Here is a 57,671-nt window from a genome sequence, read left to right on the forward strand (position 1 = left end):
CGGGCAGGTGGTCCGCGCCACGCCGGACCGGATCCGTTCGCGGGCCGCGACGACGTCTGAGTTGCTGAGCATGGATTCTAGACCCAGTGACGGTAACGGGGTTCCGCGACGGGCGTCAGGATGCGAGGTGCCGAAGCTGGTCGATGGCGCCGGCCGTGTCGAGATGGGTCAGGTCGATTGCGTGTCCGTCGTCACTGCCCTCCTCGATCCACCGGCCGACCATCGCGCTGGGCACGGATTCACGCGGCGAGAGCACGGTGGGCGCCCGCAACTCCGCCACTCGCACGGCGTAGCAGGCGTTTTCGACGGCCTCTTCCCACGCGTCCTCGACCCACGCCACCCGGCGCCGCCGCAGCACCTGCCCGTGCGCAACCGGCTGGAGCACGCGGTGCGCCTCGTCGAGCCCGGGGAGTACGATGAGCCAGGAGTGCGGTTCCGCTTCCGGCTCCAGCAGGAACCGAAGCTCCTCGAGTTCCTCGATCCAGTCGAGGCGAAGTTGCGCCGCCGCGGCCCGCTCGAACTCCAATCCTTCGGAGGCGGCGTCGCGCGCCTCCGTGAAGCGGTCCATGAGTTCCCAGGCGTAGTCCGGGTCGGCGAGCAGGCGCCCGGCCGCTTCCGCCTGCCGCCGATAGGCGTTGAGTCCCACGCGGCGCGCGCAGGGCGCGGTGCAGAGGTCCATGTCGAACTGCATGCAGGGGCTCCGCGCGGTGTCCGGCTGCACGGATTCGGCGCAACTCCGCAGCCGGAAGATCTTCTCCACGAGGCGACGGATGCGCTCGGGCAAGCGGCGACTCCAGAAGGGGCCGACGTACCGGGCCTCGGCCCGGCGCGGCCGGCGCACCACGCGCAGCCGCGGGAAAGGTTCGTTCCGGCGCAGTTCCAGATACCAGCCGGCGTCGCGCCGCTTCAGCGCCTTGTTGTAGGGCGGACGCTGGCCGAGGATTCGCTCCGCCTCCACGAGTCGCGCCTCGAGGTCGCTCCCGGTCGGGTGTGCCTCGACGCCGCGGGCGATCCGCAACATCTCCGCCAGACGCTCGTTCGATGGCCCGCCGGAGTAGAAGTAGCCCCGCACGCGCCGCCGCAGGTTCACGCTCTTCCCCACGTAGAGGGGATGCCCGTGTGCATCCACGAAGACATAAACGCCCGGGGTCGCGGGAAGATCGGGCACCCATTCCGGAACCGGCGTCGCGCGCGGGATCGCGATCCCTCCTCTGTCTTCGGCCTTCGGTCTCCGGCGGTCCTGCCGCCCGCGGGAGGGGGAATGTCGGATTACGGGTTGTCTTCGGTCAAGCGGCGGCGCGGCGCTGGCCTCGCGCGCGCGGCGCCCGTTTGGCCGCGGCGCGCCGGCCGCGCATATTCGGCCGCCATGATCGCGCTCATCACCGGCATCACCGGACAGGATGGCTCCTACCTTGCCGAGTTCCTGCTCGACCAGGGGTACGAGGTGCACGGCGTGGTGCGCCGTTCCTCCGTGGAGAAGTACGACCGCATCTCGCACCTCCGGGATCGGGTCACGCTCCACCAGGCGGACCTCCTCGACCAGTTGTCGCTCATTCGCGTCCTCGAGCGCGTAGGCCCGCGGGAGGTGTACAACCTCGCCGCGCAGTCCTTCGTCCCCACTTCCTGGGACCAGCCGCTGCTGACGGGTGAGTTCACGGCGCTGGGCGTCACGCGCATGCTCGAGGCGATCCGCGCGGTCGACCACGCGATCCGCTTCTACCAGGCCTCCTCCTCGGAGATGTTCGGGAAGGTGCGGGAGACGCCGCAGAACGAGGACACGCCCTTCTACCCGCGGAGCCCGTACGGCGTCGCGAAGGTGTACGGCCACTTCATCACGGTGAACTACCGGGAGAGCTACGACCTGTTCGCGGCGAGCGGGATCCTCTTCAACCACGAGAGTCCCCGGCGGGGCCGGGAGTTCGTCACGCGCAAGGTGAGCTGGGAGGTCGCCCGCATCCACCACGGGCTCGTCGACCGTCTGTCGATCGGGAACCTCAAGGCGGAGCGCGACTGGGGCTTCGCGGGCGACTACGTCGAAGCGATGTGGCTCATGCTTCAGGCGGAGACGCCCGAGGACTACGTGATCGGGACCGGCGCGACGCATTCAGTGCAGCGGCTGATCGAGATCGCCTTCGATGAGGTCGGACGCGACTGGCGCGAGCACGTCGAGCAGGATCCCGCGCTCCTGCGGCCAGCCGAGGTCGAACGGCTGTGCGCCGACCCCTCGAAGGCGAAGCGGCAACTCGGCTGGGAGCCCCGCATGTCGTTCGAGGAGTTGATCCGCCTCATGGTGCGAACGGACGTCGAGCGGCTCGCCACCGCGGCGCCGCCGGGCCCTTCCTAGCGTCGCGTCGAGGCTGCGCTACGTCCGGAGTTTCGCGAAGAGCAGGAGTCCGGCGCCGAGGAAGATGATGTTGGGCAGCCAGGCCGCCGCCGTCGGCGACAGCGCCCCTCCGGCGCCCATCGCTTCCGCGATGCGGATCAGGGTCAGGAAGAGGATCGTCGTGCCGAGCGCGATCCCGACCGAGGTCGGCGCGCCGCCCCGCTTGTTGCTGTGCGCAAGCGGCATCCCGAACACGGCGATCACGAGACAGGCGAACGGAAAGGCGATGCGCTGCGCGCGAGAAGTTCTCAGCCCGTTCGTCGTGCCCCCGGACCGTTCGACGGATTCGATGAGGCGCCCCAGTTCCTGAAAGCGCATCTCGTCCGGCTCCTTGGGTCTGGCCTGAAGCTCCTCGGGCGTCTCATCCAGCTGCCGCACGTACAACTCGCCGAACTCGTAGGCGGTTTCCTCTTCCGGGCCGCGGAACTCCCGCATCCACCCCTGCAGGAGCACCCAGCGCGAGGACACCGAGTCGTACTGCGCCGTGTTGGCCGTGATGTGTATGGTGGGGAAGTCGGGTTCCGATCCCCTCCGCTCGATCTGCACGTTGTCCATCCGGCCCTCGCGCGTGTCGAGCAGCCGGGCCTTGTACACGAGGCCGTCGTCTCCCCGGTAGACGAAAGAGTTCCGGATCGTCTGGCTGCGGGCCTCTTCCTGCTCGAGGATTTCGGCCGATTTCCGGGTCGTCACGGCGACGAGCTCCGTGAGACCGAGCGCGACGAAACTGAGCAGCGTGGCGCCGCAGAGAATCGGTAAGACGAGCCGATAGAAGGAAACGCCGCCGGCCTTGGCGGCCGCGACCTCGAAGTTCCGGGACATGGAGGCCACCGCGAACACGGACCCGAGCAGGGCGGCGATCGGAAAGCCGAGCAGCGAATGGTACGGGAACTCGTACACGTAGTGGAGGATGATGTGACCCCAGGTGGACCCCTGGTCGAGAAAGCGGTCGATGTTGTCGGCGACATCGATGACGATGAAAAGGAAGGGCACACCGAGCGCGCAGGCCGCGAAGATCCGCAGGAACTGGGAAAGGACGTACCGGTCGAGCAGTTTCACGGCGTCAGCGCATCACTTTGGTCGAGCGGGCCAGGGCCACGAGCCCGGCGCCGCCGAACAGAACGTTCGGGGCCCACATGGCCCAAAGCGGCGAGATCCAGAGGCGGTCGGCGAGTCGCTCACCCCCGATGAGCGACACGTAGTACGCCCCGAAGATGCCCAGGCTGACGCCGACGACGAGCGCGATGCCCCCGCGTGGGAACCGGACGGCGATCGGGGCCCCGAGGAGGACGAAGACGATGCACGCGGCAGGGATCGTCCCCTTCTTGTGAATCTCGACCCAGTACTGGTTGATCCGGCGAAGGCCCGTGACTTCGCGCTCCGCATAGGACTGGAACTGGGTCGCCGCATCGAATGCGGAGTAAAAGCGGCGGGCTGCGCTCTCGGCGACCTGTGTCGTGGAATCCGGCGCGGCCGCTTCTCCGCTCGGGGGGTACGGGGATTCCTGCGCTTCCGGCTCGATCTCGCCGGGCGCGCGCGTCTCCCGTGTCCGGGGAAGGCCGTCTCGCCGGTCCGCGAGATCGACGTCCCGGCCGCGTTCCGGGTCGGGGATCTCCTCCCTCCAGTCGACGATCTCGCTCTCCGGGGGACGGGTGCGGCCCGCCAGCCGGTCCCCGGTCCCCGACGTCGGCGCGTCCGCGAGAGGCTGCTCGAAGTCCAGCAGCATGCGGGTGATCGCCTGCGCGTACACGAGGCTCTCCGAACGCGCCGCGTCCGCCATCTGCGCACCGAGATCCGCCTCCGCGCGCATGTCCGCGATGTTCATCTCGCGATCGCCGCGTATGGCGGCGGTATCGCGCTCGAGGCCGTTCGCCACATCCGGGATCTTGAGCAGCATCTGCTCGAAGGCGATGCGACGGAAGGCGTGCGGGCGCTCGTTCATGCGCACCTGGACGACGCCGTCCTCGAGGTCGAAGTAGAGGTCTTCCCCCTCCTCGGAGAAGCCCATCCTCCCGCGGGTCGCGTAGATGGAGCGGCTCTCCTGGCCGTTCCGCTCATCATAGATCGCGACATCGTGGACGACGCTCTCTTCCCGGTCGATCATGCCCGGGTGTACGTAGACATAGGACGGGAGCACTTCGTTGATCGTATGTTCCCGAAGGTTGAAAGTCGGCGTCTTGCGGCCGATCCCGCGGAGCAGCACCTGCAGGTGATGATTCGACTGCGGCAGGATCGTGTTGTTGAACCAGGTCATCCCGCCGGCCAGAATGACGGCACAGACGAGGAGCGGGGCCATCACACGCGACAGGGGGATGCCGCTCGCCTTGATGGCGGTGATCTCGAAGTCGCCCTCCATCCGGCTGAAGACGTACAGGACCGCGATGAGCACGGCCATCGGGAGCGTCTGGGCAAGGATGAAGGGGATCGAGTAGATGAAAACCTCGGCGATCACGGTCCAATCGAGGTCCTTGCCGATGAGCCGCTCGAAGCGCTTGCTCACCTGATCGAGGAGGAGCAGCACCGTGGTGCCGATGACGGCGAAGATGAACGGCCCGGCGTGACGGCGCAGGATGTAGCGGGTGAGAGTTCGCATCGCCCCGAGATTACTGTGTTTTCGGGCCGTTGTCAGCCCGGGTGGGTCTTTCCGGGGCCGCTTCCGCCCCGCGGTTTCGTCACGTTCCGCCAACTTCTGTACCAGGATGCGCGCCGATAGATCCCCCCGCGGGGCGGACGCTCCGCCGCGCCGGGTCGCCATCGTGCTCATGAGCGCGGTGGGAAGCACCGTCCAGGGGATGCCCATCGTCGCGTCCCTCCGGCGGGCCTGGCCCGGCGCCCAACTCACGTGGGTGCTGCAGCCTGGCCCGGCGACGCTGATGGCCGGCCGGCCGGACGTCGACCGGACCCTTCTCTTCCACCGACGGTTCGGGGCCCGCGCCTATTCCCGCTTTCGGCGCGAGGTGGCGGGGGAGGTGTTCGATCTCGTCATCTGCCTGCAGCCGAACTTCAAGGGAGGGATGGTCACGCGTCTCCTGCGCGCTCCGGAGCGCCTCGGCCACGATCGGGCACGCGCCCGCGACCTCAGCTGGCTGGCCACGAACCGCCGCATCCCTCGGGCTCCCGTGGCCCACATTCAGGACGAACTGTTCGAGTTCCTCGATCATCTCGGCGTTCCGCGCCGCCTGGAGTGGTGTTTTCATTTCACGGAGGAGGAACGGCGGATGTCGGCGCGGTGGAGAGAGGAGTTCTCGCGCACGGTGCTGGCGATCGTGCCGCGGAGTTCCAACGCCCGGCGAAACTGGACCCTCGAGGGGACGGCGCGGGTAATCGACGTGGCGGCCGGCGATCTGGGCCTTCAGCCCGTCCTCCTGGGAGGAGACTCCGAGGAGGAACTGCGGGATGCCCGCCGCCTCGAGGAGCTGTGCGGGGTTCCGCCGCGCGTCGCGCTGGGAGGGACGCTGCGGGAGTTGGCGGGCCGGCTCTCCGCGAGCGACCTCGTGCTGGCGCCGGACACGGGCCCTCTGCACATGGCGGTGGCGCTGGGGACGCCGACCATCGGACTGTACGGGTACACGGATCCCGCGCGCAGCGGTCCCTACGGCCGGTTCACGGATCTCACGGTGGACCGGTTTCGCGGCTCCGCCTGCTCCGATGGTGGGCGAGCGCCGTCCCGGGCCACTCGGCCGGGGCGCATGTCGAGAATCCGCGCCGAGGACGTCGTGCTGAAGCTGGAGCGGGCCATCCGCTCATATCTGAAAAGCTGAAAGGCCGCATATGACCGAAGGGACGAAGACCGTGGCGGGCCGGATCCTCTGGGTGGACGACGAAGTCGACCTGCTGCGTCCGCATCTCATGCTGCTGCGGTCCTCGGGATATCACGTCGATGCCGTGATGAACGGCCAGGACGCGATGGAGCTCCTCACGGCGGCTTCCTACGACCTCGTGCTGCTGGATGAGCGGATGCCGGGGCTACGCGGGATCGAGGTTCTCGACCGCATCCGGAGTTCCGCCCCGCGGCTCCCCGTGGTGATGGTCACGAAGAGCGAAGAAGAATCGACCATGCACGAGGCGATCGGACGGCGGGCGGACGACTACATCGTCAAACCGACGAGTCCCCGGCAGGTGCTCTCGGTCGTGACCCGTCTCCTCGCCGGCCCGGCCCTGCGCCACGAACACATCACGCGCGATTTCTCGCGCCGCTTCGGCGAGTTGCGGGAGCGGGTCTCCACCGCGACGTCGTGGCGGGATTGGGCCGACCTCTACTCGGAGCTCGTCGACTGGGACCTGAGGCTGGAGGAGGCCGGCGAGTCGGGCCTGCGCGAGATCCTCAAGGGGCTGCACACCGAGCTGAGCCGGGGGTTCTGCGACCTCGTGGCGGACCGGTACGGGGAGTGGGTGCACGAGGGCGGCGAGCGGGGGCCGACTCTCTCGGTGGATGTGCTGCCCCGCTTCTTTCGACCGATCCTCGACGAGGACCCGGCGGCGCTGCTCGTCGTGATGGACTGCATGAGGCTGGACCAGTGGCGGGCCGTCCTCCCCATCGTCAGCGAACACTTCGAGATCGAAGAGGCGCTCTACGCGGGCCTCCTGCCGACGGCGACCCCGTTCGCGCGCAACGCGATCTTCGGAGGCATCTTCGCGGACGAACTCGCCGAGCGCCGTCCGGATTGGTGGGAGAGGGGCAGCGAGATCGGCTACAACTCGTTCGAGGACGAGCTCTTCGAGCGGCAGATCCACGAACTGACCGCGTCGCGGATCCCCGTGCACTACGAGAAGATCTTCTCGGCCCAGGAGAGCGAGCCCATGCTGGCGCGGCTCGGCGGCTACCTGTCCTCCCCCTCGGCCACGGCGCTCGTGTTCGGGTTCGTGGACATGCTCACGCATGGGAGGGCGCGGTCGCGCCTGATCTGGGAGATGGCGCAGGACACCAGCGCGCTGCGCTCGCTCACCGTGACCTGGTTCGAGCGTTCGCCGGCGCTGAAGGCGCTGCGGTTGGCTGCGCAACGGGGTGTGCGGGTCCTCCTGACGACGGACCACGGTTCGATCCACTGCAAGCGGCCGGCCACGATCTACGCCGGACGCGATGCGTCGACGAGCCTGCGCTACAAGATCGGCGACGACATGAAGGTCGAGAATCCGGCCGCGGTCATGTCGACTTCGGACGCGGACGAATGGCGCCTGCCTCCCGGCGGGATGAAACAGACCTTCGCCCTCTGTCGCGAGGACTATTTCTTCGTCTATCCGACGAGGCTCCGGGAATACCAGAACCGGTACCGGGACAGCTTCCTGCACGGCGGCGTAAGCCCCGACGAGATGGTGCTTCCGGCCGCGCTGCTCACGCCGCGGTGATTCGATGAACCCGGGCCGGAGCGGCGAGGGCGCATCCTCGTACCGGCGGCTGCTCCGGTTCCTGCGTCCCTATCGGTGGACCTTTCTCGCGAGCCTGGCACTCGGCGTGCTCGCGGCCGGACTCGAGGCGTTCAGCCTCCTCCTTCTCATCCCGTTCCTCCGCTCGCTCTTCGGCATGGGGCCTCCCCTGCCGGGCGGCGGACGGAACGCGGCGGAGCGGTTCATCGACGGGATCGCGGGGGGGTGGCTCGGCCCGGAAGCCGGACTGGACGGGCTGCGGACCGTGTGCGTGCTGGTGCTGGCCGCGCTCCTCCTCAAGAACGTCTGCATCGTCGGGGGGCGGGCCCTCTCGATACGCACGCAGGAGTTTCTCGTCCGCGACGTGCGCAACGCCGTGCACGCGCACCTTCAGCACCTGCCGCTCGCCTTCTTCGAGCGTCGGAAGGTGGGGCAGTTGATCGCGCGCGTGATCACGGACGCCGGGGAGGCGAAGCCCGTCGTGACGGATGCGCTCGCGCAGGCCGTGCGCCAGGTCGCGACCCTCGCGGCCTACGCGGCGGCCCTGTTCGCTCTCTCGTGGAGGCTGGCGCTGATCGCCGTCATCCTGGTGCCGCTCGTGTGGCTCGGTCTGCGGCCGCTGCTCGGACGGCTGCGCGAAAGGTTCCGCCGCACCTGGGATGACCACGGCGAACTCGTCGCGGCGCTGCAGGAATCGCTGGGCGCGGTGCGGCTCGTGAAGTCGAGGGTCGCCGAGGACTTCGAGAAGACACGCTTCCGCCGCCGTTCGGACGCGTTCAGCCGCAAGCGGATCTCCGCGGCGACGACCCGGCACCTCGCCTCGCCCTTCTCCGAGGTGCTCGCATCCGTCGTGGCGCTTGGCCTTGTCTGGATCGGAGCGTCGTTCGTGGGGGGCGGCGGGTCGATCGCTCCCGAGCAGTTCGTCGCCTTCGTGACCATCGCGCTGCGCGCCATCACGCCGGTGAAGGCGTTCGCGCAGTATCCGGCCATCGCCGCGCAGGGACTGGCCGCGGCCGACCGTTTCTTCGAGATCCTCGACCAGGACCCGGAGCCGGCCGGAGGGTCGCGGATCGCAACGGGTCCCGAGCGGGAGATCCGCTACGAGGACGTCAGCTTCGCCTACGAGCCAGGCCGGGCGGCGCTGAGCGGCGTCGACCTCGTCATCCCGCGCGGAACCGTCGTCGCCATCGTCGGGGCGTCGGGGAGCGGGAAGTCCACGCTGGTCGACATGCTGCCCCGGTTCGCGGACCCGCAGGCGGGACGGGTCACCATCGATGGGACGGACATCCGGGAGTGCTCGGTGGACTCCCTCCGCCGGCTCATCGGTCTCGTGGGGCAGGAGGCGGCCCTCTTCCACGACACGGTGGCCGCGAACATCGCCTACGGGGAGGACGCGCCGGATCCGGCGGCGGTCGAGGCGGCGGCGCGGACGGCCGGGGCGCACGGCTTCATCACGGGGCTGCCCGACGGCTACGGCACCGTACTCGGCGATCGCGGCGTGCGTCTGTCGACGGGCCAGCGCCAGCGCATCGGGATCGCGCGGGCCCTCTTCCGCGACCCCCCTATCCTCATCCTGGACGAAGCCACGTCGGCCGTGGATGCCGAGACGGAGACGGCGCTCAGGACGGCGGCGGAGGGCTTTCGCGGCCGCACGGTGATCGTGGTCGCCCACCGGCTCTCAACGGTGCGCGAGGCCGACCGGATCTTCGTCCTCGAGCGCGGGCGGCTTGTGGACGCCGGCCGCCACGACGCGCTCGTCTCCCGCGGCGGGCCGTACCGCCGGCTCTTCGGCCATCAGCTCGAGTGCGTCCCGCAACCGTGACGGACCGGACGGGCCGGCATGGACCGGGCGGCGGCAGACCGCTCGCGGACGCGCTCGTGGACGGCGGAGTCGCCGGCCTGCACCTTGGATTGCGCGCCGCGCCGGAACCGGTGGCGATTGCGGCCGGCCGGGCGCTCGGGACGCTGTGTCGCGACGTTCTCCGCGTGCGTCGCGGCGTCGTCGACTCCCAGCTCGCCGCGAGTTTCCCGGCCGCGACAGCGCATTGGGTGCGCGACACGGCTCGCGCCTGCTACCGACACTTCGGTCGGGAGGCCGCAATCCTCATGGGCCATCCGTCCCGGATCGAGCGAGCGCTGTCTCGCGTCGACGACGAGGCCGGGCTGGGCCCGCGTCTGCGCACGGCGGTCGCGGAGCGGAGCGGCGCCGTGGTCGTCTCCGGGCACCTCGGAAACTGGGAGCTCGGCGGCGCTGCCGTGCGAGCGCTCGGAGTACGCGTGACGACGGTTGTGCAGCGGCAGCGAGGCGCCTCCGGCCGTCGGCTGGGCGAGCTGCGCGCGCGGCTGGGGCTGGAGGTGCTCGACCGCGGCGCGGCGGCGCGGCCCGCACTCGACGCGCTGCGTTCCGGCCGGATCCTCGCCCTCGTGGCCGATCAGCACACCCGCAGCGGCGGCGCCCCGATCGACTTCCTCGGCCGCCCCGCCCGGACGTCGCTCGCCCCGGCGCGTTTGTGTCTCGCGGCCGATGTCCCTCTCTTCTTCGCGGCCCTCGTTCGAGACCCATCGGGGTACAGGATCGTCCATGAAGAGATCGACGGCGGTCGAACGGGCGCCGGCGGCGATCCGATCGAGATCACGAGGGGGTGGGTTCGGGTGTTGGAGAGGGAGATCGAACAGCGACCGGAGCAGTACTTCTGGTTCCACCGGCGCTGGAAGCCGGTGGCGCAACTCGGAGAGAGCGCGTGATTCACATCGGGATTCCGGTTCACAACGAGCGCGAGACCATCGGTCCGCTGCTGTGGCGCATCCGCGAACTGCTCTACGGCGAGCGGCGGCAGTTTCACGTGCTCGTCTGCGACGATGCCTCGGAGGACGGGACGGACGAGGCGCTCGAGCGGTATCCGCGGGTGCTCCCGCTGACCGTGCTCCGCAACGAGGAGCGGCGGGGCTACGCCGCGAGCCTCGACCGGCTGATCCGGGCGACGCTTCGCCGCTCGGACTATCCGCGCCGCGACGCTTTCGTCTCCATGCAGGGCGATTTCTCCGATCCGCCCGAGCGCTTGCCGGAGATGCTTCGCCGCTTCGAAGGCGGTGCCGATCTCGTCACGGTCGCGCGTGGTGATGCGGAACCCTTCGCCCGGCGTCTGACCCGGGCCGGCGGCCGGCTCTGCGCCCGTCCGCTGCTGTCGGCTCCAGCCGTGACGGACCCTTATGCTTCTCTTCGGTTATATAGGTTGTTCGCTCTGGAACGCGCTGTCGCCGCCGGCGATGGGCCGCTGCTGCCGTACGGAGGCTGGGCCGCCAACGCCGCGCTGCTCCTGCAGGTGTGGCCGTTCGTACGAAGATTCGAGGAGATTCCGCATGATCCGCACCCCCTTCGCCGATACCGCGACGCCCGCTTCCGGGCCGGCGAGCAACTCCGGCAGCTGTTCGCCGCCGGCCGGGACCGCGCCCTGCGCGAGATCGGCCGGCAGATCGCCGAGGCGGCCTGACATGCGGAGACGAAAGCTGCGCCGCGGTGCCGTAGCGTGTCTCGCGCTCCTCGCCCCGTCGCTTTCGGGTGCACCCGACCTCGCGGGGCAGAGCAACCCGGGCGACGTGGCCGATGACCTCTTCTCCGAGAGCTGGCCGTTCGAGATCGGGGAGACCTCCGAGTACGCCGTGCTGTTCGGGCCCGTGAACTTCGGGCGCATGCACCTCCGCGTCGAAGCCCAGGATACGATCCGCGGCACGCCGGCGTACCGGCTCTCGATGGAGATGAAGGGGAGCATTCCTTTCTACAGGATGGACGACCGCACGGTGAGCTGGCTCGCCCCCGATCCCTACCGGTCGCTTCGCTTCGAAGAGAACCTCCGGCAGGGAGGGTATCGCAGACAGCGCCGCTGGGAGCTGGATCACGAGGCCCTCGCCGCCACGAGGCAGGACTGGAACGAGGAGGCCGAGGCCTATCTTCCGCACCGCCGGCAGCGGGATCTTCCCATGCCCCCGGGCGCGCTCGACGAGATCTCCTATCTCTACCTGATCCGGACCCTCCCGCTGGAGATCGGCCGGACCTACGAGTTCGACCGTTACTTCGAGGAGGACGGCAATCCCGTCGTCGTCGAGGTCCTGCGCCGCGAGCGCGTGCGTGTGCCGGCGGGGACGTTCAACACGATCGTCCTGCGTCCGACCATTCAGACCGACGGCCTGTTCGGAGAGGAAGGACGGGCCGAGGTCTTCATCTCGGACGATGACCGTCGCCTCATCGTGCAGATCAGGAGCCGCATGAAGATCGGTGGAGTGGACATGTACCTTCGCGACTTCGAGCGGAACGAAGCGGAGACCGATCGCTGACGTTCGAAACGTTTCCGGTCGAGCGACCGCCGCGACAGTGCGGCACTCCCTTTTTGCCCTGGTGCATCCTAAGTTGGTCTCGACACCCGTAAAGCGACGACGACCAGCAGGAGGTGCCTTGAGCAAAGGAAATCATGTGCCGAATTCAAGTGACAGGGCCCGCGACGAGTTGTTCAGCCACATCCGCCGCTGTGGTGTGCTCGACGCGGAAGAAGAGCAGCGGCAAGAGTGGTTCGACGATACGATTCAGTACCTCGGAGAGCGGTATCCGGAGCTGACGCCGGCCGAGTTGTCTGTGCTGCGCACCATCGGCGAGCGGTACTGTGCCCCGGCGATCCCGCACGGGGGCGCGGCTCGGCAGTCAGAGCAGGAAGCCCCGGTTTAGCCCGATCCAGGACCACCGGCGAGGTAACGAGGTAACGTAGCCTGAACGAACCCCCGCCCCCGGACAGACCGGGAGCCACACCATCTACTGGTCGGACCGCTGAATGGACCTCGGACTCGCTCTGAGGCTCGGCGCGGTCCTCGCGCTCGTAGCGGCGAACGCCTTCTTCGTTGCGGCGGAGTTTGCGCTCGTCAGCGCGCGCCGCACCCGCATCGACGAACTGGCCGATGCCGGCGACCGTCTCGCCCGCGTCGTCCGCCGGGCGCAGGACAATCTCGACCGCGCCATCTCCGGTACACAGCTCGGGATCACGCTCGCGTCGCTCGGCCTTGGCTGGATCGGCGAGCCGGCGCTCGCGCGCTCCATCGAGCCTCTCTTCGGCGCGCTGGGCTTCGCCGCGGGGCCGGTGGCTCTCCACACGACGGCCCTCGTCGTCGCCTTCATCCTCATCACCTACCTCCACATCGTACTCGGCGAACTCGCGCCGAAGACGGTCGCGCTCCTGCGCCCGGAGACGGTAAGTCGCTATCTCGCCGGCCCTCTCCTCGCCTTCAACCGCGTCGCGACGCCGGCGATCTGGCTGCTCGATGGCTCGGCCCGGCTGTTCCTGCGGATGATCCGCGCCCCCGTGGGTGACACGCACGGCGTCGAACATGCCCACAGCCCGGACGAGATCGAAGTGCTCGTGCGGCAGAGTCTGCGCGAAGGAATGGTGGAGAAGGACGAACAGGCGATGATCGAAGGCGTGTTCGATCTCACGCATACCGTCGTCCGGGAGGTGATGACGCCGCGGCCGGACATCGTCGCCGTCGGGGCCGGGGATCCGGCCAAGGTCATCCTGGAGGTCGCGGCGGAGTCGGGACATTCGCGTCTCCCCGTCACCGACGAATCGCTGGACGACATCGTCGGCATCATCGTCGTGAAGGACCTGCTCGCGGAAGTCCTCGCGGAGCGTCCGACGGGACTCGTCGCGCGGGACGTGATGCGCGAGGCCCTCTTCGTCCCCGAGTCGAAGGCGGTCGACGACCTGCTGGCGGAAATGCGGGCCCGGAAGACGCACATGGCCGTCGTCGTCGACGAGTTCGGCGGCACGGACGGCATCGCCACGCTGGAGGACCTGCTCGAGGAGATCGTCGGCGAAATCTACGACGAGCACGACGAAGCGGAGGCGGGGCTGGAGGTCGGACCCGATGGGTCGGTCGGACTCGATGGCGGGGTCTCGTTCGCGGATCTGCTCGCGGGCCTGGAACTCGATGATCTCGACGAGGACGAGGAATACGACACCGTGGCCGGCTACGTGATCGGCACGCTGGGCCGAATCCCGGAGCCGGGCGACCGGGTTCCGCTGGGAAATGCGCGGCTGGAGGTCGCGGAACTCGTCGAACGGCGAATCACGCGGCTCACCCTGCACGGCGTGGACGAGAAGACGGTGGCGCGACTGTACGAAGCCCTCGAATCGTGAATGCAGCCGCGCCCGAACTTGCTGGCACGGGCATCGCGTCCGAAATTGGAAGCGCGTCCTTCAACGAAAGGCTCCGCTCTGGCTCGCCGAACACGGTCGGAAGGGTTCCTGACTTGAGGTTCCGGCTTTGAACCTCTCCGACTCCTGGAACTACGAGCAGTTCGACGCCGAAGCGCAACGGCTGTACGAAGCCGGCGACTTCGATCAGGCGCTTGGCCTCCTGAAGGAGGCCCTCACCCGTTATCCCGACTCGGTCGAACTCCTCGTCTCACTCGGATACACGCGTCTCGCCAGAGAGGAATATGCCTGGGCCCGCGCGGCCTTCGACGGCGTCCTCGGGATGGATCCGGAACACGAGGAAGCGCTGGCCGGCCTGGGAGACGTCCTGCTGAAGCTGGGGGAACGCGCGGCGGCCTTCCAGATCTTTGAAGGCCTCATCGCGCTGGGGTACGATCGGGACGTGGAACTCATGCTCTGCGTGGGCCGCAGCCTGCTGCGCGAGGGTCTCCTGCGCCGGGCGGAGCGATTCTTCCGGCTTGCCCTCGCCGCCGATCGTGAGAGCCCGGACGCCGCGCTGGACCTCGCCTTCACCTTCTACCGTGACGGCGACACCGAGGGGGCGCTGTTCTGGAGCCGCGAGGCGGTGCGCCTGGATCCCCGTTTCGCGGAGGCCCGCGCGCTCTACGGCAACGTCCTCTACGAACGCGGCGATTTTCAGGGGGCGCTCGCGCAGCTGGCGACGATCCCGGTGACGGACCTGGCGGACCCGATCGTCGCGTGGCGGGTCGTCGACCTCAAGCGGCGACTCGAAGACCTGCCATCGGACGCCGAGGAGCTGCGGCCCTACCTGCTGGCGCTGGAGGAACTGGCGCCGGAACCGAGTCCGGAGGAACGCCTGCTGGCCGAGGTCGAAGCCCGGGCGAACGGGTTGACGGCCGGACCGGGCACAGGCCAGCTCGATCTCTTCGGCCGCCCCCCCGACGCATCGGCGGTGGAGGTACACCGCGTGCGGGCCCCGAACGGGGTGGTGTACGAAGGAGACTGGGATGGGATCGTGCGGGCCATGCGCAACGGGTCCGAGGAGCCCGGCGTCTCGCTGGCGGACTTCATGCGCAACGAGGCGATGCGGCTCCAGGCGCTGACCGGCATCGCCGTGTCCTGGCAGACCGCGCGCGCCTTCCTCGAGGACTCGGCACGGGTCGGCGCGCTCGAGATCGAACGTTAGTCGCCGGGCGCCGGGCTGACGTGAAAGCTTCGCTGCGCATCGCCGTCATCGGCGGCGACGGGATCGGACCCGAAGTCACCCGCGAAGCGTGTCGCGTGCTTCGGGCGGCGGCCGCGAAGGGTCTCTCCGACCTCGAACTCACACACTTTCCGCACGGCGCGGATCACTACCTCGCCACCGGAGAGACGCTGTCGGAGCAGACCTTCGAGTCTCTGAGGGATGACTTCGATGCGATTCTCTTCGGCGCCGTGGGAGATCCGCGCGTGCCCGATGGACGTCACGCGCGCGACCTCCTCCTCGGACTGCGGGTGCGGCTGGACCTCTTCCTCAATCGCCGGCCGCTCCGGCTGCGCGCCCCGGAGTTGTCGCCGCTGAGGTCCGCGGACTCGGCGCCCATCGACTTCGAGATCTTCCGGGAAAACACGGAAGGCCTATACGTGGGCATCGGCCGGGTCGAACATGAGGGCACGCCCGATGAAGTCGCGGTGTCCGAGTCGGTCGCGAGCCGGTTCGGGGTCGAGCGCATCGTGCGGCGTGCGTTCGGGCACGCCGCTCCCCGGGGACTGCGCGTCACGCTCGCGGACAAGGCGAACGCGGTGCCGCACATGTTCGGCCTCTGGCGCCGCGTGTTCGCGGAGGTCGCCGCCGGATACCCGGGGGTGGAGTCGGAGATGCGCTACGTGGACGCGCTCGCGATGGAGATGATCCGGGTGCCGGAACGGTTCGGCGTCATCGTCACGTCGAACCTGCTCGGCGACATTCTCTCCGACCTGGGTGCCGAGATCGTCGGCGGGCCGGGGCTCGCGCCCTCCGCCAACGTGAACCCGGGCGCGCATGGACTGTATGAACCCGTGCACGGCAGCGCGCCGGACATCGTCGGGACGGGACGGGCGAATCCGATGGCCGCGGTGCTCAGCGCCGCGCTCCTCCTGCGGGATCACGGGGCGGTCGATGCGGCCGACGCGGTCGAGGCGGCCGTGGATGCGGCGCTGGCTTCCGGCGTGCGGACCCCGGACCTCGGAGGAAGCGCGACGACGTCGCAGGTCGGAAACTGGCTCGCGAAGCGGGTGGGCGGGGCTGATACGCCAGCGTAGTGCTACGTTCCATGCGCGGACCGGTCATCGGCCCCGCGCGGCCAACGGGCGGTGTCGGCGGAGCCGCATTCATGGCATTCATACATGACACGGATCCGGTCGGACGACCGGAAAGAGATGGAAGGACACTGCGAAGATGAGCGACAAGAACGGCAACGGGACGGTGTTTCTCTCCGCGGCGCGGACCGCCATGGGCGCGTTCGGCGGCAGCCTCAAGGACTACTCGGCCGTGGACCTGGGCGTCGTCGCCTCGGAAGCGGCGATCGAGCGCTCGGAAGCCGAGCCCGGCGACTTCGGACACGTCGTGATGGGGAATGTGATGCAGACGTCGGCCGATGCGATCTATCTCGCGCGGCACGTGGGACTGCGCGCGGGGCTGCCGATCGAGACCCCGGCCGTCACCGTGAACCGCCTGTGCGGCTCGGGCTTTCAGGCCGTGATCGATGGCTCGCAGGAGATCGAACTGGGGGAGAGCGACGTCTGCCTGGTGGGCGGCGCCGAATCCATGAGTCAGGCGCCGCATATCGTGCGCGGGGCCCGCTGGGGTCTGAGGCTGGGTCCGGCGCCGAAGTTCGAGGATTCGCTTTGGGAGGCGCTCACGGATCCCTACTGCGGTTTCTCGATGGCGCAGACGGCGGAGAATCTCGCGGAGGACTACGGGATCTCGCGCTCGGAAGCCGACGAGGTGGCGGTGCGCAGCCAGCGGCTGGCGGCGGAGGCCTGGGAGGGCGGCCGCTACAGGGACGAGGTCGTGCCGATGATGGTGGGAAGGAAGGGAAGGGAAACGTCGTTCGAGCGGGATGAGCACCTCCGTCCCGACACGACCGTCGAAGGGCTTTCGAAGCTCCGGCCGTACTTCAAGCAGGACGGCCTCGTCACCGCCGGCAACGCGAGCGGGATCGGGGATGGGGCGGCGGCGCTCGTGCTCGCGGGCAGCGACTACGCCGCGGCGCACGGCCTGGAGCCGGCCGGCCGCCTCGTGTCCTACGCCGTGGCCGGCGTGCCCCCCCACATCATGGGCATCGGGCCCGCGCCCGCCTCGCGCGCCGCACTCGAGAAGGCCGGCCTCACCCTCGATGACATCGATCTCGTCGAAGTGAACGAGGCGTTCGCGCCGCAGTACCTGGCGGTCGAGCGCGAACTCGGTCTCGACCGCGACAAGGTGAACGTGGACGGCGGGGCGATCGCGCTGAGCCATCCGCTCGGCATGACGGGGGCGCGGATCACCGGCCATCTGCTCCATGAGCTGCGGCGGCGGGGCGGCGGACTCGGACTCGGGGCCGCCTGCATCGGCGGCGGACAGGGCGCGGCCATCGTCGTGGAGGTCGACGCCTAGCATGTCCTGATTCGGAGTCGGTGCGACGGGTTCACCGGCCCGGCTCGGCCACGAGCAGCAGGAGGGAGCGAACATGGATCCTCTGTTCTTCATTCTCGCCGGGGCGGGCGCGCTCGCGCTGGCCACGAGTCTTCGCATCCTGAAGGAATACGAACGGGCCGTCGTTTTCCGACTCGGCCGTGCACGTCCGACCCGCGGGCCGGGGCTCATCTTCCTCGTCCCGTTCGGCGTCGAGCGCATGGAGCGGGTGAGCCTGCGGATCATCGCCATGGACATCCCGCCGCAGGACGTCATCACGCGGGACAATGTGTCGGTGAAGGTCAACGCGGTCCTCTATTTCCGCGTCGCGAACCCGAAACGGGCCATCCTCGAGATCGAGGACTATCTCTTCGCCACCTCGCAGCTTGCCCAGACGACGCTGCGCTCGGTCATCGGGCAGGCGGAACTGGACGAAGTCCTCGCGGAGCGGGAGAAGTTCAACCAGATCCTGCGCGACATCATCGACCAGGGGACGGACGCCTGGGGGATCGATGTCACGGGCGTCGAGGTGAAGGACGTGGACCTGCCGAACGAGATGAAGCGCGCGATCGCGCGGCAGGCGGAGGCGGAACGCGAGCGGCGCGCAAAGGTGATCAACGCGCAGGGCGAACTGCAGGCGGCGTCGAACCTGCGGGACGCGGCGCGCCAGCTGAGCGAATACCCCGCCTCGCTGCAACTGCGCTTCCTGCAGACGGCGACGGAGATCGCGGCGGAGAACAATTCGACGACGCTCTTCCCGCTGCCGGTGGAGCTCGGGCCGTTGGCGGGTCTGTTCAAGGGATTTGCGACGGCGTCGGGCGATGCGGCGGGGGCTGACACCACGCAGGCGGCTGATGCGGCGCCCGCTCCGGTCGACGAACGCGCGCTCGAAGGCTCGGAAGGAGCGCCGCGGCTGCCCCGCGCGGAGGCCGCGGAGGACGTGCCGGAGGCGTCGGGCGAAGCGGAGGCGGTGACGAGGGAGCGCGATGCCGCCGGCTGACGACAGTCGCGACAGTCCAGGCGGCTCCGGTCCTCCGGAACGCCGTCCGTCGCTCCCCCAAACGGTCACGCAGGAGCAACTCGAACGCGTGATCCGACGGGCATCGGACCTCCAGTTCCGCAGCTCCACCCCGGTCGGCGGGGAGCTCGGGGCGGGCGACGTCGTCCAGATCGGAGCGGAAGTCGGGCTCGAGGAACGCTACGTCCGGCAGGCGCTGGCTGAGATCGAGGCCGCCTCGCTGATCCCCGATGCGCCGTCGGACGAGGGACTCGCCCGCCGGATCGTCGGTCCGGCGATCGTGAGCACGAGCCGGGTCGTCCCCGGAAGTCCGGCGGATGTGGAGGCGAATCTCGAATCGTACCTGCGCGAAGAGGAACTCCTCCGCCAGGTACGCTCGCGGCCTGGCGGATCGCTCTGGGAGCCAGGGACCGGCCTCGTCAGCCAGGTGCGGCGCGCGATGGATGTCGGCGGCCGACGGTACACGCTCGCGAAGTCGCGTAACCTCCAGGTCAGCGTGGAAGCGCTGGAAAGCGGGTGGTCGCTTGTCACGCTGACGGCCGACATCGGTAACATGAGGGCGGAACGGCTCGGTGGCTGGTTCGGGGGAATGGGGCTGGGCGGGGCGGCCGGCGGGTTCGGCCTGTTCATGGCGACGGGAGGCGGTGTCCTGCCGCTCCTTGGAGGACTGGCGATCTTCTCGGGCTTCACGGCTGTCGCGGCGGTTTCCGCGCGGGCCGACATGCGGAAGGTCAGGCAGCGGATGGAACTCGCGCTTCAGGGTCTTCTCGACCGACTCGAACGCGGAGAGAACCTCCGCAGCGCGGAGGAACCGTGGCACCGGAAGCTTCTGCGCTGATGGGCGCGGGTTTCCGCGCGCCGAGACACGAACGGATACCCAACACACGAACGGACACAGAGGGAGTGGACATTGACTGAGATTCGGAAGGTCGGGGTCGTCGGGGCGGGACTGATGGGGAGCGGGATCGCGCAGGTCAGCGCGGCGGCCGGCTATGAGACGCTCGTGCGGGAGGTGGAGCAGGGATTCCTCGACCGAGGGATGGCCGGGATCCGTAAGACCCTCGACCGAGCCGTCCAGAAGGAGAAGCTCGGTGCGACGGACCGGGACGCGACGATGGCCCGTCTTCACCCGACGCTTGAACTGGCGGACCTGGCGGAGTGCGACCTCGTCATCGAGGCGATCACCGAGAACCTCGGCGCGAAACACGCGCTTTTCGGCGAACTCGGCGGACTGTGCGCGGCGGAGACGATCTTCGCCTCCAACACGTCGAGCCTGTCCATCACCGAACTCGCCGCGGAGACGGATCGCCCGGAACGCTTCGTCGGTCTCCATTTCTTCAGCCCCGTGCCGGTCATGCCTCTGGTGGAGGTCGTCCGCTGCGGGCAGACGGCGGAAGCGACGTTCGAGGCCGCCTTCGCGTTCGCCGGATCGCTCGGGAAGAGCCCGATCGCCTGCGGCGACAACACCGGTTTCGTGGTGAACCGGCTGCTCGTTCCCTACATGCTCGACGCGATCCGCGCGTACGAGGCCGGGGTCGCGTCGATCCCGGACATCGACAAGGGGCTGCGTCTGGGTTGCGGATACCCGATGGGCCCGTTCACGCTGGGCGACTTCGTGGGGCTCGACACGCTGTACCACATCACGGGGATCATGTACAACGAGTACAAGGAGGCGCGCTTCGCCTCTCCCCCCCTCCTGCGCCGCATGTATCTGGCCGGATACCACGGCCGGAAGACGGGGAAGGGCTTCTACGACTACAGCGGCGACGAACCGGTCGTATCCAGCTTCGTGCTGTAGCGGAGGCCGTCGGACATATTCCGGCGGGTCATCCCCGGCGAAGACGCCTCCGGGCTATTCGCGGAAGCGGATCTGAACGCCCAGCGCGTCGCCGGCGATCAGCGGCCGGATCCGGACTCGGGCGGGCGGGGACGATCCGGAGGCCGACGCGCGCTCGACGCGGAGCCAGCCCGCGGCGGCGCTCGTCGCGCGGCCTCCGACCCACCAGCCGATGAAGCCGCCGACCACCACGTCGGACAGCCAGTGCCGGTCTCCGTAGACCCGGGCGAGTCCCGTACCCGCGGCCGCCACGTAGAAGGGAATGGCCCACCCGCCGTCGGTGACCTCGTCGACCGCGGCGGCGATGGCGAAGGCGTAGGCCGTGTGCCCGGATCCAAGGGAGGCGTTGCCCCGGAATGGATCGAAGTGCAGGACACCCCTCTCGGCTCTCGGGCGGCTTCGTCCCAGCGTCCAGTTGAGGACGGTGTTCGACATCGAGCCGGCGAAGACCCCGAAGAAGGCCGACGTCGCCCGCCGGACTCCCCGTTCCCCGTCCAGTGCGACCCCCAGCAGAACTCCGCCCCCGGCGAGAAGGGGCGCGGTTCGCTTCCAGTCGCCGTACGTGTGGCCGCCCTCGGCGAGGTCGCGTCCCAGCGTTCCCTGATGGTCCAGCGCCAGATCCCGGACGGTCTCGTCGAGGAGGAAGGCGCCTCCGAGTACGCCCGCCGCGAGGGCGAACTCCCGCCCGCTGCGGCTCGCGCCGGACGTCTGCGCGTCAGGAGGCGCTTCTGCCGCCTGAGCGGCGAGATGGGCCGGTGACAGGAACCATGCAAGTCCGAGCGAGGCGACAGCCCCTCGCAGGGCCCTGTTTCGCGCGATCGGGCGGCTTGCGCCGCTGCAGCCGAAGCGTGTCATGGACGACTTCGAAGCTGCCTGCCCGGAGGCTCGCGGGCAACCGCCCGGCGCCGCCTTCGGGGCGACGTCTCCAACGGGCAAATTTCCTTGCGATACAAGGGTTTTCGCCGTATTTTGCGGACCTGTGACGAAGACACCGGAGGCACCGTCTATCCGCCAGCCTGAGGCGTCTTCCGCGCCCTTCCTCAGGCGCCTGATCCTTCGCGACTACCGCAACTTCGAACGGCTCGAATGCGAGTTCCCCGAGGCCGGCGTCGCGATCATCGGGCCCAACGGATCGGGCAAGACGAACCTCCTCGAGGCGATCTACTACCTCGAGGTCTTTCGGTCCTTTCGAGGCGTGCGGGACCAGGCGATCGTGCGGTTCGGACAGACGGTGTTTCGGGTGGAAGGCGAGGTTGAGGGGGGGATGTCCGTGGCGGCGGCCTACGACCGGTCGCAACGGATCAAGAAGGTCGAGGTCGACGCGCTCGAAGTGGAGCGGGTTTCGGCCGGGATCGGCTCGGTGGGGGTCGCGGCGTTTCGCCTCGACGACGCCGAGATCGTGCGTGGAGGGCCGACGCTGCGGCGTCGCTTCCTCGACGTCGCGCTCTCGGTGGGCGTGCCGGGCTACCTCCCGGCGCTGCAGCGCTACCGGGGCCTTCTGTCGCAACGGAACGAAGCGCTTCGGCGCGGCCGGTCGAACGACGAGATCGAAGCCTGGACGGAAGGGTTGATCGAGGCGGGTGGAATTCTCACGGAAGGGCGGGCGGAGTGGGTGTTGGAGGGGGCGGAGCGATACGCCGATTTCTACGCGCGGATCTCGGGAGGAGACCGTGCGGGACTTCGGTATTCGGCGTCGGTCGCATCGGACGACGGGGCGGAGGGCCCGGAGGGAGCCGGCTCGTGGGAGGACCGCTTTCGGCACGCGCTGGAGAGGACCGGAGAACGTGAGCGTCGCCAGGGGATGACCATCGTGGGCCCGCACCGCGATGAGATCAGGTTCGAGGTCGAGGCGCCGGAGGGCCCTCGCGACCTCCGGAGCTACGGGTCGAGCGGACAGCAGCGCACGGCCGCGCTCGCCCTGCGCCTGCTCGAAGCGGACCGGCTCAGGGAACGGCTTGGCCGCGAGCCGCTGTACCTCCTCGACGACGTGTTCGCGGAGCTCGACGAGGGGCGCTCGGGCCGGCTGTTCCGCCTCTTCGAGTCCGAGCGGGGCGGGCAGGTGATTCTCACGGCGCCCAAGTCCGGTGACGTGGGGCTGATGGGTGGGAAGCTCGCGCGCTGGCGCCTGCGCAACGGACGACTCATCGCATGAGCGGCACGGCCTCGCCGGCGATGCCTCGCGGCAAGGCGCGACGCCGCGACGCGAGACGTGGCGAGCGGCATCCCGAACCCGTCGGGGGCGTGCTCGCGGAGCTGCTCGATCGCATGGGGATCCGCGAGCGGGTGGAGCGCAGCGCTACGGCGGCGCGCTGGGAGCGGGTCGTGGGTCCGCACATCGCGCGCGTCACGAAGGTTGGCGGGATCAAGGGCGGGACGGTGTTCATCGAAGTGGCCGGTGCGGCCTGGATGACGGAACTGAACATGATGAGGCGAAAGTTGCTGGGCCGTCTGAACAGGGATCGCACCCGCGGCCGGATCGAACGGATCGTGTTCGTGCAGTCCGGGGAACCGTCGCCGACCGCGACGCGACCCGGCCGAACCGAGAAGGGGAGGGGTTGATGGCGAAGTCGACGGCGGGCGGGAAGCCCGTGGAAGATAAGGACGGTAACTCGGACTATACCGCGCGGCAGATCCATGTCCTCAAGGGGCTGGAGGCCGTGCGGAAGCGTCCGGGGATGTACATCGGGTCCACCTCGGGGCGGGGGTTGCACCACCTCGTCTACGAAGTCGTCGACAACTCGATCGACGAGGCGATGGCGGGACATTGTTCCGGGATCGAGGTCACGATCGGGAAGGACCAGTCGATTCGGGTCGTCGACGACGGGCGCGGCATCCCCGTGGACCTTCACCCGACCGAGAAGGTGCCGGGGGTCGAACTCGCCCTCACGACGCTCCACGCGGGCGGAAAGTTCGACAAGTCGAGCTACAAGGTGTCCGGCGGGCTGCACGGCGTGGGCGTTTCCGTCGTGAACGCGCTCTCCGAGTGGCTGCAGGTCGAGGTCCGCCGCGACGGCCACGAGTGGACGCAGCGCTACGAGCGCGGGGTCAGCCAGGGGAAGCTCGCGAAGGGGCGGAAGACGAAGGACACCGGAACCACCGTCACCTTCCGGCCCGACCCCGAGGTCTTCAAGGGGCTCGGGGACACGCTCGAATACAGCTTCGACACGCTCGCCAGCCGGCTCCGGGAACTCGCCTACCTGAACCGGGGCGTACGGATCTCGATCGTCGATCAGCGGAAGGAGGATCTGCGCCGCGACTTCCACTTCGAGGGAGGGATCGCGCAGTTCGTCGAGTATCTGCTGGGGAACAAGACGCCGCTTCACGCGGACGTGATCTCTGTGTCGGGCGCGCAGGACGACACCGAGTTCGAACTCGCGATGCAGTACACGGACGCCTACAGCGAGAACACGTTCACCTTCGTGAACAACATCAACACGCACGAAGGCGGGACGCACCTGTCGGGCTTCAAGGGCGCCCTCACGCGGACCATCAACAACTACGCGCAGCGGAACAACATCCTCAAGAAAGCCGACCCCACGCTGAGCGGAGACGACGTGCGCGAAGGACTCGTCGCCGTGCTCTCCGTCAAGGTCATGGAGCCCCAGTTCGAGGGGCAGACCAAGACGAAGCTGGGGAACAGCGAGGTGCGCGGGATCGTCGAGAGCCTCGTCAACGACCGGCTGGGGACGTGGCTGGAGGAGAACCCCGCGCCATCCCGGAAGATCATCGAGAAGGCGGTCCAGGCCTCCCGGGCGCGGGAGGCGGCGCGAAAGGCGCGGGATCTGACGCGCAAGAAGTCGGCGCTCGAGACCGGCATCCTGCCCGGGAAGCTGGCGGACTGCTCGATCACGGACCCGGAGATCGCGGAACTCTACCTGGTGGAGGGAGACAGCGCGGGCGGGAGCGCGAAGATGGGACGCGACCGCAACTACCAGGCCATCCTCCCACTGCGCGGGAAGATCCTCAACGTGGAGAAGGCGCGCATCGACAAGATCCTCTCGAACGAGGAGATCCGGGCGATGATCACGGCCATCGGAACCGGCATCGAGGGGGAGTTCGACCTCTCGCAGGCGCGGTACCGGAAGGTCGTGATCATGACGGACGCCGATGTGGACGGCGCCCATATCCGCACGCTGCTCCTGACCTTCTTCTTCCGGAAGATGAAGCAGCTCATCGAGGCCGGATACATCTACATCGCGCAGCCGCCGCTGTACCGCGTGTGGAAGGGGAAGACAGAGTTCTACTGCTACAACGAAGCGGAGCGCGTCGCCGCCCAGGCGAGGCTCGACAACGGCAAGGGGAACACCTCGCTGCAGCGCTACAAGGGGCTGGGCGAGATGAACGCCGATCAGCTGTGGCAGACCACGATGAACCCGGAGAAGCGCACGCTGCTCCAGGTGAGGATCGACGAAGCCGCGGAGGCGGACCGGCTCTTCGATACTCTCATGGGCGAGAACGTCGAGCCGCGCCGCGACTTCATCGAGCAGAATGCCCGCTACGTACGTAATCTCGACGTCTGAAGCTCCTCCCGGTCCGCTGCTCGTCGCCGGACCGCGCGGGTTTGATGGCCCGTTGATGCCCGCACCGATCCTTGTGCCAGAGAGGGCGGCAGGGCGTCGCCCTCCGGGATCTCTTAGGGGAGGTGGATGATGATGAGGACGAGGAGAAGCACGAGAACGGCGGGGCCGCTCGCCGCGGCGTGGGTCTTCGCGGGGGCCCTGGCGCTCTCGCTGGCGCAGCCGTCCGAGGCCGCCGCGCAGAGCGAGTGTGGGGGGTACATCTCGGGAGGCCCGAACAATCCGGCGAGTGGAACGCTGGTGGGCTCCAGTCGCGTTACGCTCAGCCTGGGCGCCGGCGCCGGGGTCGAGCGCCTGGGCTTGAACCTCGGGCTCAACGGCGGCATCACGGTGAGCTTCAATGTCGGCACCTACCGGATGCACAATGGCGGTGCCCGGAGTTTCCGGTGCGATAACTACACGGAGTGGGACCTCCAGTGACCCGCGCGCGCGGAGTCAACGGTTCGAGGTCGCGTCCCTCGGGGGCTGCGTATTCGGCCGCGAACCGTCCCCGGCCACCGAGTTCCGCTCGGTGGCCGGGGACTGCGGCACGCACCGTCGCGCTGGGCCTGGTGGGCGCCTTCGGTCTTTCGGGATGTAACGAGGACCCGGACGCCGGCGACGATGGACGGACCTATTTCAGTGAAAGCACCACTCAGGCCTACGAAATCGGATTACCTGAAGCCCGTCTCGGCCCACTGGACGAACGCGTGAGCTTCGGCTCGATCGCCGATATACTGGCCACGCCGAGCGGCTACTTCGTCGCCGACGGGCTCGACCCGCGGATCGTTCTTCTCGACCGGAACCTCGACCCGGTGCGGATCGTCGGCAGAGAGGGGGAGGGACCGGGAGAATACAAGTTCCCGAGTCGACTGGCCCGGGCCGATGACAGGATTCTGGCCCTCGATGGCGGGAACGGGCGAGTCGCGTATCTGACCCTCGAGGGCGATTTCGTGGCCAGCCAGCGGATTCCCGGCTTCGCAAGCGCGGTCGCCCTGCATCCGGAACTTGGGCTGCTCGTCGCGGGCAGCGAGTTTCCGGACCACTATCTGGCGCGGGTTACGGCGCAGGGGGATGCGGCGTTCGGGCGGATCCCGGAGGAGTTGCGCGTCGACGCCGGCGGATTGTTCCGCTGGCCTGTGGATCTGGTCACGGTCACGGCCGATGGCATGATCCATGTCCTCGATGCGGACCAACTCGCACTCGTGAGCTTTCGGCCCGACGGAGCGCTCGCGAGCGTCACCTTCCTGCCAAGAGACATGCGGGCCCGCGAATTGGAGAGCGCTCGGGAGACCGACGAGGTATTCGGAGGGCCGACCCGGGTCCTCGGCACGCAGATGGTGACCACCCTCCGACCTCTCCAGGACGGTCGACTGTTTGCCGGGATCACGTCTGTGCGTCCGGACAGTGCGACTACGAAGGGTCTCGTGCTGGACCTGAAGCGTCTCGAGGCGATCCCTCTGATCTTCCCCGCCGACCGCGACCGACAATCGGCGCGGGGCGCTCGCGTTTACTTGGAGGGACTGGATCGGGCGATGGTCAACCCTATGGCGACTGCGAGCCTTGAAACCGCGCCGGTCGAGCTGGTAGCACGGGACTGATGATGGCCCGTTGATGGCCCCCCGGATCCTAATGTCGGAGAGGGGCGGCAGGGTGTCGCCCTCCTGGACCAATCGGGGGAGGTGGATGATGATGAGGAAGAAGAGAAACTCGTGTGCGATGGGGCCACGCGCGGCGGCACGGATTTTCGCGGGGGGCCTGGCGCTCTCGCTCGTCCAGCCGTCGGAGGCTGCGGCGCAGAGCGCGTGTGGGAAGTACATCTCGGGAGGTCCGGACTATCCAGCGTCCGGGACACTGCTGGGCTCCCAGGGGTTCTCCTTCGATTTGGGCTTCGGTTTTCGCCTGACGTTCAGTGTTGGCACGTACAGGATGCATGACGGATCCAACCTCCACGTCTCGTGTGGCTTCTGGTGAGCCGCGTGCGCGGCGTGACCGGTTCGAGGCGGCGTTCCCCGCAGGTTGAGGTTACGGCCGCGCACCGTCCCCGGCCGCCGAGTGCCGCTCGGTGGCTGGGGATGAACTCACGGTGTTGCCTTCCACTCGGACCTCGTCGGACTGAATCGAGCGGTGCTCAGAGCCTTCGGGAGTTAATGGACTTGAAACCGCGCGGATCGCCTGTAGCCTGGGATCCATGACCGCACCCGCCTTGATCGCGATCGACCAGGGAACGACCTCCACGCGCGCCGTCGCGTTCGATCTCGAGGGGACGGGGGTCGTCAGCGCTCAGCGCGAGTTGCCTCAGAGTTACCCGAGGCCGGGGAGGGTGGAGCACGATCCCGAGCGCATCCGGGACGACGCGGTCGGGGTGGCGCGGGAGGTCATCGAGGCCGCCGAGGCGCACGGGTATCAGGTGGCGGCGATCGGCATCACCAACCAGCGCGAGACGACCGTGGTCTGGGAACGCGCGAGCGGCCGGCCGATTCACCCGGCCATCGTGTGGCAGGACCGGCGAACGGCGAAGGAATGTGCCGCACTTCGCGAGGCGGGGCACGAGGGGTTGATCGCGCGCCGCACCGGTTTGCGGCTCGATCCGTACTTCTCCGGCACGAAGCTGGCATGGATCCTCGACAACGTGCCGGGAGCGCGTGAGGCGGCCGGGAAGGGCGAACTGGCTTTCGGGACGATCGACACCTGGCTGCTCTGGTGCCTGACCGGAGGGCGCGTGCACGCGACGGATGCGTCGAACGCGTCGCGGACCCTCCTCTACGACATCGATGAGGGCCGGTGGCATCCGGAGCTGCTCGAACTGTTGCGTGTGCCCGCCGGAGTGTTGCCCGAGCTCCGCGATTCCGCCGGCGATTTCGGGGAAACGTCCGAGGGACTCTTCGGCCGCAAGATCCCGTTGCGGGGCGTTGCCGGCGACCAGCAGGCCGCGCTGTTCGGGCAGGCGGCGTTCGAGCCGGGTGGGATGAAGTTCACCTACGGGACGGGAGCCTTCGCGCTGCTGAACACGGGCGCGGACCGGCTCGCCTCGCGCCACGGCCTGCTCACGACGGTGGCCTGGCAACTCGGGGGAGAGCGCACGTACGCGCTCGAGGGCAGCATCTTCGTCGCGGGCGCATCGGTTCAGTGGCTGCGCGATGGACTGGGCATCATTTCCGACGCCGCGGAGACAGAAGCGCTCGCCCGCTCCGTGGATTCGACGGGTGGGGTCGTGCTGGTCCCCGCCTTCGTAGGGCTGGGCGGCATCCATTGGGATCCGGAAGCCCGCGCCGCTCTGCTGGGAATGACGCGCGACAGCGGGCGGGCCGAGATCGCGCGGGCGGCGCTCGAGGCGGTCGCCTACCAGTCACGCGAACTGATCGACGCGATGCAGGCCGACGGAGCCCCGCGACCGGATGCCTTGCGCGTGGATGGCGGGTTCACGCGAAACGACTGGGCGATGCAGTTTCTCGCCGACATCCTCGACCTCGAGATCGGGCGCCCGGTCGTGACGGAGACCACCGCGCTGGGGGCGGCGATGCTGGGCGGCCTGGGTGCCGGCGTATTCGCGGATCTGCCGGAGGTCGCGGCGCTGTGGCGCCACGACTGCGCGTGGCGGCCCGTCATGGACGCGGAGATGCGCGAAGCGCTCTATTCCGGGTGGCGGCGCGCGGTCGCCCGCGTGCTCACGAACTGATATTCTGGCGAACAACACCCCCTGTAGCCGCACGAGTAGCTCATGGAAACCACCGGGAGACCGACCGTCCCTGCGGCCGAGGAGATCCTCGGCGGGTATTTCCCCGTACTCGACCACGGGTTCGTCGCGCTCGTCGACTACATGGGCTCAGACGCCGATGTAGAGGCGGCGGCTCGCGTCAGCTACGGGGCCGGCACGCGCCGCGTCAGCCAGACTCGCGGTCTCGTGCGGTATCTGCGGCGCCACGCGCACACGACGCCGAGCGAGATGGTCGAGTTCAAGTTTCACTGCTCCATGCCGATGTTTGTCGCGCGGCAGTGGATTCGACACCGCACGGCGTCCGTCAACGAGCTCAGCGCCCGCTACAGTCTCCTGCCTCTGCTGTTCTACGAACCGGACCACGAGCAGTTCGCCTATCAGAGCCGCCTGAACAATCAGGGCCGGGAGATGGATCCCGCCCCCGGTGACCTCTATCGCAGCGCGGTCGACCGCTGGGAGCAGCTGCGGACGGAAGCGGCCGATGCCTACGGCTGGCTGCTGTCCGAAGATGTCGCCCGGGAACTCGCGCGGATCGACCTCCCCCTCTCCACTTATACGCAGTGGTACTGGAAGATCGATCTGCACAACCTCCTCCACTTCCTTCGACTGCGCGTGGATGCGCATGCGCAGTGGGAAATCCAGCAGTACGGGCGGGTGATGGCCGGCATGCTCCAGCGGGTCGCGCCGCTGAGCTACGAGGCCTGGGTCGACTATGAAGTGTTGGGGGCGCGCCTGAGCGCGGGCGAACTCAAGGTTCTGCGGAGCCTGCTTCGCGCGGACGCCGAGTCGGAATCGATCCGCGCCGAAGGGGTCGCTACGAAGGAAGACCTCAAGGCGGCCGGTCTGGCGCCCCGCGAGATCCGCGAACTGCTGGACAAGCTCTCCGCCGTTGAACGGCCCGACTTCACGCTCGATCTCTCGAAGATGAAGAGCGCGGAGGAAATGTCCGGAAAGATGGCGAAGGCGGTGCCGGAACCCACCGCCTGAGGGGGCCCCGACGGCGATCCGTCGTCCGGCTCACGCCCCTCGCGTCGCCCGACCCGGAAGCGTGCGCGCCGCGAACCATGCCAGCGACGCAATCCACAGCGCGTAGAAAACGATCCGAACCGGGTGCAGGGCCAGCGATTCCTGGAACTGCGGGTCCACGCCTCCGACCAGCATCACCGTCCGCGACAGCTGTTCGGCCGTGAACCATCCCCACAGTATCGCGGCCCACAGAAGACTCCACCGCTTCCATGTCGGCGGCCCCAACTCGGCGGGCAGCCGGCGCACATTCATGTAGCCGACGACGAGCGTGAACAGGAACATGCTCGACATGGTGAAGGGGCCGGCGATGAGGAGCAGGAAGTCGGGCTGGAGCACATCGAGCGCCTCGCCGCCTACCCAGGACGCGGTGATGATCCCCATCGCCGCGAGCACGAAGATCGTCAGGAACACCAGGAAGGTCCGCTTCTGGGTGAAGAAGCGCGTCCTGTATCCGAAGCGTTCGTAGAAAATGCAGCCCGTGATCCGCGTGACGGTGTCGAGGATCGCGAGTTGCGTCGAGAAGATGACAAAGGATCCGCCCAGGAGGAACGCGACCCGAAGCCACAACCCGCCGACGCGCTCGATCGCCTCGCCCTGAAGCGTCACCATGGTGGTCAGGTCGCCGGCCAACTCGGGGTTCCCGGTTCCGAGCGTCGTCACGACGAGCATGCACGTGATGACGACGCTCAGCAGCGTCAGGAGCACGAACGTGACAAGCAGTTCCTGGTGGACGATCCTCATCCAGCCTCTGAAACGCCCGAGTTGGGTGGCATCGTTCGTGTCGAAGACGAACCCGGTCGTGCTGATGTCCTCATTGCGTCCACGGATGCCGGCGATCCGTCCCTGGAACCGCGCCATCCCGAAGCCCTTGTCGCGCAGCCAGAGCGACTGCGCGAGGAGCAGCGTGCCCCCCGTCCCCGCATACGCCACCGCGAGGATCAGCGTCGGAAACTGATCGCCCGTGAACAGTTCAGCCGGGGCGCTACCGAAGGAGCCGGCGCCGACCACCAGTTCAAGCAGGTGCGACGGGACGAGGCCGACCACCAGAAGCGTGATGAGCAACAGGGGGAAGAACCCGGCCACCAGCGCGATCTCGCACCGTTCCAGAACGTTGTAGACGATCCGGGACACCGCGAGCCCGAACCAGATGAAGAAGAGCATGAGCAGCGCCATCGGCTGCCACTGGATCTGCGGGCCGCCGCTGATCACGATGATCTGGCCCACGAACTCCGCCGACTGCGAGGCCCAGCCGGGCCAGAAGAAGCTCACCAGTGTCGCGACGAGGAAGAGCCACGGCCAGAACCCGAGCCGGTCGAGCCGAGCCATGCCGGCGAACGTCGACTCGCCGGTCGCGATCGTCCAGCGTTCGATTTCTCCGATGACGACGAACTGGGTCACAACGCCGATCCAGAAGAGCCACCAGATGGAGAAACCGTTCGCGGCGACGAGGTTGGGCCAGAGTAGAAATTCGCCACTGCCCAGGCCCATGCCGAGCGCGATGACGGAGGGGCCGATGACGTGCCTGAGGCGAGGCACCCGCGACATGCGCCGGACGAACTTGAAGGGCGGTCCGTGGCCGCGCCGCGGGAAGTCGGCGGTGTCCGGCGCGTCCGGTACCGTGCTCTCGTCGAGCGGTTGATAGATGCCGGCCCGGTACCGGCGTCCCTCCTCGTCGCTCGCGGCGATCGCGTCCGGCACCATCGCCCCGGATCCGGGTTCGTTCAAAACGTCGGCGGGTCGAAGCGTCCCTCGGGCACCGTCTCGCCCGCGGCGACGTCCTCGAAGTAGATGAAGCGGCCTCCGCCATCGAGGAGCCGGGTCATGGCGAACCGGATGTCGCCGACGGGCTCCCAGTCGGACCACCAAATGACGTCCCCGGGCGCCTCCGCCCGCCCCAGGTGATACTGCCAGGCGACCATCCGTCCGGACGCATCGAGGAAGCCCCAGTACTGGTCCTCGGTCACACCCAGGCCCTGGTCGAAGCCGAGGTGGATCACGTCGTAGACCCTGCCGTCGGAGAGCGTGCGAGTGCCCTCATACGTGAGGTGCACGCCCGGGTCTTCCCACTTGTAGGGCATGATCGCCCAGTAGGTGTCGTTGATAAAGGCGCCATAGCCGCGCCGGAGCGCGGAATCCCGCGCGGCGCCGGCCAGCTCCTCGCCCGCGACCCACGCGCGTCCGGACGGAACCTTCTCGAGCTCGGGATGCGGCTCGACCTCGTTCACGTTGAAGAGCAGGAGGTGGGACGTTCCGTCCTCCGCCCAGGCGACGCGATACCGTCCGTCGTACCGGTCCCACGAATGTTCGCGATTTGCCACGACCTCGCCATCGCGTTCCACGATCCAGCGGAACGACAGGTATCGCGTTCGATCCCACGCCTCCCGTCCACCGAGATTTTCGGCCAGACGCGCGGCGTGCGTGGCCGCGGGGTCGTTCGCCGCCGCCGCCGCGGTCCCTCCGTCTTCCTGCGCCCCGCCGCACGCGACGAGCGCGGACACCGCCAACACCACAATGGGTCTGTGCATGGGATCTCTCCGGACGGGCTGCAAAAGCGAAGCCGGAAGCTAGTGTCGTGTCCCGGAAATTCGCCATGCGAGCACCGGAGACCGCTGTCAGCCTTCGAACTCGAACTCGGCCTGCGAGTCCTCGCCGGCTTCGCCGCGGAGTGGAGATCCGGCGCGCGCAGGGCGTCCCGAGTGCATCGGGTGTACCGCCTCGACCGCAACGCCCGCCGGCAGTCGCACGGCCGGGCGCCCGGCCTCGCGAGGAGAGCGACGGATCACGCTGGCCGCCGACGTCGCCTCCACGGAGCCATCGGACAGTTCCCACGCCACCTCGTCCGCGTCGTGTGCTTCGGTGAATCCCACGAGGCCGCCGGTCCGCTCTCGCTCGGGGAGGACGGTGAACCCCTTGCCCGCCCGTCCCTGGACCTTGAATTCCGTGAACGGAATGCGCTTTCCGTAGCCCGCGGCGGTTGCCACGAGCAGATCGGAATCCGCGCGCGGAGCCGCCGCGGCGACCACGACATCGTCGCGCGCGAGGTCGATGGCTTTGACGCCGCGCGCCGTGCGGCCCATCACGCGGGTGACGGACTCGGGGAACCGGATCGCCTGGCCCGACCGCGTCGCGAACAGGAGGTCGCTGCTCCCTTCGGTGACGAACGCGGCCACGACCTCGTCGCCGCGCGCGATTCGGGCACCGATGATCCCTGCGCTCCGGGCGTTCGCGTACTCGGACAGCGCCGAGCGCTTCACGTGCCCCCGTCTCGTGGCGATGACGAGGAACCGGTCATCGGCGAAGGTCTCCGCTGCGAGCAGCGCGACGATCTCGTCCCCCAGCTCCAGCTCGATGAACTCTTCCACGTGGCGGCCCCGAGAACTCCGCGTGCCCCTCGGCAGCGCCGAGACGGGTAGCGCGTGCGCGTTGCCGCGGGCCGTGATCGCGAGGAGCGTATGCGCTCCCCGCGTCAGGAACGCGTGGCGTGCGAAGTCGCCTTCGCGGGCGGACAGCACTTCGGCGCCCGCCATCCCCCCGCCGGTCGCGGCCGGCTGCGCCTTCACGTAGCCGCCGCGACTCACCAGCACCAGCTGCGCCTCGCCCCCGCCACCCTTCGACAGCCGGAACTCCGCGTCATCGTCGAGAATCTCCGTCCGCCTGGGGTCGTTGTAGCGGCGTGCGAGCTCCCGGATCTCGTCGCGGAGGAATCCCCGCCGGGCCGCCTCGTCCTCCACGAGCGCGGTCAGACGCGTGATCTCCTCCCGCAGCGCCTGCAGTTCCTCCGCCAGCCTGTCCCGCTCCAGACCCGTCAGCCGGACGAGCCGCATCGCAAGAATCGCGTCCGCCTGCCGCTCCGTGAGGCTGAACGCCGCGAGGAGTGCCTTCCGCGCGCCTGCCGGCGTCTTCGAGCCGCGGATGATGTCGATGACGCGGTCGATTTCGTCGAGCGCCGTCCGCAGCCCCTCGACGACGTGGGCGCGGTCCCGGGCGCGGGCGAGGTCGTGCGCCGCGCCGCGGCGGATCACGGAGAGGCGGTGGTCGATCCACGTACCGAGGACTGTTCTCAGGTCCAGCTCCTCGGGCTTGCCATCGACGAGCGCGAGCATGATGACGCCGAACGTGTAGCGGAGCTGCGTCTTCTTGAACAGGGTCGCGAGCACCTTCTTCGGCTTCGCGTCGCGCTTGAGTTCGATCACGAGCCGGATTCCGTCCCGGTCCGACTCGTCGCGCAGGTCGGTGATCGCGTCCGCCCGCCCGGCGCGCACGAGCTTCGTGATCTGCTCAATAACGCGCGTCTTGTTCACCTGGTAGGGAAGTTCCGTGACGATCAGCGAACTCTTCCCGAACCGACCTTCCTCCAGGTGGACCCTCGCGCGCATGTCGAGTCGTCCGCGCCCGGTCCGGTAGGCGGACTCGATGCCGGCCCGGCCCTGGATGTATGCGCCCGTCGGGAAGTCCGGCCCGGGCAGGCGGGCGAGGAGCTCGTCGCTGTCGCAATGCGGGTTCGCGACGAGGTGGTCGACCGCGGCGAGGAGCTCCCCCGCGTTGTGCGGCGGGATCTTCGTCGCCATGCCGACCGCGATCCCGTCGCTGCCGTTCAGCAGGAGGTGCGGCAGCCGGCAGGGCAGAACCACCGGTTCGGTCAGGCGCCCATCGAAGTTGGGCCGCGTGTCGACGGTGTCGCGCTCAATGTCGGCGAGGAGGTCCATCGCGACCGGCGTCATCCGCACTTCCGTGTAGCGGTAGGCGGCGGCCGAATCGCCATCGATCGAACCGAAGTTACCCTGGCCGTCGATGAGCGGATAGCGCAGCGAGAAGTCCTGGACCATGCGGACGATGGTGTCGTACACCGCGCCATCCCCATGCGGGTGATACCGGCCCAGCACGTCGCCCACGACCGTCGCGCTTTTCTTGTGCGGGCGCGAGGGGCGCATCCCTTCCTCAAGCATCGCGTACAGGATTCGGCGGTGAACGGGCTTCAGACCGTCGCGGGCATCGGGGAGCGCACGCTGCACGATGACGCTCATCGAGTAGTCGATGAACGACTCGCGCATCTCCTGCTCGAGCGCGCGGCGTTCGATGCGTTCGTGCTGCAGGGTGCCTTGCGTCACTGCCGTGCCTCCTCTTCCACCTCAACCATCCTCGTCATCATCATCCCGCGCCGGCCCCGGCCGGCGGGACCCTGTGCTACTCACACAGCAGGTCGGCGGTCGCGCGCTGCGCCTCGGAAGGCGTCGCGGGCATGGCGATCACGAAGCCCTTGCGGTTCGCCGCGTCGGGCAGATGGATCAGCATGGGACCCGACGGGAACGGGTCCGGCGCGCGTGCCGCGAGTCCTTCCTCCGAGATCGTGAAGAGGTTCCCGGGCTCGAGGCGGGAAGCGAGCCACGCCCCGTAGGAAAGCCACGCCGCCAACGTATCGTCGCCCCCCGCTACGCCTTCCACCTCCGACCGGTAGCGTGCAACGGCACGCTCGTAGGCTTCGCCGTCGCGCGTCTTCAACCGCAGGAGGAGTTGTCGGTAGAGGGGCTGTACGTCCTCGATCCCGTGCTCGGCCAGCGCCTGCGCGTAGGTCTCCGTCATCCCATCCTCTCCGTCCGCGTCGCCACGCGCGTCCGTTTTCACGGGTCCGCCACACTCACATGTTCCCGGGGCGTCCGCCCGCGGGGATCAGTCGTTATGGGCCAGTTCGTACTCCCGCTGCGCTCGCGTCCGTTCGCTCCCGAGCTTCGCGTCGCGTTTCTTCGCCGCGGCAAGCGACCGTTCCCTGCGGGCATCGGAGTGGACGCGCGGGAGGGAGATGAGTCGGTCCAGCTCCGCACTCCCGCATGAAGAGCACGCGGGCGTCATCGACCCCCTCACGAGGAGTTCGAACTCGTGTGAGCACTCGCGGCACCGGTACTCGTATATCGGCATGGACCCTCCAGTCGCGCGGTACTCCGCAGCATGCTTTTCAACGGTCCCGCGGGCAAGTCGCCGCCCGCCTCACGGATCCCCGGCGCGGTCTCCGCTTTGACAGACTCCGACCGCCGGTCGGATAATGCCGGATTGCCACCCGGATCCGCACCGAGAGAGACTCCATGCCATACGCATCGCGCACCTGCGCCCCCTCGACGATCGTACTCGCGCTCTTTGCGGCCGTACTCGCGCCGTCAGCGCCCGCCCATGCCCAGGACGGAGCGCGGGATGAAGACGCGCAGGCCGTCATCAACGCCCCCGGGCACCCGCTGCTCCAGGGGTTCCGGTGGCGGTCCATCGGCCCGACGGAGCAGGGCGGCCGCGTCGACGACCTCGCGGTCCACCCCGAGGACACGCGGATCTTCTACGTCGGCTTCGCGACCGGCGGCCTTTGGAAGACGACGAACAACGGGACGACCTTCGAATCGATCTTCGACAGCCACGAGACGCACTCCATCGGCGCCCTCGCCCTCGCGCCCTCCGATCCGGAAGTCCTCTACGTGGGCACGGGCGAGGCGAACAACCGGCAGAGTTCGTCCTTCGGTTACGGGGTCTACAAGAGCACCGACGGCGGCGCCACGTTCGCGCACATGGGACTCCGGGAGACGCAGAGCATCGCGCGCGTCCTCGTCCACCCGACGAATCCCGATGTCGTGTGGGTAGCCGCGGTCGGCCATCTCTTCGGCCCGAACGCCGCGCGCGGCGTCTTCAAGTCCAGCGACGGAGGGGAGAGCTGGCGCCACGTCCTCGCGGTGGATGAGGACACCGGCGCGACGGATCTCGTCATGGACCCGTCGAATCCCGACGTCCTGTTCGCCTCCACCTATCAGCGTCGACGCAACGTGTGCTGTTTCGTCGGCGGAGGGCCCGGAAGCGGAATCTGGCGGTCCGGGGACGGCGGAGAGAGCTGGTCGCCCGTCGAGGGAGGCGGCCTCCCCGCCGGCACGCTGGGCCGCATCGCGCTCGCCATGACGCCCGCCGATCCCGATGTCGTCTATGCCCAGATCGAAGTCGCCGCGGACCGGGAGACGCCGCTCTCCGAGGAGGAGCAGGACGAATGGCGACGGCTCGCGAGAGTCGATTCCCTCCCGCCCGACCCGCAATGGTCCGGGGTCTGGCGCTCGGCGGACAAGGGCCGCACGTGGGAGTTCCGGAGCAACGAGAACGGACGCCCCATGTACTTCAGCCAGATCCGCGTGTCCCCCGAGGATCCGGATCTCGTCTACACCGTGGATCAGCGGGTGTCGAAATCGCGCGACGGCGGCCGCACGTGGGAGGTGCTGAGCGGGTACGGTCACGTCGATCAGCACGCCGTCTGGATCGATCCGGCCGACCACGATCACCTCGTGATCGGCAACGACGGGTCGGTCGATGTGAGCTGGGACCAAGGCGAGACGTGGGAAGCGCTGCGGCCGTGGGCCGTCGGGCAGCCCTATCACGCCTCCGTGGACATGCGGCGCCCCTACTACGTGTGTACGGGCCTCCAGGACAACGGAAGCTGGTGCGGGCCGAGTTCCGTGCGCTCGGGGCCGATCCTCTCGGAGGACTGGTATCGCGTCGGCGGCGGGGACGGGTTCTACACGCAGGTGGACCCGACGGACCCGGCGATCGTGTTCGTCGAATCCCAGAACGGGCGGCTCCGGCGCGTGGATCTGCGCGAGGGCGTCACGCGCCCCATCACGCCCCAGGCTCCGGATGAGGAGGATCCGGCGGACACGAACATCGCCCCCGCCCCGTCGCCGGACACCGGGATCCGGTGGAACTGGAACACGCCCTTCCTCCTCTCCCCGCACAACCCGCGCACGCTGCACGCGGGCGGCAACCGCTTCTTCACGTCGCGCGACCGGGGAGAGACGTGGACGATGAGTCCGGACCTTTCGAAGGACATCGACCGGGACGCCGAGGTTCTGATGGGGGTGGCCAACCGCATCCCGCGATGCAACCAGTTCGAACGCGGGACAGAGTGCACCCTGTCGCGCAACGACGGCGTCTCGATGTGGGGCAGCATGACGTCCATCGCCGAGTCGCCCATCGTCCCGGGCCTTCTCTGGGCCGGGACCGACGACGGCAACATCCAGGTGAGCCGCGACGGCGGGGCGACGTGGACCGAGGTGAGCCGGAATCTCCCCGGAGGTACGACGCGGCACTACGTGTCCCGGGTGGAAGCCTCTCATGTGGACGCGGCGACCGCGTACGTCTCGATCGACGGGCACAAGAACGACGACCTGCGACCCTATGTGTACGTGACCCGCGACTACGGTGCGACGTGGGAGGACATCACGTCGAATCTGCCCTCGTTCGGAAACGTGAACACGGTCCGGCAGGACCCGCGGAATCCCCGCCTCCTCTATGTCGGCACGGAGTTCGGCTTCCACGTCTCGTTCGACGAGGGCGGCACGTGGCACGATTTCATGCCGGGCCTGCCCGTGGTCCGCATCGACGACGTGCTCGTCCACCCCCGCGAGAACGACCTCGTGCTCGCGACACACGGCCGCAGCATCTACGTGCTCGACGACGTCACGGCCCTCCAGGCGATGACTGACAGCATCCGGGCGAGCGACGCACACCTCTTCGACCCGCGTCCCGCCGTCCTCTGGAAGAACGACATTCAGCGCCGCCGCTCCCTCACGGGCGACAAGAACTGGACGGGCGAGAGCGCCCCCGCCGGTACGATGATCCAGTACTACCTGGGCTCTCCGGCCGACGTGTCGATCGAGGTCTCGGAACTCGCCACGGGGAGAGTTGTGCGCGACCTCGAGGGGACCGGCCGGCCGGGCCTGAACCGCGTCGCCTGGGATCTGCGCATGAACCCGGGCCTCCGGAATCAGGGCGGGGCCGGGCTGCCCGTGTCCCCGGGCATGTACCGCGTGACGCTGACGGTGGGGGAGGCCACGCGCTCGGCGCTCCTGGAGGTGCTGGAGGACCGCTGGCTGCAGGCGCCGTGAGACGGCGCGCGAGCCGTGGAGTCGGCTATCCGCCGGCCATCGAGTCGAGGAACTCCTGGTTCGTTTCCGTGCGCTGCAGCCGCTCGATCATGAACTGAATCGCCTCGGCCGGCGGCATGTCGGAGAGGAAGTTCCGCAGCAGGTACATCCGGTTGAGTTCGACCTCGTTCAAGAGGAGTTCCTCCTTGCGCGTGCTCGAGCGGTTGAGGTCGATCGCGGGGTAGATCCGCTTGTCGGAGATCTGGCGGTCCAGGAGAACCTCGCTGTTGCCCGTGCCCTTGAACTCCTCGAAGATGACCTCGTCCATCCGGCTGCCCGTCTCGATCAGGGCCGTCGCGATGATCGTGAGGCTGCCGCCCTCTTCGATGTTCCGGGCCGCGCCGAAGAAGCGCTTGGGCCTGTGGAGCGCGTTCGCATCCACGCCGCCGGAGAGGATCTTGCCCGAGTGGGGGACCGTCGTGTTGTAGGCCCGCGCGAGGCGCGTGATCGAGTCGAGGAGGACCACGACATCGTGCTGGTATTCGACGAGCCGCTTCGCCTTCTCGATCACCATCTCCGCCACCTGAGTGTGGCGGTCCGCGGGTTCATCGAAGGTGGATGAGATGATCTCTGCCGGAACGTTCTCCTCCATGTCCGTGACCTCTTCGGGCCGCTCGTCGATGAGGAGCACGATCACCTTCGCGTCCGGCTGGTTCTCCACGATCGCGTTCGCGATCTTCTGCAGCAGGATCGTCTTCCCGGCCTTGGGCGGCGAGACGATGAGGCTGCGCTGCCCCTTCCCGATCGGCGCGATGAGGTCGAGAATCCGCATCGACACGTCGCCGTCTTCCTGCTCGAGGACGAGCCGTTCCTCCGGATACCGCGGCCGCAGGTTGTCGAACGCGATCCGGTGCTTCGCCTTGTCCGGGTCCACGCCGTTCAGCGTCTCCACCTTCAGCAGGGCGAGGTAGCGCTCTCCCTCCTTCGGCGGCCGCACGCGGCCCTGGATGGTGTCTCCCGTCCGCATGTCGAAGCGCTTGATCTGCGACGGGGAGACGTAGATGTCGTCCGGGCCGTACAGGTAGTTCCAGTCCTGGCTCCTCAGAAAGCCGTAACCCTCCGGCAGAATCTCGAGGACGCCCTCGCCCCGGAGGACGATGTCGGAATCGAGGAGATTCTGCTCGATCCGAAAGATCAGGTCCTGTTTTCGAAGGCCCGAGAAGTTGTGAATGTCGAGTTCTTCGGCCATGTCATGAAGTTCGCCGATCGACTTCGACTTGAGTTCGGCGATGTCCATCGCCTTCCTCCGGAAGAGAGTGAGCCGGGCTGCAGCCATGCCGCGTGCGGCATGATCGGTTCGTGAGGTGTCCTGCTTGCGGCCGGGGGATGTGGTCCGAGGTGGACCCACCGACCATAATAGTGCCGCCGGGCACGGTCAAGGCGACCGCGCCTCAACGATCACTGCGACCCTCGAGCGCCGGATGGCCAGACACAATCGCGAAGGAAGGGGACTCGACCAGCTCGGCAATCTGTGGCGGATAAGCTATCAGCCCGACTGGTTCCGTTTGTTGAAGTTGTCGCGGCCGGTGCCCGGCGGGCGCCGCTCCTCCCGCACGCTGTGCCGCAATCCGGCGCGTACGGCGGACGCGGAACCCGGCCGATCCGTGCGGACGCGGATCACGGCTGCGGATGGGTCCGTCGACGTGGCGGTTTCCATCGAAGACCGCGACCAGGTCGTCGACCATGTCATCATCGGGATTCGCCGAAAGCGCGGCAGGAAGACGGAACTGCTCAAGTTCGCCGTCCACGGCGGCCTTCCGAAGCGGAGGATCTAGGAAGCCGCGGGCTGGAAGGCGCGGGCTAGAAGACGCGGACGCGCAGCCAGCGCGACGGGTTGTAGCCGAGATCTTCCGCCAGTCCGGCGGCCGCCGTGCGCAGGGCGGAGAGTTGACGTCGGACTTCCTCATCCATCAGCGCCCGGCCCGCCGTTCCCTCGCCGCGGTCCAGCCGCTCGGTGATCGCCGAGAGTCGCGACATCACCGCGTCCAGCGCGTCGAGCGTCGTTTCCAGATTCTGAACGGCGCTCGCCATTTGGGGCGCGGCCTCCCAGGTCGCGAGCCGTCCCTGCACCCGTCGCGCGGCCGCACTCACGAGCGTGTCCGTCGCGAGCCCGACGAGGGAGGAGCGCCGAAGATCTCGCTGGAGCAGTTCCTCCAGCGACTCGAGACTGCCTTGCAGTCCGGCCAGCGTGCCCGGATCCTCGCGAAAGCGGGCGAGCGAGCCCTGATCCGAACCCAGCACGTCCCGCGCCTCGGTGGCGTCGACTTCGAGCGTGCGCACCGCCTGTAGCAGCGAATCCGACAGCGCCATCACCGTCTCCGGATCGATCGGCGGACCGGAAGCTCGCAGCGTGTCCGCAAAATTCCAGGGGGGCGCGGAGCCCGAGCCCGGGTTCACGGAGAGGACGACGGGCGCCACGAGATCCGATGGCCGGACGTCCGCGGTGGCATCCGCCCGCAAGATGGGCTCGGCGACCCGGTCAATGACGGCGTCGATGATGACGTGGCTCTCGAACGGCCCATCGCGGTCGCTCTCCTCGGGAGGCTGGAAAGAGACCGACAGGACGCGCCCGACCGCCCTCCCCGCCACCCAGACCGCGGAACCCGGCCCGAGCCCCTCGGCCGAATGGGCGAGCGCCGTGATTCGCGGGCCCTCGAGCGTCGCGCGGACGATGAGCTCGATGACGGAGATTGCGGCCGAAAGGACGATCGCGCAGGCAATCAGGATCAGGCCCCGTCGGGCCCGGGTGCGCGCGGCGTCTGAAGTGAGGCCCGTCCGGATCATCCCTGAGCAGACCCACTTCCGGTCTCGGCGTCAAGGCGGGACCCGCCAGTTCGGGCGGTGGGGGAGATGCGGTTTGAGGCGACCTCCCCGTACCGGAGATTCGCGTGCCTTGTTGCGCCCTGCCGCGCCCATTCACGCATCACAAAGGAGAGGAACCATGTCGAGAACCGTGAACCGGGTCATTCTCGTCGGAAACGCCGGCAGCGACCCCGATGTGCGCGAGACCGCTTCCGGCACCGCCGTCGCACATCTGTCGCTCGCGACCAACCGCGTGTTTCGCAAGAACGGGGAGACCCAGCGTCGTACCGATTGGCACCGGCTCACGTTCTGGCGTCGTCAGGCCGAGACCGTCGGCGAGTATGTGCACAAGGGTTCGCGCCTCTACGTCGAGGGCCACCTCGAGTACGGGTCGTTCGAACGTGACGGAATCGCGATCCCCACCGTGGACGTGGTCGTGGAGGACATGGTGATGCTGGATCCGCGACCGGACGACGCGGCGGCCGACAGCGCCGAGCTTCCGCAGTAAACCTCGTGCACCGCGCCGCAATCGGCGAACCGTCGGAGACGCTCGCCGGCGCACTGGAGACCCGCCCCAGGAACGTGCATCTTCCCGTACGTGGGGCGGGTCCGTCGACCAAATCGAAGCGGAGGCATCCGATACAGACACACGATCCGGGGTTCCTGACCCTGTCGAATCTTCTGTCCCTGAGCCGCATACCGCTCGGCCTCGCCTTCATCGTGGTCTCGGACCCCGGCGTGATGGCCGTGCTCGTGGCCACGGCCGGCGCGACGGACGTCCTCGATGGGTTCATCGCCCGGGTTAGCGGGACGCGCTCCCAGGTCGGACTCCTGCTCGACCCGCTCTGCGACAAGCTCTTCGTCCTGCTCGCTCTCTCCGGCTTCCTGGCGGCGGGCGGGCTCGACGCGGTGTCGTTCCTGATCCTGATCCTCAGGGATCTCTATACCGCCGGGTGCTATCTCCTGGCCCGGCTGGTCTCCATCATCATCCCCTTCAGGCCCCGGTGGCCGGGAAAAATCGCGACCGGCCTGCAGTTTCTCACGCTGCTCGCCCTCATTTTCAACCCTCGGTATGTTCCCGCACTCGTTTTGCTCGTCGGCGCGACGTCGGCATGGGCGATCATCGATTACGGAACTCACTGCCTCCGGCGGAAGTGGAAGAGCGCGACCTGACGATCGCCGGATGGCTTGAACGGTTTGGGTTTGAAGAACGAAACGGTCGACATAACGATCATCGGCGGCGGTCCGACCGGACTCTACGGATCGTTCTACGCCGGTATGCGCGGCGTCTCGGCCCGCATCATTGATGTCCTCCCCGAACTCGGAGGTCAGCTGACGGCGCTGTACCCCGAGAAGGATGTCTTTGACGTCGCCGGCTTCCCCCGGGTGCTCGCCAAGGATCTCGCGCGGGAACTCGTCACGCAGGGCCTGCAGTTCGACGCGGAGGTCTGCCTCGAGGAGCGCGTCCTCGCACTCAATCCGGGAAACGGCGGCTTCGATCTTCGCACGAACAAGGGGCCGCGGCCCACGCGCACCGTCGTCATTGCCGGGGGCAAGGGCGCTTTCAAGAGCCGGACGCTGCGCGTGCCGGGGTGGGATGAGTTCCTGGACCGGGGCCTCGTGACGAACGTGAAAGACCCCGAGATGTTCCGCGGGAAACGCGTTCTCCTGGTCGGCGGGGGCGACTCCGCCTTCGACTGGAGTTGGGCGCTGCGCGAGATCGCCGGTGAACTCACGCATATCCACCGCACGAACCGCTATCGGGCCCACGAGAGCACGGTCGCGCAGGTCGAGGGTGCGCATGAACGGGGCGAACTCGAACTCCGTACCTTCTGCACCGTGACGGAGATCCACGGGGGCGACCGGGTCGAGGCCGCGACGATCCGGCACACGAAGACGAAGGAAACGGAGCGAATCGAGGTGGACGACGTCATCGCGCTGATCGGCTTCGTTCCGAACATCGGGCCGATCGCCGAATGGGGGCTCGAATTGCAGAAGAGGTGCGTTGTGGTGGACTCGCGCATGCGCACGAACATCCCCGGCGTTTATGCGGCAGGGGACATCGCCACCTACGACGGGAAGCTGGAATTGATCTCGACCGGTTTCGGAGAGGCCGCGATCGCGGTGAACAACGCGGTCCACCACATCGACCCGACCGCGAAGGTGAACCCGGGCCACTCGACCGACTACAAGGTCTTCAAGTAGCGGGAGCCACCCCGTTTCCTCCGCGCTCGACCCGCCGCCCGGCGAGTTCGATGAGGCGGGCGCCGGGTCCCGCGAGGTTCTCCCTCGCCCAGTCCCGCACATCCTCCTCGTGCGTGAAGAGGATGACCTGGGTAGAGCCCGCGAGCGCGTGCAGCGTCTGCAGCACCGCCTGTTTCCGGACCGCGTCGGACGCGCCCACGACATCGTCGAGGATGAGGGGGCACGTCTCGCCCTCCCGGGTGAGGTGCCGTGAGAGCGCGAACCTGAGCAGCAGGTAGATCTGCTCCGCGGTGCCGTGAGAGAGCAGTTCGGCGGAGCGCCAGCGCCCCCCCGGGGTCCGGACCTCGACGAGCAGATTCTCCGGGTCGATTCGGCATCCCGTGTAGCGGCCGTCCGTCACTCCGGGAAGCCATTCGAGGACCGTCCGCGTCAGAACGGGCGCGATGTCGCGCAGCACGCGCTCCTGCGCCTCTTCGAGGAATCCGATCGTGCAGTCCAGCGTGTCCTTGAGGCGGGCGATCCTCGCCTGTTTCCGCTCGGCCGCCGCCAGCGCGTCCTCCGCGTCGGCGACGCTGGGCAGATGGTGCTCACGTTCGGTGAGCTGGCCGCCGGCGCGCAGTACCTCCTCGCGGGCCGCCTCCGCTTCCCGCCTCAGATTTTCCAGCGTCTCCCCGGTCGGCCGCCCCGGCCGAGCTTTGACAAGGAGGTCCGCCCCGAGCCGGTCGACGAGCCCGCTGGCCCGGAGGCGGCGTTGCTCCACTTCGTCCGCGAATTCATCCAGCGTCCGCTCGCCGAGCAACTGTTGCAGGCGATCCCATGATTTGTTGCGTTCGCCGGCCTCCGCGAGCATCCGCTCCCGGCCCGCGCGCCACTCCTCCAGCGCGTCCGCCAGCTCCTCGGGGTCTTCGGCGGTCACGCCGATCTGCGACCCGGCTTCACGCAGCTTGTTTACGGCATCATCGGCCCGCTCCGACCGATGTGCGTGCCGCGTCTCCGCCGCCAGGCGCCTGGCCCGTTCGTCGCTCCACTCTCGGCGCTGCCCCGCGGTCCGCCGTTCGAGTTCATCCAACTCGCTCCGGGTGACGCCCCGGGTCCTCAACTCCGCGAGCGGGGCTCCGGCCGCATCCGCGAGGAGGGCATCGGCCGCGATGCGCAGCCGATCCGTCTCGGCGGCAAGTGCGTCGAAGGATGAACCGGCAAGCAGCCCCTGAAGCTCATCCCACTGCGAGCCCCGCCGCGCCGCCTCTTCCCTTCCGGCCTGCCGGGACTCGGCCTCGCGGCGCAGCGACTCCGCGAGCGCTCCCGGTTCCAGCGAACCCGCGTCCTCCCCGCCGGCGAATTCACGAAGGCGGTCGATCGCGTCGCGCCGGGTCCGCAGTTCGGCCGCGTACCGCCTGTGGGCCGAGCGTCCGGTCTCGAGTTCGCGGCGGAGACTGTCGCGCCGCACGTCCAGCGCGAGCGCGATCTCGGAGCCGTCGGCCCGCGTCCTCGCCAGTCGGTGAGACAGGACGCCTCCCGCCCCGACCGCGAACAGGATCAGCCCCGCGGAGCGCGACTCCGGCGCCAGCAGCGCGAGGACGAGACCTCCGATCGCCACGGCCGCCGAAAGAGCCAGCCACGCCGCGGCTCGCGCGGGCGAACGTCGCCGGGGGGCCGCCGGCCGCCTCTCTTCGAGATCGGCCAGATCCCCCTCGATTTCCTCCAACCTCCGCCCCGCGGGCGGCTCGACCTCGGAAAGCGACCCCCAAGCGCGGAGCGCGTCGCGGATCTCCGCCAGGCGCGCGTCCTCCTCCGGGGAAACCCGGGGGCCGCCCTCCGGGAAGAGCGCCTGCAGCTCACGTGCACCTGCAAGGCGAGCCTCCACTTTTGCGGCAGCGGCCTCCGCGACGACCGCCCGCGCGGCCGCCAGTTCCGCATCGGCTCCCTCGATCCTCTCCTCGATCTCTCGCGCCGAGGGCCCAGTCAGCTCCACCGGATCGGGGAGGTTGCGCCACGTCGTGAGCGCTTCGGTGACCGCCCGCGTGAGCCCGCCGCCCTCGGGGATCGGGTGGGGCGCCCCCTCGGGGAACTCCTCGTGCAGGGCCCGTGCCTCCCGCAGCCGCTCCGCGTGCGTCTCCGCCTCGGCGCCCGCGAGCGCGGCCTCCGCCGCCTCCACGCGGTGGCGGGCCTCCCTCGCCGCCCTCTCCAGCGTTTCGACCTCGGCGCGACGCTCCTGAAAGTCCTGGTGCGCCTCGCGGGCCGCCTCCAGAGCCTCGCGCGCCTCCGCGACCCGCCGCGCGGTCGTCATGAGCGGCTTCGTCGGAGCCCGGGTCGATCCGACGCGTTCCCGGAGAACCTCCTCGAGCCGCTGCAGCGCGGCGGCCGCGGTCTGGTCCACGCCCGCCGTCGCCGCGGCGCGCTGCATGTCCTCCTGCAGCGATTCGGGGTCGTCCCGGACCCTGAGGATGTCCGTCTGACGCACACAGGCGGTGGCGAGAAACGAGCGGCGGTTCAGGCCCAGCCACCGAGAGCCGTCCGGCGCCCCGTCGAACAGGATCTCGCCCGAAAAGTCCCGTCCCGCGACGCTCATGTCCTCCGCCGAACTCTCGATCCTTCCCGCGAGATCATGCCTCAATTCCACGCGTCGTCCGTTTTCGAGCGCGACGATGGCTCCGACTTCCCACTCGTCGTCGTCCCACGGCCTGTGGCGCTCCGCGAACCGCTTCTCCTCCTTCCGCATCGCCCCCTTGCCGCGCCGCATGCCGCAGAGCCCGGCGTACAGCGCCGCGTGCCAGGACGATTTCCCCGCCTCGTTGCGTCCGAAGACGACGTTCATGCCCGGCGCCAGTTCCAGCGTCTCATCCCGGAAGGGGCCGAAGCGATGGGCCGTCACGGACTCGAAGCGCATCACAGCACCTCGAGGTCGTCGCGTCCGTCGAGCGCCCGCAGTCCCATCCGCAGGACACGGCGCTCCTCATCTTCCGCCAACTCCGCTCCCATCACATCCTCGACGAACCGTCCTCGCACGGTGGGCTCCCCGCGGATCTCTTCGAGGTCGTACGCCAGGTGCAATTCGGACTTTCGGACCTGCACGGCGTCGAACGTTTCGAGCAACTGCTCGCGGATCGTGTCCTCCTGGAGGTCGAGGGACGGCTCGAGGTCGCCGCACACCGTGAGACGCGCGAGTCCCGCGAGGCTCTCCGTCATCGCGCGCAGCGTGTCCCGAATCTGCTGGCGGCTCGTGAGGCCCGTGACATCGAGCCGCAGATCGTGAACCGGGGTGACCGCCACGACGTGGCGCTCTCGCGCGACCTCGCCCTCCGCGTCGATCGTCGCCACGACGGGTCCGCGCTCCCCCTCCTCTCCGAACTGCAGCGGGTCGGGGTTGCCCGGATAGGTGTGATGGGCGCCGTCCGCCGGCCGGTGATAGTGGCCGAGGAACGCGTGATTCAGTCCGCTTTCCGGGATCTCGGCGGTCTCGAATGGGGCGTACGGCGCCTTCCGTTCACCCTGTGCCGCGAGCCACGACCGTTCCGCTCCGTGAAAGAGCGCCACGTGCGCCCCCGCCCCGGAGACGCGGAAGCCGTCGCCGAGGAAGTTGTCCGTGTTGGCGGGAGCGCAGTGCGCGCCCCCCCAGAGCGTGATGCCGGGCGCGAGGGAGACCGCCTGCAGCGTCGCATCCCGAAAGATGTGGACGTTCCCGCTCCATCCCTCTGTCGCGTACGCGCTCGTCGGCCCGTACCAGTCGTGATTGCCGGGCGCGACGTAGACGGGCACCGGGTCGAGAGAGGCGAAGGTCTGCCGCAGGAAGTTCGCCGTGTCGAGCGTGACGCGATCGTGCTCGTACAGGTCGCCTCCGCAGAAGAGTGCGTCCGCGCCGGTCGAGCGCACGAGTTCCACGATCGCGAGCAGGGTGTCGCGAAGCGCCTCGCGCCGCCGCCGCGCCACGTCGCCCGTCGCCTCGCACCACGCGAACGGGGAGTCGAGATGGAGGTCGGCGAAGTGGACGATCGTCCGTTGCACAGTCAGGTGAGAAACGCCTCGATGCGGCCCCAGTTCGCCTCCGCGTCGGAGGCTCCCAGCTCCACGAGCGCCCGGATGTACTCGCTCTCGAACAGGAGATAACTCAGGAAGTCGGCGGTCTTGATGTCCGGCGTTCCGAGACCTCGCACGAGAAACCTGAGCGCCGGGGGAAGTTCGATCTCGAAGTCGCGGGCGAGTTTCCCGATGTCCCGCGAGGGTCTCAGGATAAGCAGGTCGACGCGGCGCAGACCCTGGCTCTCGGAGACCTCGCGGGGGAGTCGGTCGACGAGGAGGTTGATCCGGCGCAGCGCGGCGGCGTCCCAGTCCAGCGTGTCGAGAAAGACCGAGTTCAGCAGCAGGCCCAGGACTCGTGCAGGCGGGGGATATCCGGTCGTGTCCGGCGCCCGCGCCTCCAGTTCGGACCGTCGGTAACGGGCCGAGATCGTGAAGATGCGGTCCGCCCCCATGTGAATCGCGGGCGCCAGCGGCGCGGCAGTGCGAAAGCTCCCGTCCCCGTAATACTGCTGGCCGAGCTTGATGGCCGGGAACACGAGCGGGATCGACGCGGAGGCGAGGATGTGGTCCACCGAAATGTTCGTCCGCACGAGTCGGTAGTGTGCGCTCGCGCGCCCGGGCCCCGACCGCGGTTCGCCCTGTACGAAAAGGACCGTGCGGCCCGTCTGGTACGACATCGCGGTGAGGCCGACCGCTTCGAGGTCCCCCGCCCGGATCCGGGCGTCGATCTCTCCGCGGCCGACGTCGCGCTCGATGAACTCCCGCAGCGGCGACGTGTCGACGAGGCTCTGGAAACGGGGACTCAGCCCGGTCCCGCCGCCCAGCAGCGACCCTCCCATCCGCAGGCCCACCTTGAGCAGGGAAGCGGGGTTGGTGCGCAGCACTTCCTCGGTCGTGAGCGAGAGCCAGCGGCGCTTCAGTGCCTGCGTCGCGCCATGCAGGTTTCCGTTGTAGGCAGCAAGGAAACCCACGTTGATCGCGCCCGCCGAGACGCCGGTGAGGAGGGGGATCCGAAGCCCGGGCAGCTGTCTGCCGATATAGCTCAGCACGCCGGTCTGGTAGGCGGCCCTCGCGCCGCCACCCGAGAGGGCGAAGGCCAGTTTTCCCCGCGCGGCGCCGGAAGCGCCGCTCCCAGGGGCTCCCGTCACGCCGGTCCCCGCGTCAGGACCGTCCGCCGGGTCGGCCCAGGAGTTGCCGGTGCCAGGAACGGGCCGCCGGCCGCTCGAGTTCGCCCGCCCGCAGCGCCGCCAACGTGTCGATGGTTGGATCGAAGACGGGAGTCGCGTCGCCGATCGCTCCGGTCAGCGCCCGCGCCCGGAACTCCGGTCGCGCGCAACTCTCGATTGCGCCGGACTCGTCCCGGTAGAACACGCGTGTGCTGTCGAGAAGCGAGCAGCCCAGGCGTTCCTCGAGCGCGCCCAGCCGCCGGGACATCGCGTCGATCGAGCATCCGGACGCGGGCGCCGAAGCCTCGTCCACGGCGACGACCGCGAAACGGTCTTCGATCCATTCCACGCCCGCCCGCAGCGCCGTCCCGTGCGCGGTCCAGATGTCGACGAACGCGCGCAGGTCGACCATCAGCGCTTCGCGCTCCTCGGAGGTCAGCGGACGGTCCGCCCCGTAGATCCAGACGCGGGCGGAATCCGGAAGCGATGTCAGCGGAACACTCATGCCGGGACCATACGTCGGCCCGCGACCTCCCGCCAACCCGGGTGTGCGCGGGCTGGCAGCCCACGGCCCGCTATTCGTACCGAAGCGCCACGATCGGATCGAGCCGGGCCGCGCGCCGGGCGGGCCAGAGGCCGAAGAACACGCCGACCGCGGCGGCGAACACCACGGCGAGGCCGATCGCCTGCGGCGCGATGGCCATCGTCCAGCCCGCCGACCGCGAGAGCATCTCCGCCGCGCCGTAGGCGAAGGCGACGCCGAGGATCCCGCCGGTCATGCAGAGCGTCGTGGCTTCGAGCAGGAACTGGAGCAGGACCGCCCGCCTCGTGGCGCCGAGCGCCTTGCGCACGCCGATCTCCTTCGTCCGCTCGGTGACCGACACCAGCATGATGTTCATGATCCCGATGCCCCCGACGAGGAGGCTGACCGCGGCGATCCCGGCGAGCAGCATCGTGAACGTCTGCGTTGTCTCCTGCGCCATCTCGAGGAACTGCACGCTGTCGGAGATCCAGAAGTCGTTCTCCCGTCCCAGGGGAAGGCGGTGTTCGCGCCGGAGCACGTCCTCGATCTGCACCATCGCGACGGGAATCGCCGCCTCGCTCTCGACCACGACCTTGAACTGGCTCACGCGGTCGGTCCCCAGCAACCGGAACTGCGCCGTCTCCAGCGGGACGAAGATCTGCTCATCCTGGTTGAACCAGCCCGATCCGCCTTTTCCCTCCAGCACTCCCACGACTTCGAACGAGATGTTCCGGATCGAGATCGTTCGGCCGACGAGTTCGGCGGCTTCAGTGTTCAGCACCGCCGGCACCGCGCCCCCGAGCACGGCGACGCGCCGCCGGCCGCGGTTCTCGGACTCATCGAAGAAGCGCCCCAGTTGAAGCGTGTGGTTCTCGACGGCCACGTAATTCGGCGTCGTGCCGAGAATCCGCACGCTCGCGTTGTTGCGTCCGAACTGGACCTGCAACTGCCCCTGCATCTCGGGGGCGACCTCCGTCAGAGCCGGGGCCCCCCGCCGCACCGCCTCGACATCTTCGGTCGTCAGCCGGGCGTTCGATCCGCCGCGCACGCCGCGGAACATCCCCTGCCCGGGGCGGACCGTAAGCACGTTCGTGCCGAGCGACTCGATCTGGTTCTCGACCTGCCGCTGGGCGCCCTCCCCGAGGGCCACCATCGTGATCACGGCCCCCACCCCGATGACGATCCCGAGCATGGTCAGGAACGAGCGCAGCTTGTTGGCGCGGATCGCATCCATCGCCACGCGAAGAATCTCGAAGAAGATCATCGGACCGCCATCACCTTCCCCCGATGCCCGGCAGCGCCGTCCGGCTGCGGATTCGGTCGAGGAACTCCTGCTGCGCGATGAGCGAGGTGGGGACCGCGACGATCTCCTCGCCCTCCTCGAGCCCGCGGACGATCTGCGTGTGGTCGAAGTCGCTGAGGCCGATCATGACCGGCTTCAGGTCGAGGAGGCCGCTCGCATCGTACCTGAACACGAATGCCGGGCGGGGCTCGTCGGGCCGCCGCGCGGGTCCGCCCCCGCCGCCTCCGGGTCCGCCGCCTCCGCGGTTCCGGAACTGCTGCATCATCTGCCGCCGCTCGTCGTCGGACAGGTTCTGAATGACCCGCATCCGCTCCTGCTGCGACATCGACTGGAATTCCGACATCGGAACCCCGCCGATCATCGGCTCCTCCTCGCCCTCCGCCGATCCATCCCCTTCCGCCGCCGGCCGATCCTGGCTCTGGAAGTCGCGCAGCAGCGCGTTGACATCGGCGTCGATCTCGAGCGCCCGGACGATCTGGACGGCCTCCTGCTGGGATTTGATGCCGCTGTTCGCCACCGCGAGAACGTCCTCCTGGCGCCCGATCACGACTTCGACGTCCGCGTTCATCCCCGGCCGCAGCAGATCCTCCTCGTTGGAAATGCGCGTGAGGACGGCGAACATGGTCACGTTCTGCTCGACGACCGCCTGCGGTTCAATCTTGAGGACGGCCCCCCTGAAGGTCCGGGTGGGATACGCTTCCACCGTGATGTCCGCCGGCAGTCCCGGCTGGAGCCGGCCGATGTCCGTCTCGTCGACGAGCATGCGCACCTGGACCTCGGTGAGATCGGCCATCCGCATCAGCACCGTGCCGCCCGTGAGGTCGCGCGTCCCCGTGACGACCTGTCCCTGCTCCACCGTCCGCTCCACGATGGTTCCGGTGATCGGGGCCCGGAGCGTCACGTCGTCCAGCTTGTCCTCGGCGAGCTCGAGGTTGGTCGTGGCGCGGACCAGGGAAGCCCTCGCGTTCGCCGCCGAGAGGATCGCGTTCTCCAGCTCCTCCGAGGTCACGATGTCGGACTCGTGAAGCGCCTCGACCCGCTCGAGCTGGCGTCCCGCGACATCGTTCTGTGCCTCCGCGACGTCGAGGTCGGCCTGGGCCTGGGCGTGCGCGTTATTCACATCGCGCGGGTCGATCCGCACGAGGAGCGTTCCCTGTTCGACGTTGTCCCCGAGTTCGACGGGCAACTGGAGAACTTCGCCGCCGGCCTGCGACTTGACCTCGATCACGCGGATCGGTTCGACCGTCCCGGTCGCCTCGACGCTGGAGACGATGGTCTGGTGGCCCGCGGTCAGCGTCTGGAGCGTCTGCTCCGGTTCGTTGGCCTCGCCGGTCGCACAACCTGCGACCGCGAGTCCAAGCGCCGTGAGGACGGTGGCGTGGCCCGGGGAACCGCCTCGCAGGCGGAAGCGACGCCGGCAGCGTTCGAATATGGACATCGGAATCTCGTCTCGTGTCGGGGTCCGTGAACGGGCCAGCGGGGCGGCGAAACCGCGCCGTGGTAGCACGCTGAGAGGACACTCCGCGCGGGTCCGACGTTGAAGAGATTACGGCACGCGACGCGAGCGGTCAGGGCTGCGGCTGGTCGAGCCTCCGGCCGAGGAGGGCCTCGATTCCCGCGAGCGCCGCCTCGTATTGGAACCGGCCGCTGACGAGATCGACCTCCGCCTGCGTGAGCGTGATCTGCGCGTCCTGGAGTTCGAGGATGGTGGCGAGGCCGAGCTGGTACCGCTCCTGCACGACCCGGAGGCTCTCCTCGCTGAGTTCGACGTTCCGCTCTGCGAGATCCACCCCCGCGAGCGCGGACTGGGCCGTCGCGTAGCGCGCGTCGAGCAGCGAGCTGATGTTCAGTCGCGCCGCCCGTTCGGATTGCCGGGCCTGGTCCGCCGAAGCCCGGGCGCGGAACACCTGCGTCTCGCGCTGGAAGCCGTTGAAGAGGGGATAGCTGCCGGAGAGCCCGATCGACCACGAACGGTTGGATGGTGGAAACTCCTGGTTCGCCCACCCGTAGCCGGCGCCGATGGAGATTGTGGGCAGGTAGCTGGAGCGCGCGCTCGACACCGCGGCCTCGGCGGCCTCGACGGCCGCGGAGGCGGCCTGCAGCGCGGGCGCCGTCACATCGGCCATCGCGAACAGTTCGTCACGCGTGAAGGGGATCGCGGCCATCGCGAGTTCCGCCTCGGCGGTCGGCCCCACGAGGGTTTCGGAGCCGACGACCTCGGTGAGTTCGAAGGTCCGCGTGCGCGCGTTGTTCTCCGCGTTCAGCAGCGCGAGTTGCGCGTTGTTGAGGTCCACCTGCGAACGGAGGGAGTCCGAGCGCGTCGCCCGTCCCAGCTCCAGCTGCTGCCTGACGAACTCCAGCTGGTCCGCCTGCCGCTGGACGCGGCGTTCCTCGACGGCGACGAGTTCGAGCGCCGCGACGTTCGCCGAGTACGCCTGTTTCACCGCCTGGATGACCTGGAACTCGGCCTCGCGATAGCGGGCGTTCTGTTCGACGATTCCAAGACGGGCGCCCTTCAGGTCCGTGAACCGGCTCCAGCCGTTGAAGAGCGTGTATCCGGCGTTGATCTGAGTGGAGTAGCTCGTCGCGACGATCCCCTGGCTGAGGGCGTCGAGCCGTCCCGTCGATGAGTTCGAGTAACCAAAGCTCATATTGACTGACGGGAGGAGCTGGCCGATCGCGCTCAACTGGTTGTGCTCGGCCATCTCGATCTGCGAGTAGGCCTGGAGCAGCTGAGGGTTGCGGCGCAGCGCGATCTCGACCGCTTCATCGACCGTGATCTGGCGGACGTTGTCGCTCGCCTGCACCTGCGCCTCGGCCATCCGGGGCGACGCTGCCGCAAGCAGAGCCACCGGCAGCAGGACAAACCCCCATCGACGAAGACCGGCGCTCGGCCGGCCTCCGCACCCTGATCTATGTCGAATGGTCATCGTTTCCTCGCCCCCTCAGGGGCTGATTTGACGTCTCTCGGTTGTCAGTCGTTTCGCTGCGGGTCGTCGCGCTCCTGCGACCCCCGTTCACCGCCGCGCTCTCGCCCGTCGCCGTAGCGCTGCCGCAGCAACTCCCGATAGTCCTCACCCTGCTCCTCCGTCAGCACCGACTCGATCTGAGTCCGGACCGAGTCCAGCAGCGCCCGGTATTGCGGCTGAACCGCCTCGCGCAGCGCCCGCGCCTCGTCGCGGTAGTGGTCGAGGAAGTCCTCGATCCGCGACCGCTGCTCGGCCGTAAGGCCCAGTTCATCGGCAAACTGCTCGATTGTGGTCTGCCGCCCCCTCGATCGGTCATCGCGCTCTCGCGTGTCCGCAGAACTGGTCTCCGCCACCGGCTCCTGCTCTTCCGCGCCGGCGAACAGATCGAGGCGGTCCGCCGCGACGCCGACTGCAGCGCCCGTCGCGAAGACGAGCGTCAGGAGCAGCGTCGCCCGGAATCTTGAAGTGTCCATACGCACCCGGTTCGTATCGCGTTTCAGCGAGTTACGGATTAGCGAGTTACGGATTGATGAGCGCGGCCGTCAGCACCGCGTCGCGACTCGGCTCGATGAGGTCGATGAGCAGCGCGGGCGGGGCTTCGGCGTCCGGTGCCAGCGAGCGCACCAGCCCGACCGGCTCCGGATCCACGTCCGCGGCGAACTCGGGGGCGTCCGGCAGGGAGCTGCGATACAGCAGAACGCCGGCCGCGACGAGCAGCCCGGCGGCCAGCGGCGCGAGCGCCGCGGACCAGCTTGCGGTCACGTCGAGCCAGGAGAGGGGTCGCCGCTCGAACAGCGCTTCGGCCGCGGCCATCACGCTCCGGCGCAGGCGGCGCCGCGTGAGTTCATCGGGCCGCAGCGGCTCGAGATACTCGGCCCACGCGGGCCCGCGCCCGCCGTTCTGATCTCTCCTATTCATCGTCATCCGCTCCTCCGGCGCCGGAGGCGGGCGCTTCGCCGAGAAGCCGGCGCAGCGCGTGCCTGCCGTGATGAAGGTTCGCCCTCGAAGTTCCGACTGCGATCCCGAGAATCTTCGCGATCTCCGCGTGGTCGTACCCTTCGAGGTCGTACATCATGACTGCCGTTCTCTGTCGTTCCGGAAGCTGCCCGAGTGCGTCGAGTACTCGCTTCCGTGCGTGTCTCCGCTCGAATTCACGATGCGGATCGTCCCGCGACGCCGCCGTGTCCGTCAGCTCCGAATGCGTCCGCAAGAGCTCACGCCGCCGGAGGTTCAGGCACGTGCTCCTCAGCACGCGATAGAACCACGGGCCGAAACGGCTTCCCGGCCGCAACTGCCCGATCCGCTCGAGCGCGCGAATGAACGCGGCCTGTACCGCGTCTTCCGCGTCCTGCTCGTGGCGCAGAATCGACAGCGCCACCGCGTAGGCCGGGTCCGTATATCTTGTCACGAACAGGGAAAACGCCCGCGAATCGCCGGCCTGCACGGCCTCCACGAGGCCGGGCTCGTCCGCGCCGGGATCCGGCGGCTCCACAGGTCCGGAGCCGGGGCCGGCCGCGTCGCCGGGCGATCCGTTACGCGTTCGCGTTTCCTCCGCCAAAGACATCCCCATCGCTTGGGTAACACGCCCTCGATGCCGGCCGTTGCACCGGCTCCGGGCGGCGTTTGCCCCGGCGCTTGTTCCTTCACCGTGGCCGTCGCATCTTCGGCTCCGTGAACAACGAAACGCAAGCCCGGCCCGCCGCCGCCGAAACGCCCGATCGAGCCCATGCTCTAGCTGGCCGAACCCTCATCCAGGAACGCATCCGCGGCATGCGAAAAGTCGTGGGGAGAAGGCTCTCGCCCGGCGACATCGTCCTCAGGAAGGCGTCTCCCGAAGTGCGGCGCCATCTCTTCGAGGAAGCGTGCGAGCTGTACTGGAACGAGATGAGCTGGGAGGAGATCACCCAGGAGGAACTCATCGGAGACGAGGCACTCACGGAGATGATCTTCCCCGGGCTGCTCGCGCTCATCGACGCGTTCCTTCCGAAGGCTCCGAACGGGGAGCCGGATCGAGACCGCGAGCACCGCGACGTCGTACACGATTTTCTCGATTGGCTGGCCGCCCGGCTCGTGACCCTGCGCGAGGCGCGACCCGCCGCGGAGGACGCGAGGGCGCGGAACCTCCGCCAGAAGAACGTGACCGACGCCCTCATCGACCTCATCGCGTTTCGCGTGTGCGCACTGACTTCCGACGAGATCGAGACCTACCAGAACGCCTGAATTCCATTCGAAGAAAAGACGGATGAATACGATCGTCTGCATGAAGCGCGTGCCGGACTCGGCCACGCGGGTGAGAGTGACCCCCGACGGCGCGGGACTGGATCCGGCCGGCGTCAAGTACGTCGTGAACCCCTACGACGAGTTCGCGCTCGAGGATGCGATCCGCCGCAAGGAAGAGGCGGGGGAGGGGAAGGTGACGGTCATCGCCCTCGGCCCCCCGGAGACCGCCGAATCGATCCGCCAGGCGCTCGCGATGGGGGCGGATGAGGGCGTCCTGCTCTCGTGCGCGGGCTCGCACGACGCGCTCTCCGTCGCGCGGACGCTGGCCGACGAGATTCGAGGCCGCGAGGTCGACCTCGTGCTGTTCGGGAAGCAGGCGATCGATGACGACAACATGCAGGTCCCGCAGATGGTGGCCGAGTTTCTGGGCCTCCCGTGCGCGACCGTCGTCGTCGGCCTCGAGATCGCGGGAGGCGATGCGACGGCGCGCCGCGAGGTGGAAGGCGGCCACGAGGTCGTCGAGTTCTCGCTGCCGGCCGTCGTCTCGACGCAGAAGGGGCTCAACGAGCCGCGGTATCCGAGCCTCAAGGGGATCATGGCGGCGAAGCGGAAGCCGCTCGAGGAACGGGAGGTGACGCTCGATGCGCCGACGATCGAATTCCTCCGCCTCGATGAACCGCCGGCGCCGGCCGCGGGCCGGATCGTCGGCGAGGGGGTGGACGCCGTGCCGGAGCTGGTGCGGGCGTTGCGCGACGAAGCGGGGGTGCTCTGATGCCCGGGGCGCTGGCGTACGCCGAGATCCGCGACGGAGAGGTGAGCCGGGCCTCGCGGGAGGCGGTCGGGCTCGCGCGGCGGATCGCTGCCGACGCGGGAGGAGAGACCCACGCCGTCGCGCTCGGTCCCCCCGGTACGGAGGCCGCGGCCGCTCAACTCTGCGGTTTCGGCGCCGACCGCACCTGGGTCGGCGAGTCGGAGGCTCTCGCGCTGTCTCAGCCGGATATCGCCGCGGCGGCCATTGCCCGGCTCGTCGAGGCCGGGGACTACGACGCCGTGATCTTCGCGGCGACCGCCCAGGGGAGGGACATCGCTCCGCGCGTCGGTGCGCGGCTCGGGCGCAGCGTGGCCTCGGAAGTCGTCGAATGCCGGCGGGAGGACGGCGCCATCGTCGTCCGCCGGCCCATGTACGCCGGGAAGGCGATCGCGACCCTGCGCTTCACCCCGGGTCCGGCCGTGATGACGATCCGGGCCAACGTCTTCGCGCCGGCCGAGGAGAGCGCGACGGGGCAGATGTCGAGCCTGGATCTCGAGGGTCTCGAGGGCCGGGTGCGGACGACCGCGCTGGAGCAGGGGGATCGCGACCGGCTCGACGTGAGCGAGGCGACGACGATCGTCTCGGGCGGCCGCGGGATGCAGGGGCCGGAGCACTGGCCGCTGCTCGAGGCGCTCGTGGAAGCGCTCGGCGACGAGGCGGCGCTCGGCGCGAGCCGGGCGGTCGTGGATGCGGGCTGGCGGCCGCATGGGGAACAGGTGGGCCAGACCGGCAAGACCGTGTCGCCCAACCTCTACTTCGCGGTCGGGATCAGCGGGGCGATCCAGCACCTCGCCGGGATGCGCACGGCCAAGGTCATCGTGGCGATCAACCGCGATGCGGATGCGCCGATCTTCGGGGTGGCGGACTACGGTCTCGTGGGGGACGTGTTCGAGGTGCTGCCGGCGCTCACCGAGGCGGTTCGCGAAGCCCGCCAGGGCAGTTGAGTCCGGATCGACCGGCATGAG

General features: G+C 68.7%; 52 protein-coding genes and 1 pseudogene (1 of these 53 running past the window's edge). 32 read left to right on the forward strand and 21 right to left on the reverse strand.

Going from position 1 to position 57,671, the window contains the following annotated elements:
- Positions 1-115: 115 nt before the first annotated feature.
- Positions 116-1,168 (reverse strand): hypothetical protein, encoded by a 1,053-nt coding sequence (locus RN729_RS06630; protein ID WP_310782946.1) that lies wholly within the window; start codon positions 1,166-1,168, stop codon positions 116-118.
- A gap of 198 nt (positions 1,169-1,366) precedes the next feature.
- Here RN729_RS06630 and gmd point away from each other — a divergent pair, with 198 nt between their 5' ends.
- Positions 1,367-2,344 carry a GDP-mannose 4,6-dehydratase gene (gene gmd / locus RN729_RS06635; RefSeq protein WP_310782948.1) on the forward strand — a complete coding sequence of 326 codons (978 nt, stop codon included), beginning with the start codon at positions 1,367-1,369 and terminating at the stop codon, positions 2,342-2,344.
- 18 nt (positions 2,345-2,362) lie between these two features.
- Here gmd and RN729_RS06640 read toward each other — a convergent pair whose 3' ends face one another.
- Both RN729_RS06640 and RN729_RS06645 read right to left on the reverse strand, forming a co-directional pair.
- Complete coding sequence (locus RN729_RS06640) at positions 2,363-3,439, reverse strand: LptF/LptG family permease (RefSeq protein WP_310782950.1); 1,077 nt, start codon at positions 3,437-3,439, stop codon at positions 2,363-2,365.
- Positions 3,440-3,443: 4 nt separating this feature from the next.
- The gene (locus RN729_RS06645) at positions 3,444-4,973 is read right to left on the reverse strand and encodes an LptF/LptG family permease (RefSeq protein ID WP_310782951.1); all 1,530 of its coding nucleotides are present in this window, start codon (positions 4,971-4,973) and stop codon (positions 3,444-3,446) included.
- A gap of 106 nt (positions 4,974-5,079) precedes the next feature.
- On the opposite strand from RN729_RS06645, the gene RN729_RS06650 reads away from it, so the two are divergent.
- From RN729_RS06650 to RN729_RS06715, 14 genes and pseudogenes are all read left to right on the forward strand, one after another.
- A complete protein-coding gene (locus RN729_RS06650) occupies positions 5,080-6,141 on the forward strand; it encodes a glycosyltransferase family 9 protein (RefSeq protein WP_310782953.1) in 1,062 nt (353 codons plus the stop codon).
- Between the two features lie 10 nt (positions 6,142-6,151).
- Positions 6,152-7,726 carry a response regulator gene (locus RN729_RS06655; RefSeq protein WP_310782955.1) on the forward strand — a complete coding sequence of 525 codons (1,575 nt, stop codon included), beginning with the start codon at positions 6,152-6,154 and terminating at the stop codon, positions 7,724-7,726.
- A gap of 4 nt (positions 7,727-7,730) precedes the next feature.
- The gene (locus RN729_RS06660; RefSeq protein ID WP_310782957.1) at positions 7,731-9,566 is read left to right on the forward strand and encodes an ABC transporter ATP-binding protein; all 1,836 of its coding nucleotides are present in this window, start codon (positions 7,731-7,733) and stop codon (positions 9,564-9,566) included.
- On the forward strand, positions 9,563-10,489 hold the full coding sequence (locus RN729_RS06665) for a lysophospholipid acyltransferase family protein (RefSeq protein WP_310782959.1): 927 nt from the start codon (positions 9,563-9,565) through the stop codon (positions 10,487-10,489). Before RN729_RS06660 ends, RN729_RS06665 begins: the two co-directional genes overlap by 4 nt.
- Positions 10,486-11,235: a glycosyltransferase family 2 protein gene (locus RN729_RS06670; protein ID WP_310782960.1), complete on the forward strand. Its 750-nt coding sequence runs from the start codon at positions 10,486-10,488 to the stop codon at positions 11,233-11,235. Before RN729_RS06665 ends, RN729_RS06670 begins: the two co-directional genes overlap by 4 nt.
- A gap of 1 nt (position 11,236) precedes the next feature.
- Complete coding sequence (locus tag RN729_RS06675) at positions 11,237-12,076, forward strand: DUF3108 domain-containing protein (RefSeq protein WP_310782962.1); 840 nt, start codon at positions 11,237-11,239, stop codon at positions 12,074-12,076.
- Between the two features lie 118 nt (positions 12,077-12,194).
- Entirely contained in the window at positions 12,195-12,461 is a 267-nt protein-coding gene (locus RN729_RS06680; protein ID WP_310782963.1) for a hypothetical protein, read from the forward strand.
- A gap of 103 nt (positions 12,462-12,564) precedes the next feature.
- Complete coding sequence (locus tag RN729_RS06685) at positions 12,565-13,923, forward strand: hemolysin family protein (RefSeq protein ID WP_310782964.1); 1,359 nt, start codon at positions 12,565-12,567, stop codon at positions 13,921-13,923.
- Positions 13,924-14,050: 127 nt separating this feature from the next.
- Positions 14,051-15,148: a tetratricopeptide repeat protein gene (locus tag RN729_RS06690; protein ID WP_310782966.1), complete on the forward strand. Its 1,098-nt coding sequence runs from the start codon at positions 14,051-14,053 to the stop codon at positions 15,146-15,148.
- Between the two features lie 20 nt (positions 15,149-15,168).
- Positions 15,169-16,242 (forward strand): isocitrate/isopropylmalate family dehydrogenase, encoded by a 1,074-nt coding sequence (locus RN729_RS06695; protein WP_310782968.1) that lies wholly within the window; start codon positions 15,169-15,171, stop codon positions 16,240-16,242.
- A 136-nt stretch (positions 16,243-16,378) separates the two neighbouring features.
- A complete protein-coding gene (locus RN729_RS06700; protein WP_310782971.1) occupies positions 16,379-17,578 on the forward strand; it encodes an acetyl-CoA C-acetyltransferase in 1,200 nt (399 codons plus the stop codon).
- Positions 17,579-17,651: 73 nt separating this feature from the next.
- Positions 17,652-18,368: pseudogene (locus RN729_RS06705) on the forward strand (slipin family protein); the annotation flags it as partial.
- A gap of 316 nt (positions 18,369-18,684) precedes the next feature.
- Positions 18,685-19,452 carry a hypothetical protein gene (locus RN729_RS06710; protein ID WP_310782975.1) on the forward strand — a complete coding sequence of 256 codons (768 nt, stop codon included), beginning with the start codon at positions 18,685-18,687 and terminating at the stop codon, positions 19,450-19,452.
- 72 nt (positions 19,453-19,524) lie between these two features.
- Complete coding sequence (locus RN729_RS06715) at positions 19,525-20,412, forward strand: 3-hydroxyacyl-CoA dehydrogenase family protein (RefSeq protein WP_310782977.1); 888 nt, start codon at positions 19,525-19,527, stop codon at positions 20,410-20,412.
- A gap of 54 nt (positions 20,413-20,466) precedes the next feature.
- Here the strand turns inward: RN729_RS06715 and RN729_RS06720 are convergent, their stop codons facing one another.
- Positions 20,467-21,306: a phosphatase PAP2 family protein gene (locus tag RN729_RS06720; protein WP_310782979.1), complete on the reverse strand. Its 840-nt coding sequence runs from the start codon at positions 21,304-21,306 to the stop codon at positions 20,467-20,469.
- A 124-nt stretch (positions 21,307-21,430) separates the two neighbouring features.
- Between RN729_RS06720 and recF the strand changes: the two genes are divergently transcribed.
- The 8 genes from recF to thyX all read left to right on the forward strand — a co-directional run bounded on the left by recF (position 21,431) and on the right by thyX (position 29,712).
- A complete protein-coding gene (gene recF, locus RN729_RS06725) occupies positions 21,431-22,603 on the forward strand; it encodes a DNA replication and repair protein RecF (protein WP_310782981.1) in 1,173 nt (390 codons plus the stop codon).
- A complete protein-coding gene (locus RN729_RS06730; protein ID WP_310782983.1) occupies positions 22,600-23,010 on the forward strand; it encodes a DUF721 domain-containing protein in 411 nt (136 codons plus the stop codon). Before recF ends, RN729_RS06730 begins: the two co-directional genes overlap by 4 nt.
- Entirely contained in the window at positions 23,010-24,971 is a 1,962-nt protein-coding gene (gyrB, locus tag RN729_RS06735) for a DNA topoisomerase (ATP-hydrolyzing) subunit B (RefSeq protein ID WP_310782985.1), read from the forward strand. Before RN729_RS06730 ends, gyrB begins: the two co-directional genes overlap by 1 nt.
- A gap of 132 nt (positions 24,972-25,103) precedes the next feature.
- Positions 25,104-25,448 carry a hypothetical protein gene (locus RN729_RS06740; RefSeq protein WP_310782987.1) on the forward strand — a complete coding sequence of 115 codons (345 nt, stop codon included), beginning with the start codon at positions 25,104-25,106 and terminating at the stop codon, positions 25,446-25,448.
- Between the two features lie 269 nt (positions 25,449-25,717).
- The gene (locus RN729_RS06745) at positions 25,718-26,608 is read left to right on the forward strand and encodes a hypothetical protein (protein WP_310782989.1); all 891 of its coding nucleotides are present in this window, start codon (positions 25,718-25,720) and stop codon (positions 26,606-26,608) included.
- Positions 26,609-26,696: 88 nt separating this feature from the next.
- A complete protein-coding gene (locus RN729_RS06750; RefSeq protein ID WP_310782991.1) occupies positions 26,697-26,981 on the forward strand; it encodes a hypothetical protein in 285 nt (94 codons plus the stop codon).
- A 217-nt stretch (positions 26,982-27,198) separates the two neighbouring features.
- Entirely contained in the window at positions 27,199-28,686 is a 1,488-nt protein-coding gene (gene glpK / locus RN729_RS06755) for a glycerol kinase GlpK (protein ID WP_310782993.1), read from the forward strand.
- Between the two features lie 42 nt (positions 28,687-28,728).
- The gene (gene thyX, locus RN729_RS06760) at positions 28,729-29,712 is read left to right on the forward strand and encodes an FAD-dependent thymidylate synthase (protein WP_310782995.1); all 984 of its coding nucleotides are present in this window, start codon (positions 28,729-28,731) and stop codon (positions 29,710-29,712) included.
- 30 nt (positions 29,713-29,742) lie between these two features.
- Here the strand turns inward: thyX and RN729_RS06765 are convergent, their stop codons facing one another.
- From RN729_RS06765 to RN729_RS06785, 5 genes are all read right to left on the reverse strand, one after another.
- Positions 29,743-31,476 carry an Nramp family divalent metal transporter gene (locus RN729_RS06765; RefSeq protein ID WP_310782997.1) on the reverse strand — a complete coding sequence of 578 codons (1,734 nt, stop codon included), beginning with the start codon at positions 31,474-31,476 and terminating at the stop codon, positions 29,743-29,745.
- Positions 31,473-32,276: a hypothetical protein gene (locus RN729_RS06770; protein ID WP_310782999.1), complete on the reverse strand. Its 804-nt coding sequence runs from the start codon at positions 32,274-32,276 to the stop codon at positions 31,473-31,475. The genes RN729_RS06765 and RN729_RS06770 overlap by 4 nt, the downstream gene beginning before the upstream one ends.
- A gap of 87 nt (positions 32,277-32,363) precedes the next feature.
- Positions 32,364-34,859 carry a DNA gyrase subunit A gene (gyrA, locus tag RN729_RS06775; protein WP_310783001.1) on the reverse strand — a complete coding sequence of 832 codons (2,496 nt, stop codon included), beginning with the start codon at positions 34,857-34,859 and terminating at the stop codon, positions 32,364-32,366.
- Positions 34,860-34,935: 76 nt separating this feature from the next.
- On the reverse strand, positions 34,936-35,373 hold the full coding sequence (locus RN729_RS06780) for a hypothetical protein (RefSeq protein ID WP_310783002.1): 438 nt from the start codon (positions 35,371-35,373) through the stop codon (positions 34,936-34,938).
- 45 nt (positions 35,374-35,418) lie between these two features.
- On the reverse strand, positions 35,419-35,664 hold the full coding sequence (locus tag RN729_RS06785; RefSeq protein ID WP_310783004.1) for a zinc ribbon domain-containing protein: 246 nt from the start codon (positions 35,662-35,664) through the stop codon (positions 35,419-35,421).
- A 164-nt stretch (positions 35,665-35,828) separates the two neighbouring features.
- On the opposite strand from RN729_RS06785, the gene RN729_RS06790 reads away from it, so the two are divergent.
- Positions 35,829-38,651, forward strand: a complete 2,823-nt coding sequence (locus RN729_RS06790) for a hypothetical protein (RefSeq protein ID WP_310783006.1) — start codon at positions 35,829-35,831, stop codon at positions 38,649-38,651.
- A gap of 25 nt (positions 38,652-38,676) precedes the next feature.
- Here RN729_RS06790 and rho read toward each other — a convergent pair whose 3' ends face one another.
- Positions 38,677-39,927: a transcription termination factor Rho gene (gene rho / locus RN729_RS06795; RefSeq protein ID WP_310783008.1), complete on the reverse strand. Its 1,251-nt coding sequence runs from the start codon at positions 39,925-39,927 to the stop codon at positions 38,677-38,679.
- A gap of 184 nt (positions 39,928-40,111) precedes the next feature.
- Here rho and RN729_RS06800 point away from each other — a divergent pair, with 184 nt between their 5' ends.
- Complete coding sequence (locus RN729_RS06800; protein WP_310756058.1) at positions 40,112-40,465, forward strand: hypothetical protein; 354 nt, start codon at positions 40,112-40,114, stop codon at positions 40,463-40,465.
- Between the two features lie 25 nt (positions 40,466-40,490).
- On the opposite strand, the gene RN729_RS06805 is transcribed toward RN729_RS06800, so the two are convergent.
- On the reverse strand, positions 40,491-41,474 hold the full coding sequence (locus RN729_RS06805; RefSeq protein WP_310783010.1) for an MlaD family protein: 984 nt from the start codon (positions 41,472-41,474) through the stop codon (positions 40,491-40,493).
- A gap of 157 nt (positions 41,475-41,631) precedes the next feature.
- Between RN729_RS06805 and RN729_RS06810 the strand changes: the two genes are divergently transcribed.
- From RN729_RS06810 to RN729_RS06820, 3 genes are read left to right on the forward strand one after another with little or no spacing between them, the layout of a single operon-like run.
- The gene (locus RN729_RS06810) at positions 41,632-42,000 is read left to right on the forward strand and encodes a single-stranded DNA-binding protein (protein WP_310783012.1); all 369 of its coding nucleotides are present in this window, start codon (positions 41,632-41,634) and stop codon (positions 41,998-42,000) included.
- A gap of 5 nt (positions 42,001-42,005) precedes the next feature.
- Complete coding sequence (locus tag RN729_RS06815) at positions 42,006-42,665, forward strand: CDP-alcohol phosphatidyltransferase family protein (protein ID WP_310783014.1); 660 nt, start codon at positions 42,006-42,008, stop codon at positions 42,663-42,665.
- Positions 42,666-42,695: 30 nt separating this feature from the next.
- Positions 42,696-43,697, forward strand: a complete 1,002-nt coding sequence (locus RN729_RS06820) for an NAD(P)/FAD-dependent oxidoreductase (protein WP_310783016.1) — start codon at positions 42,696-42,698, stop codon at positions 43,695-43,697.
- Here RN729_RS06820 and RN729_RS06825 read toward each other — a convergent pair.
- The 10 genes from RN729_RS06825 to RN729_RS06870 form a co-directional block, all read right to left on the reverse strand.
- Positions 43,690-46,584, reverse strand: coding sequence for an AAA family ATPase (locus RN729_RS06825; RefSeq protein ID WP_310783018.1), 2,895 nt, complete (start codon positions 46,582-46,584; stop codon positions 43,690-43,692). The two genes, RN729_RS06820 and RN729_RS06825, sit on opposite strands and share 8 nt — an antisense overlap.
- Positions 46,584-47,699 (reverse strand): metallophosphoesterase, encoded by a 1,116-nt coding sequence (locus tag RN729_RS06830; RefSeq protein ID WP_310783020.1) that lies wholly within the window; start codon positions 47,697-47,699, stop codon positions 46,584-46,586. The genes RN729_RS06825 and RN729_RS06830 overlap by 1 nt, the downstream gene beginning before the upstream one ends.
- A 2-nt stretch (positions 47,700-47,701) precedes the next feature.
- Positions 47,702-48,862, reverse strand: a complete 1,161-nt coding sequence (locus RN729_RS06835; protein ID WP_310783022.1) for a patatin-like phospholipase family protein — start codon at positions 48,860-48,862, stop codon at positions 47,702-47,704.
- A 13-nt stretch (positions 48,863-48,875) separates the two neighbouring features.
- Entirely contained in the window at positions 48,876-49,385 is a 510-nt protein-coding gene (locus tag RN729_RS06840) for a hypothetical protein (RefSeq protein ID WP_310783023.1), read from the reverse strand.
- Positions 49,386-49,455: 70 nt separating this feature from the next.
- Positions 49,456-50,667 (reverse strand): ABC transporter permease, encoded by a 1,212-nt coding sequence (locus RN729_RS06845; protein ID WP_310783025.1) that lies wholly within the window; start codon positions 50,665-50,667, stop codon positions 49,456-49,458.
- Positions 50,668-50,677: 10 nt separating this feature from the next.
- Positions 50,678-52,144: an efflux RND transporter periplasmic adaptor subunit gene (locus tag RN729_RS06850; RefSeq protein WP_310783027.1), complete on the reverse strand. Its 1,467-nt coding sequence runs from the start codon at positions 52,142-52,144 to the stop codon at positions 50,678-50,680.
- A gap of 130 nt (positions 52,145-52,274) precedes the next feature.
- Positions 52,275-53,636 carry a TolC family protein gene (locus tag RN729_RS06855; RefSeq protein WP_310783029.1) on the reverse strand — a complete coding sequence of 454 codons (1,362 nt, stop codon included), beginning with the start codon at positions 53,634-53,636 and terminating at the stop codon, positions 52,275-52,277.
- A gap of 44 nt (positions 53,637-53,680) precedes the next feature.
- Complete coding sequence (locus RN729_RS06860; RefSeq protein ID WP_310783030.1) at positions 53,681-54,148, reverse strand: hypothetical protein; 468 nt, start codon at positions 54,146-54,148, stop codon at positions 53,681-53,683.
- A gap of 46 nt (positions 54,149-54,194) precedes the next feature.
- Positions 54,195-54,593 (reverse strand): hypothetical protein, encoded by a 399-nt coding sequence (locus RN729_RS06865; RefSeq protein ID WP_310783031.1) that lies wholly within the window; start codon positions 54,591-54,593, stop codon positions 54,195-54,197.
- On the reverse strand, positions 54,586-55,239 hold the full coding sequence (locus RN729_RS06870) for a sigma-70 family RNA polymerase sigma factor (RefSeq protein WP_310783033.1): 654 nt from the start codon (positions 55,237-55,239) through the stop codon (positions 54,586-54,588). Before RN729_RS06870 ends, RN729_RS06865 begins: the two co-directional genes overlap by 8 nt.
- A 206-nt stretch (positions 55,240-55,445) precedes the next feature.
- Between RN729_RS06870 and RN729_RS06875 the strand changes: the two genes are divergently transcribed.
- The 4 genes in view from RN729_RS06875 to RN729_RS06890 are tightly spaced (at most 22 nt apart) and all read left to right on the forward strand, a layout consistent with a single transcriptional unit that may run on beyond the window.
- Positions 55,446-55,895 carry a hypothetical protein gene (locus RN729_RS06875; RefSeq protein ID WP_310783035.1) on the forward strand — a complete coding sequence of 150 codons (450 nt, stop codon included), beginning with the start codon at positions 55,446-55,448 and terminating at the stop codon, positions 55,893-55,895.
- 22 nt (positions 55,896-55,917) lie between these two features.
- Positions 55,918-56,667 (forward strand): electron transfer flavoprotein subunit beta/FixA family protein, encoded by a 750-nt coding sequence (locus RN729_RS06880; protein ID WP_310783038.1) that lies wholly within the window; start codon positions 55,918-55,920, stop codon positions 56,665-56,667.
- The gene (locus RN729_RS06885) at positions 56,667-57,650 is read left to right on the forward strand and encodes an electron transfer flavoprotein subunit alpha/FixB family protein (protein WP_310783040.1); all 984 of its coding nucleotides are present in this window, start codon (positions 56,667-56,669) and stop codon (positions 57,648-57,650) included. The genes RN729_RS06880 and RN729_RS06885 overlap by 1 nt, the downstream gene beginning before the upstream one ends.
- A 16-nt stretch (positions 57,651-57,666) precedes the next feature.
- Positions 57,667-57,671 carry the start of an XdhC family protein gene (locus tag RN729_RS06890; RefSeq protein WP_310783042.1) on the forward strand. 1,036 nt of this gene lie beyond the right edge of the window, so the window shows 5 of its 1,041 coding nt (coding positions 1-5); the start codon lies at positions 57,667-57,669; the stop codon falls past the right edge of the window.

The organism is Candidatus Palauibacter polyketidifaciens, assembly GCF_947581785.1.
GTDB lineage: Bacteria > Gemmatimonadota > Gemmatimonadetes > Palauibacterales > Palauibacteraceae > Palauibacter > Palauibacter polyketidifaciens.

Excerpts from the sequence above, each read along its gene's own strand:
- RN729_RS06650 (WP_310782953.1), top strand. The coding sequence starts at position 5,080 with ATGCGCGCCGATAGATCCCCCCGCGGGGCGGACGCTCCGCCGCGCCGG.
- RN729_RS06840 (WP_310783023.1), bottom strand. The coding sequence starts at position 49,385 with ATGAGTGTTCCGCTGACATCGCTTCCGGATTCCGCCCGCGTCTGGATC.
- RN729_RS06685 (WP_310782964.1), top strand. The coding sequence starts at position 12,565 with ATGGACCTCGGACTCGCTCTGAGGCTCGGCGCGGTCCTCGCGCTCGTA.
- RN729_RS06790 (WP_310783006.1), top strand. The coding sequence starts at position 35,829 with ATGCCATACGCATCGCGCACCTGCGCCCCCTCGACGATCGTACTCGCG.
- RN729_RS06660 (WP_310782957.1), top strand. The coding sequence starts at position 7,731 with ATGAACCCGGGCCGGAGCGGCGAGGGCGCATCCTCGTACCGGCGGCTG.
- RN729_RS06855 (WP_310783029.1), bottom strand. The coding sequence starts at position 53,636 with ATGACCATTCGACATAGATCAGGGTGCGGAGGCCGGCCGAGCGCCGGT.
- rho (WP_310783008.1), bottom strand. The coding sequence starts at position 39,927 with ATGGACATCGCCGAACTCAAGTCGAAGTCGATCGGCGAACTTCATGAC.
- RN729_RS06655 (WP_310782955.1), top strand. The coding sequence starts at position 6,152 with ATGACCGAAGGGACGAAGACCGTGGCGGGCCGGATCCTCTGGGTGGAC.
- RN729_RS06740 (WP_310782987.1), top strand. The coding sequence starts at position 25,104 with ATGAGGACGAGGAGAAGCACGAGAACGGCGGGGCCGCTCGCCGCGGCG.
- RN729_RS06750 (WP_310782991.1), top strand. The coding sequence starts at position 26,697 with ATGATGAGGAAGAAGAGAAACTCGTGTGCGATGGGGCCACGCGCGGCG.
- RN729_RS06870 (WP_310783033.1), bottom strand. The coding sequence starts at position 55,239 with ATGTCTTTGGCGGAGGAAACGCGAACGCGTAACGGATCGCCCGGCGAC.
- RN729_RS06875 (WP_310783035.1), top strand. The coding sequence starts at position 55,446 with ATGCGAAAAGTCGTGGGGAGAAGGCTCTCGCCCGGCGACATCGTCCTC.
- RN729_RS06865 (WP_310783031.1), bottom strand. The coding sequence starts at position 54,593 with ATGAATAGGAGAGATCAGAACGGCGGGCGCGGGCCCGCGTGGGCCGAG.
- RN729_RS06675 (WP_310782962.1), top strand. The coding sequence starts at position 11,237 with ATGCGGAGACGAAAGCTGCGCCGCGGTGCCGTAGCGTGTCTCGCGCTC.
- RN729_RS06785 (WP_310783004.1), bottom strand. The coding sequence starts at position 35,664 with ATGCCGATATACGAGTACCGGTGCCGCGAGTGCTCACACGAGTTCGAA.
- gmd (WP_310782948.1), top strand. The coding sequence starts at position 1,367 with ATGATCGCGCTCATCACCGGCATCACCGGACAGGATGGCTCCTACCTT.
- RN729_RS06825 (WP_310783018.1), bottom strand. The coding sequence starts at position 46,584 with ATGCGCTTCGAGTCCGTGACGGCCCATCGCTTCGGCCCCTTCCGGGAT.
- RN729_RS06885 (WP_310783040.1), top strand. The coding sequence starts at position 56,667 with ATGCCCGGGGCGCTGGCGTACGCCGAGATCCGCGACGGAGAGGTGAGC.
- RN729_RS06770 (WP_310782999.1), bottom strand. The coding sequence starts at position 32,276 with ATGCACAGACCCATTGTGGTGTTGGCGGTGTCCGCGCTCGTCGCGTGC.
- RN729_RS06720 (WP_310782979.1), bottom strand. The coding sequence starts at position 21,306 with ATGACACGCTTCGGCTGCAGCGGCGCAAGCCGCCCGATCGCGCGAAAC.
- RN729_RS06645 (WP_310782951.1), bottom strand. The coding sequence starts at position 4,973 with ATGCGAACTCTCACCCGCTACATCCTGCGCCGTCACGCCGGGCCGTTC.
- glpK (WP_310782993.1), top strand. The coding sequence starts at position 27,199 with ATGACCGCACCCGCCTTGATCGCGATCGACCAGGGAACGACCTCCACG.
- RN729_RS06845 (WP_310783025.1), bottom strand. The coding sequence starts at position 50,667 with ATGATCTTCTTCGAGATTCTTCGCGTGGCGATGGATGCGATCCGCGCC.
- gyrB (WP_310782985.1), top strand. The coding sequence starts at position 23,010 with ATGGCGAAGTCGACGGCGGGCGGGAAGCCCGTGGAAGATAAGGACGGT.
- RN729_RS06850 (WP_310783027.1), bottom strand. The coding sequence starts at position 52,144 with ATGTCCATATTCGAACGCTGCCGGCGTCGCTTCCGCCTGCGAGGCGGT.
- thyX (WP_310782995.1), top strand. The coding sequence starts at position 28,729 with ATGGAAACCACCGGGAGACCGACCGTCCCTGCGGCCGAGGAGATCCTC.
- RN729_RS06700 (WP_310782971.1), top strand. The coding sequence starts at position 16,379 with ATGAGCGACAAGAACGGCAACGGGACGGTGTTTCTCTCCGCGGCGCGG.
- RN729_RS06860 (WP_310783030.1), bottom strand. The coding sequence starts at position 54,148 with ATGGACACTTCAAGATTCCGGGCGACGCTGCTCCTGACGCTCGTCTTC.
- RN729_RS06805 (WP_310783010.1), bottom strand. The coding sequence starts at position 41,474 with ATGATCCGGACGGGCCTCACTTCAGACGCCGCGCGCACCCGGGCCCGA.
- RN729_RS06880 (WP_310783038.1), top strand. The coding sequence starts at position 55,918 with ATGAATACGATCGTCTGCATGAAGCGCGTGCCGGACTCGGCCACGCGG.
- RN729_RS06810 (WP_310783012.1), top strand. The coding sequence starts at position 41,632 with ATGTCGAGAACCGTGAACCGGGTCATTCTCGTCGGAAACGCCGGCAGC.
- RN729_RS06800 (WP_310756058.1), top strand. The coding sequence starts at position 40,112 with ATGGCCAGACACAATCGCGAAGGAAGGGGACTCGACCAGCTCGGCAAT.
- RN729_RS06730 (WP_310782983.1), top strand. The coding sequence starts at position 22,600 with ATGAGCGGCACGGCCTCGCCGGCGATGCCTCGCGGCAAGGCGCGACGC.